The sequence below is a fragment of the Brevundimonas sp. NPDC007368 genome (assembly GCF_042869015.1).
Lineage (GTDB): Bacteria > Pseudomonadota > Alphaproteobacteria > Caulobacterales > Caulobacteraceae > Brevundimonas.
On the sequence record NZ_JBIAFA010000006.1, the window covers coordinates 57,047 to 112,472 of the forward strand.

Genomic DNA, 55,426 nt, shown 5'->3' on the forward strand with positions numbered 1-55,426 from the left:
CGGCCTGTTCGACGCCGGCGGCGTGACTGACTCGGTCCAGCGCCTGACCGCCCTGCGCGCCGTCGACAAGTACGACCGCCTGGGTCTGGAGGGCGTGCGCGCCCTGCTGGGCGAGGGCCGTCTGGATGAATCCGGCGACTACACCAAGGGCGCCCGCCTGCCTGCCGCCGTCATCGGCGCGGTCGAGGCCTTCCTCGTCTCGGCCGAGACCCCCGGCCTTAGCCGCGCGGGCGTGCTGGACGCCGTGGCCAACGCCGGCGCCGGCCTGGGCGCCGCGGGCGAAGCGGCCCTGGCCGAGCTGTCGGCCATCGACCGCGCCCTGACCGCCATGCGCGTCGGCGAGGCCGAGGTGAAGTTCGACCCGACCATCGTGCGCGGTCTGGAATACTATACCGGCGCTGTGTTCGAGGCCGAGCTTCTGCTCGACACTAAGGACGACAAGGGCCGCACCGTGCGCTTCGGCTCCATCGGCGGCGGGGGCCGCTATGACGACCTCGTGGCCCGCTTCACCGGCCAATCGACCCCGGCCACCGGCTTCTCATTCGGCGTGTCGCGTCTGGCCTCGGCCCTGCGCGCCGCCGGTCGCGGCGCCGACGATGCGACGCGCGGCCCCGTCGTGGTCATCGTCTTCGCGGAAGACGACATGCAGCACTATCTCGACGCCGTGTCCGAGCTGCGCGCCGCCGGCATCGCCGCCGAGCTCTATCTGGGCCGCGCCGGCATGAAGGCGCAGATGAAATACGCCGACCGTCGCGGCGCGCCGGCCGTGGTCATCCTCGGCGGCGACGAGCTGGCCGCCGGCGAAGTCACCATCAAGGATCTGGACGCCGGGCGCGCCCGCGCCGGCGCCATCGCCGATAACGAAGCCTGGAAGGCCGAGCGTCCCGGTCAGCAGAAGGTGGCGCGCGGCGACCTCATCGCCACGATCCGGTCCATTATCGAATAGTCTTCGATTAACTTTTGGCGCTGAGCGTGTATTATCGACGTTCAGTCACGAAAGACCTGCCTTTTGGCATGGACATGATTGACTTGCCCCCGGCCTTCGCGTCATTTGGTCTCACTCAGGAGGCGCAGCGATCAAACGCAGCGACATCTTGGAGGCGTTTCGGGGAGGAAACGTCCGCTCCTTAGAGAGCGTGAAAGCCCGCTGCGATGTATCCCCCGCAGCGGGCTTTTTCATGCCTGACATCCAGCAGCTCCGCCTTCGGACGACGACGCGACAGCCGATTGTCGAACAAGTTTCGATAGCCAGCGGTTAGCCATGAAAAAGGGCCGGAGCGGCGACGCCCCGGCCCTCTTCATTCGTCAGACGTCACGCTTACCAGATGCGGACGCGGTCTTCCGGCGCGAGGTAGTACTTGTCGCCCGGCTTGACGCCGAAGGCTTCGTACCAGGCGTCGATGTTGCGGACCGGGCCGATCACGCGGAACTCGGCCGGGCTGTGCGGATCGGTGGCGATCTGGTTCTTCAGCGCGTCCTCGCGGTACTTGGACTGCCAGACCTGGGCCCAGCCGTAGAAGAAGCGCTGGTCGCCGGTCACGCCGTCGATCACCGGCGCGGGCTTGCCGTTCAGCGACAGATGATAGGCCTCCAGACCCACCGCCGTGCCGGCGGCGTCGCCGATGTTCTCGCCCATGGTCAGACCGCCCTGGACGTGGAAGCCCGGCAGGGGCTCGAACTGGTCGTACTGGGCCCCCAGACGGGTGGTCAGGGCCTGGAAGTTGGCCTTGTCCTCATCGGTCCACCAGTTGCGCAGCACGCCGTCGCCGTCGGACTTGGAGCCCTGGTCGTCGAAGCCATGGCCGATCTCGTGGCCGATGACGCCGCCGATGCCGCCGTAGTTGACCGCCGGATCCGCGCTCGGATCGAAGAAGGGCGGCTGCAGGATGGCGGCCGGGAAGACGATCTCGTTATTGGCCGAGTTGTAGTAGGCGTTGACCGTCTGGGGCGTCATGCCCCACTCGGCCTTGTCGACCGGCTGATTCAGACGGTTCAGCTGATAGTTCCACTGGAACTGGCCCAGACGCTGGGTGTTGCCGAACAGGTCGTCGGCGCGGACTTCCAGGGCCGAATAGTCGCGCCACTTGTCCGGATAACCGATCTTGACGGTGAACTTGCGCAGCTTCTCCTGGGCCGCCGCCTTGGTCTCCGTCCCCATCCAGGTCAGGTTGTCGATGCGGTGCGACAGGGCGGTGCGCAGGTTGGCGACCAGCTCTTCCATCTTGGCCTTGGATTCAGCCGGGAAGTATTCGGCGACATACAGGCGACCCGCCGCCTCGCCCAGCGAACCTTCCGCGAAGCTGATGGCGCGCTTTTCACGCGAACGCTGCTCGGGCTGGCCGGACAGGTCGCGCGAACGGAACTCCCACTGGGCGTCCGAGAAACGCTTGGACAGGCTGCCGGCGGCGTCGTCCGTGGTGTGGAAGGCCTGCCAGGCCTGCAGGGTGTCGATCGGCGTCGCGGCGAAGATGGCGGCGATCTTGGGCATGGCCGTGTTCTGGCGCACGATCAGACGATTGACCGAGCCCAGGCCGGCGGCGTTGAAATAGCCGGTCCAGTCAAAGCCGGGCGCCTCGGCGGCCAGGGTCTGGATGGTGTATTCGTTATAGGTCTTGTCGCGGTTGCGGTTCTCGATCGGGGTCCAGTGGGCCTCGGCGATCTTGGTCTCCAGCGCGACGATGGCGGCGGCGTGACCGGCCGGGTCCGCCCAGCCGATGTTGGTCAGCATCCGCTCAATATAGGCCTGATACTTCTCTTTCTTGTCCGCGAAGCGGGCGTCCAGATAGTAGTCGCGGTTCGGCAGACCGATGCCCGACTGGCCCGTCGTCACCGCGTAGCGGGTGGGGTTCTTCTGGTCGATGGTGATGCCGGTGCCGAAGAAGGACGAGCCGACGCGGCCCTGGGTCTGACCCATGTAGGCGGCGATCTTCTCATGGGTGTCCGCGGCGCGGATGGCGGCCAGGTAGGGCTGCAGCGGCTGGGCGTCCAGCTGCTCGATGCGCGCCTCGTCGATGTAGCTGCGATAGGCGTCGGCGATCTTGGCCTCGTCCGAGCCCGGCGTCAGGTCGGTGCGCGCGACCAGACCCTGGATCAGGGCCTTCATGCGGTTGTCCGACAGTTCCCGCAACAGCGGGAAGGAGCCGTAGGAGGTGCGATCGGACGGGATCTGCAGCTTGTCGAAGGCCGTGCCGTTGGCGTAGCGGAAGAAGCTGTCACCCGGCGAGACCGAGGTGTCGCGGCCCGACAGGTCAAAGCCCCAGGTTCCGTACTTGGGGGCGTCCGTGCCGACCCAGCCGGCCGGCGCAGCGCCGCCCTCGGGCGCCGAGGCGCCGTGGAACAGTTCCACGACCGTGCAGCTCTCGTCCACGCAGGCGTGGTCGTGGCCGTCTTGCGCCGCCGCCATGCCGGCGGGCAGGAACAGGGCGCCGACAGCGGCCCCGATCAGCAGTTTCTTCATAAGCAAATCCCTCGACTAACCCATGCTCAGGTTCGGCGCGGACCCTAATCCCGCCTTGAGCGCCCCGGCGTCTTAAAAAAAGTTCATGAAAGACGCGAGCGGTATCGCCAGAACGTGATCGCCTGCATCACAGTGCGACCTTACGGAGGATCCATGGGCCAGGCGCACGGCGGCGAGTATCGGGACCTTGTGGTCTTTCTGGCGGCCGCGGGCGTGGTCGTGCCACTGTTCAACCGCCTCAAGATCAGTCCGGTTCTGGGCTTTCTGGCCGCGGGCGTCCTGCTGGGCCCCGACGGCCTGGGCCGGTTCGCCCAGACGCACGGCTGGCTCGGCTGGCTGACCATCGGCGATCAGGCCCAGATCCGCCAGCTGTCGGAGCTGGGCGTCGCCTTCCTCCTGTTCATGATCGGACTGGAGCTGTCGTGGGAACGGCTCAAGGCCATGCGTCGCCTGGTTTTCGGACTCGGCATGCTGCAGATCGCCGTCTGCGCCGTCGCCATCGCCGTCGTCTTCATGGTTCTGGGCCAGCCCTTGGCGGGGGCAGCGGTTCTGGGCATGGGACTGGCCCTTTCCTCGACCGCCGTGGTCATGCCGGTTCTGGCGGCGCAGGGCCGCATCAACAGCGAGACCGGCCGCGCTTCCTTCGCCGTGCTTCTGGCCCAGGACGTGGCGGTGGCGCCCATCCTGATCACCGTCACCGTTCTGGCCACCTTGGCCCAAAGCGCCGCATCCGGCGGCGCCGTAGAGCCCGCCGCCCTGGGACGCGCCCTCTTTACCCTGCTGCCGGCCGCTGGCGGCCTGTTCCTGATGGTCTTGCTAGGCCGGCTGGTGCTGCGCCCCATGTTCCGCTCGGTGGCCCGGGCCCAGCATCGCGGCGAGGGCCGTGAACTGTTCGTCGCCGCCTGCCTTCTGGTCGTTGTCGTCGCCGGGTTGGGGGCCCAGGCGGTCGGCCTGTCGATGAGCCTGGGCGCCCTCGTGGCCGGGGTGCTCCTGGCCGAGACCGAGTTCCGCCGCGAGGTCGAGGTGGCCATAGATCCCTTCAAGGGCTTGCTGCTCGGCGTCTTCTTCATCGGCGTCGGCATCGGCCTGGATCTGGACGCCGTGGCCGCCGACCCCTGGACGGTGCTGGGTCTGGCCGGCGGCCTGATCCTGTTGAAGGCCTTGATCATCTTCATTCTGGCGCGCGCCTGGGGCCTGGCGGCGCGTTCGGCTATCGAGACCGCCCTGGTTCTCGGCCCGGCGGGCGAATTCGCCTTCGTCGTCCTGTCGACCGGCCTGGTCGAGGGCCTGGCGGACCCCGACCTGACCCGCAAGGCCATGCTGGCGGCCACCCTCAGCATGTTCGCCGTCCCGCCCCTGGCCGTCCTGGCGCGGGTGTTGACCCAAGGCGCCGCCCTTCCGCTTGAGACCGACGCTGAGGGCCTGTCGCCGGACGGCGCCGTCCTGGCGCCCGACGGCGCCGTCCTGGTGGTCGGCTTCGGTCGGGTGGGCCGACTGGTGGGCGAACTTCTGGCCGAGCACGACCAGAGGTTCATCGCCCTCGACGCCGACCCCGCCTCGGTTCGCTCCGGCCGCGCCGAAGGCTTCGAAGTCTATTTCGGCGACGCCGCCCGGCCCGAGATGCTCAACGCCTGCGGCCTGGAATCCGCCCGCGCCCTGATCGTCACCATGGATAGCCCGACCAAGGTCGATGAGGTGGTCAAGGCCGCCCGCGCCCTGCGCCCCGACCTGATCCTCATCGCGCGCGCACGCGACGACCGACACGCCGCCCGTCTTTACGCCCTGGGCGTCACCGACGCCGTGCCGGAAACCACCGAGGCCAGCCTGCAACTGGCCGAAAACACCCTGGTCGACCTCGGCGTGCCCATGGGGCTTGTGCTGGCGTCGATCCATGAACGCCGCGACGGCTTCCGCAGAACCTTCCAGGCGGCCGCGCCCGATGATCGCGGCGCCCGCCCCGCCCGGGCTTTCAGAAGCGTGCGATCCGCGCTCTCGCCACCGACCGGGAATACGTGACTACGTAAAAACCCTTATGTAGATTGACCTTAAGGCCAAGCTTCAGCAAGATTTGAGCGCGGTTCGTGACCCATTTTGGTCAATGTTCGGTGATGAAAGTTCGCCTCCCCCCACGGGACGCCTGTCGTCGTCTTGCCGTGGTCCACGCCGAGGCGGCGTCGGATCTGGTTCGATGCTGCTAACGTCCTTCACGACCGGCGGGCTCTAAGCCCCTCCCGAGCCAGAGTATTTTACTGATGCGTGAGACCACCCTGTCCGCCCCCGAGGCTGCCGAAACCGAAGCCCCGGTCCGGATGAACCGCCGCCAGGCCGCCAAGATCCGCACCCGTCAGAAGGTGCTGGACGCCGCGCGCGCCCTCTTCGCCGAGCGCGGCTACGACGCCGCCACCATTCGCGACATCGCCAAGGGCGCCGGAATGTCGACCGGCGCCGTCTTCGCCAACTTCCAGGACAAGGCCGAACTGTTCGAGTGCGTCTTCGCCGAGGAAATGGCCGGCCTGCTGCAGGACATCCAGACCGCCGCCGGTCATGAAGGCCGCGTCGCGGAGCGTCTGGCCGAGGGCCTGACCGCCGGTTACCATCGCTCGCTGGAGCACCTGCCGCTGATGCAGGCCATGATCGCCCGCTCGTGGTTCCAGCCCGAGGCCGCCGACGCCCGTTCGCGCACCTTCGTCAAGCCCATCATCGAGGCCGTCATCGCCGTGCTGCAAGGCGGCATCCGCGAAGGCGAACTGCGTCAGGACCTGGATCAGCTGGTCATGGCCCGCATGATCTGGGACGTCTTCATCGCCAACTTCCGCTACGCCGCCTACGACAACTGGGGCATCGAGGAACTGACGCCGCACATCCGCAAGCAACTGGACCTCATCCTGTCCAGCCAGTTGTCGCGCCAGTAATCGGCGGGGCGACGCGCCCCTGACCGCCGAACAGATAGGCCTCTCCCCATCGCGGGGAGAGGCCTTTTTCTTGGCTTCAGACCCGGCGCCGACTGACTGTGGCCAGCCCTCCGCTCAGCTCTTCCAGCGCAGGACAATTTCCTTGATCGGATTGACGAAGGCGCGGCCCTCGGCGCGGCTCTTGGTCCACTCGCGCTTCAGTTGTTGATACCACTTCGCCTGCTTGTCGGCGTCGTCGATCCAGATCAGGGCGGGATCGTATTTCAGCCCCTCGTTCTGCAGGTTCACCATGCCGCCGTCCTGCTTCAGGAAGGCGACCACGCCCATCCGCAGGAAGGGCTTGGCGATGGCGAACACCCAGTGGTCGGACCAGAAGATCTGGGTGATGCGGGTCTTGTTTTCCGTCACCGGCGTCAGGCAGGTCAGGGCCAGCACCTGCTTGGCGCCGACCTGGATATGCTCCCAGCGATAGCCCGGGAGGCGGAAGGTGATCTCGGTCGCCGGCGCCCCGCCCAGAATCTTGTACAGGCGGCTGTTCGACGACGGGGCGTGACGCACCATGGCCCAGCCATAGTCGCGCGGCGCGAAGGTCTTGGCCTTCTCGTGCATCGAGTGTTCGGAGCGCCACCACCACTGCTGATGCACGAAGGGGCCGTGCGCGGGGTCCATCAGGCCGATGACCGCGTGGTCGATATGGCTGTCGAAGTCCATGGCCTCGACCAGCTTGGCCTCGCCCTCGGCGCCGGGGAAGAGTGGCGGCTCGTGATCCGGCTCGGACGGGTTGCGCGCGTCCGAAGCCATCCAGACGAAGACCAGGCCCTGGCTCTCGCGCACCGGATAGGACCGCACCCGGATGCGGTTCGCCTCGAAGTCCTGAGCCTCGACCAGGGACGGGATCGCGGCGCAGACGCCGTCGGGACGGAAGCGCCAGCCGTGATAGGGGCATTCGATCGTCTCGCCCTCGCCGGGCTTGTCGACCAGCCGCCCGGCCGACAGGGGCGCGGCGCGGTGGGGGCAGATGTCGCGCATGGCGTAGACCTCGCCCGCGCGGGTCCGGCCGACCAGCACCGGTTCGTCCATCACCTCATAGCGCTTCAGGCTGGCGACCGGCACGTCGCGCGCCAGGGCCACGAAATACCAGGCGTCGCGCACGAAGCCCTTGCCGAAGGCGGTCGGCGGAGCCTTGGCCTCGGGGGCGGTCGCGGAGGAGTTAGCAGCGTCAGCGGTCATGGCCGCTTTCTAGCAGCAGGGACCGCCGCCCGTCCAAAGCCCATTCCCTTCTCCAACCGATGAATTAATCTGGGTCAAAATCTCCGGGGAGAGACGCCATGATCCGCACCGCCTCCATTCTTGCTTCCGGGGCCGCCGCCCTGCTGCTGGTCGCCGCCCAGCCCGCCCTGGCCCAGGACGGCCACACAAACCATGCCGAGGGCCACGCCGCTCACGGCCACGCCCACGCCGCCTTCGCCTCGGACCGCCTGCACGTCCGCGTCGACGGCCCCGAAGGCGCCCCTGACCTGATCCTCATCCCCGGCCTCTCGTCCTCGCCCGAGATCTGGCAGGGCGTGGTCGATCATCTGGGGGGCCGCTACCGCGTCCACCGCATCCATGTTCAGGGCTTCGCCGGCGCCCCGGCCAAGGGCAATGCAAGCGGGCCTGTCGCCGCCCCCGTGGCCGAGGAAATCGCCCGCTACATTCGCGAACAGGGTCTGCAAAAGCCCGCCGTCGTCGGCCACTCCATGGGCGGGACCATGGGCATGATGCTGGCGGCGCGGCACCCCGACCTCGTCGGCAAGCTGATGGTCGTCGACATGATCCCCTTCATGGGGGCCATGTTCGGCCCGCCCGGAACCACGGCCCAGAGCGTCGTCCCCGTCGCCGATCAGGTCTTCACCGCGCAGTCGACCGCGCCGCGCGACCAGTACCTGACCCAGGCCAAGGCCGCCGTCACCGGCATGATCAAGACCGAGGCCGCCCGCTCCGGCCCGCTGCAGGACACCGAAAACAGCGATCAGCAGGTCTCGGCCGCCGCCTTCCGCGAACTGATCGTCACCGATCTGCGCCCGGAACTGGGCAAGATCACCGCCCCGACCGAGGTCCTCTACGTCAAGTTCAACGACCCGCGCATGACCGACGCCATCACCGACGCCATCTATCAGATGTCGTTCGCCAACCTGCCGGGCGCCAGGCTGAAGCGCGTCGACGACAGCGCCCACTTCATCATGCTGGACCAGCCGGCAGCCTTCTACGGCGACCTCGACGCCTTTCTTTCGGCGAAATAGGTCCTCACGCTCCTGTGATTAGAAAAGACGGCGTTTTCTGCGACGGCGCGACCCGGCATCTTGCTTGCGCGAATATCTGAGTTTGGACGCTGTCGCGTCCCTGCCGATTTCGCTCTAGGGTCACGCCGCTGCAAGAGGGACTTTCATGGCGCGTAAAGACGGCGGACCGGACCGCAACGAGCAGGCTGGCGGCAAGAAGCCGCGTCGGTCCTTCCTCGGCAACCTCTTCTACTGGGGCGCGGTGCTGGCCGTCTGGGGCCTGATCTTCGCGGTCGTCTTCTTCGCCATCTTCGCGCGCGACCTGCCCGACACCTCGACGCTTTATGACGTCGAGCGCCAGCCCTCGATCACCTATCTGGACCGCTCCGGCGCCCTGATCGCGGTGCGCGGCACCCAGATGGCCCCGCCGGTCGATCTGGACGCCCTGCCCGACTATGTCCCCGCCGCCTTCGTGGCCATCGAGGACCGCCGCTTCTACCACCACCCCGGCTTCGACCCCATCGGCATGAGCCGCGCCATGGCGCTGAACCTCAAGGCCGGACGCGTGGTCCAGGGCGGCTCGACCATCACCCAGCAGCTGGCCAAGAACCTGTTCCTGACGCCCGATCAGAACATGAAGCGCAAGGTCCAGGAGCTGATGCTGGCCGTCTGGCTGGAGATGAAGTTCACCAAGAAAGAGATCCTCGCCCTCTATCTGAACCGCGTCTATTTCGGCGCCGGCGCCTATGGCATCGAGGCCGCCTCGCAGCGCTATTTCGACAAGAGCGCGGACAAGCTGACGGTCGGCGAATCCGCCCTGCTGGCCGGCCTGCTGAAGGCCCCGTCGCGCTATTCGCCCGTCTCCGAGAGCGAGCGAGCCGCCACCCGCGCCAACGTCGTGCTGAACGAAATGGTCGACGTCGGCGCCATCACCCCGGCCCAGCGCGAAGCCGCCGTGGCCGAGCCGGTCCGCGTCTCGCGCACCCTGGCCAGCCAGCACGCCCAGTATTTCATCGACTGGCTGGACAAGCAGATCCGCGGCTTGGTCGGCGAACCCACCGAGGACATGGTGGTCGAGACCACCCTCGACCTGACCCTGCAGACCGACGCCGAGCGCGCCGTGCGCCGCATCCTCGACCGCGACAAGGGCCGGGGCGTCGAACAGGCGGCCCTGGTCGCCCTGGACGGCGAAGGCCGGGTCCGCGCCATGATCGGCGGCGGCTCCTACGCCGACAGCCAGTTCAACCGCGCGACCGACGCCCGCCGCCAGGCCGGCTCGGCGTGGAAGCCCTTCGTCTATCTGGCGGCGACCGAGGCCGGCTACACGCCCTCGACGCCGGTCGTGGACCAGCCCGTGACCATCGGCGGTTGGTCGCCCAAGAACTATTCCGGCAACTTCTCGGGCCAGATGACCCTGGCCCAGGCCGTGGCCCAGTCGACCAACACCGTGGCCGCCTATGTGGCCGATCAGGTCGGCCGCGATGCCGTGGCTCGCGCGGCCCGCCGCCTGGGCATCACCAGCGAAATCGGCCTGCAGCCGTCCATGGCGCTCGGCGCCGTCGAGGTCAGCCCGCTGGAGATGGCTCAGGCCTATGACGCCTTCGCCAACGGCGGCAAGCGGGTCGAGGCCTATGGCATCAGCCGCATCCGCACCCCCTCGGGCCGCGTCATCTACAGCCACGGCACGGGCGAAAACGGTCAAACCATCAACAACCCGCCGCTCTACTACATGAACCAGATGCTGCGCGGCGTGATCACCTCGGGCAGCGGCCGTTCGGCGGCCATCGGCGGGCGTGACATCGCGGGCAAGACCGGCACCACCTCGGACTACAAGGACGCCTGGTTCGTCGGCTACACCGGCGGCTTCGTCGCCGCCGTCTGGGTCGGCAAGGACGACAACAAGGCCATGCGCGGCGTGACCGGCGGCTCCTCGCCCGCCGCCATCTGGCGCGGCTTCATGGAGGCCGCCCTGCCCAAGCTGGCGGTCCAGCCCATCCCCAACGGCCCGCCCCTGCCCGAAGGCTGGGTCGCGCCCGATCCGGTCGGCGACATGATGGGCCAGGTCGAGGATCCCTACGCCCAGTCGGTCGAGGGCGAACCCGGCCCCGCCATCGTCGACGGCCAGCCCGTCCCGGCGCCCGCGCCCCTGCCCAACAACCAGCCGGTCGTTCGCCCCACCTCGCCGCAGCCGTCCCCCAAGGACGCCCCGCGCAGCGAGAAGAAGCCCGAGGCGGTGTTCTTCTAGGGGAGGAAGAACGCATACTTTCTCGCTCGTCCCGGCGAAGGCCGGGACCCAGATTGTAAGGCGCGCCGTCTGCGGAAGTAGTGCGATCCCGCGTGCAGGACCTGCCGTCTCGTCATTTGATCTGGATCCCGGCCTTCGCCGGGATGAGCGGGAGTCTAGGCCTCTACCGCCCCACGGCGTGCAGGGCCGCGCCGTGGTCGCGCAGCCATTGGCGGAACGGCCGATGATCGCCGACCAGACGATGCACCACCGCCCAATAGGCCGGACTGTGGTCAGCGTGGACCAGGTGGGCGACCTCGTGGGCGGCCAGGTAGTCGGCCACTTCGGCAGGGGCCATGATCACTCGCCAGGAATAGCGGATCGAGCGGTTGTGCGGGCTGCACGAGCCCCAGCGCGAGCGGGTGTCGACGATCGACACCTTGACCGGCTTCTGGCCCAGCGCCGTCAGATGAACCTCGGTGCGGGCGACCAGAAACGCGCGCGCCGCCCGCTTGAACCAGTTCTCGACCCGACGCGAGAAGGCCTCGCCCTCGCCGCCCGAGCGGATCACCGGCCCGTCCGGCGTCTCGACCAGACGCGCCGCGCCGGCCCCGCCGACGGCTTCCAGCCGCACACGACGACCCAACCAGGACACTTCGCCGCCCGGCTCCAGCGGCGTCCCCGCGACCCGCGCCGCCAGCCGGTCGGCGATCCATTCGGCCCTGGTGCGGGCGAAGGCCACGACCTCGGGCAGACGCCGCTCGGTCGGGGCCACGGCCACGGCTTCGCCAGCGCGGGCGTCGATGCGGATCGACAGCCTTCGAGCGCGCGGGTTCACCGACAGGCGAAGGGCGCCCCCGCCCTCAAGCGGCAGCCGCTGGCCGTTCCGGTACTGCACTTAAGGACTCGTTCTGGGCGATGAAGTCGCGCACCCGCGGATAGATCTCGTCGCGGAAGCGGCGGCCGTTGAAGACGCCGTAATGGCCCACGCCCGGCTGGACGTAAAGCAGACGGCGGTCGTCGGGGATGTTGGGCGTCAGGCCGTGCGCAGCCTGGGTCTGACCCACGCCGGAGATGTCGTCCTTCTCGCCCTCGACCGTGGCCAGGCCGATGTCGCTGATCGCCGTCAGATCGACCGTCTGTCCGCGATGCTCCAACAGCCCCCGCGCCAACAGGTGCTGCTGGAAGACGATGTCGATGGTCTGGAGATAGAATTCCTCGGTCAGGTCCAGCACCGACAGGTATTCGTCGTAGAACTGCTCGTGCTTCTCGACCCCGTCGCCGTCGCCGTCGACCAGGCTCTCGAAGTAGCGATGATGGGCGTCGACGTGCTTGTCCTCGTTCATCGACATGAAGCTGTAGAGCTGGACAAAGCCGGGATAGACGCGCCGTCCGAACCCCGGATAGGGCCAGGGCACGGTGTGGATCATGTTCGACCGGAACCAGGTGAAGGGCTTTTCCTCGGCCAGTTGGTTGGTCACCGTCGGCGACAGGCGGGCGTCGATGGGCGAGCCCATGAAGGTCATGGAGGCGGGCCGGTTCGGGTCGTTCTCGGCCGCCATGACGGCGCAGGCCGCCAGGACCGGCGGTCCCGGCTGGCAGACGCCGACGACATGGGCGCGCGGGCCGATGGCCGTCAGCATGGCCCGGACGTGGTCGATGTAGTCGTAAAAGTCGAAGCGGCCTTCCAGCACCGGCACCTGTCGGGCATTGCTCCAGTCGCTGACATAGACGTCGTGATCCTGAAGGAAGCCCTCGACCGTGCCGCGCAGCAGGGTGGCGTAGTGGCCCGACAGGGGGGCGACGATCAGGACGGCGGGCGCGTCGGACGGCTTGCCCGCCTTCTTCAGATCGCCCGCGTCGCGCTTGAAGCGCACCAGCCTGCACCAGGGCGAGGACCAGACCACCTGCTCGGTCGTCCGCACGGCGTGGCCGTCGATGTCGAGGATCTCCAGCCCCCAGGCAGGCTTGCCGTAGCGCCGCGTCAGGCTCTCGAACACCTCGGCCGAGGCGTAGGCGGTGCGGCCGATGGCCGTGTCCGAGGCCGGATTGAAGGGCGACGTCCAGAACTGGCGGGCCATCTGGGCCCCGATCCGGAACGGCGTCGCTGAATGATAGGCGAGCTCGTGAAATGCGTAGAGCATGAAACCCCGACTGCGGCCCCCGCCGATGCGGCAGTGCAGCATATATTAGGTTTCAGCGCAAAACAGACCAAGCTCGCCCCAATCAGGGAAAGGTGATCAGCCGCGCTCCATGGCGTTCTCGATCAGTCTGGCGGTGCGGTCCGGCCCCAGGTCGTGGGCCACGGCGCTGCGGAACTGGCCGTCCGGCCCCATCAGATAGACGGTCAGGCTGTGGTTCATCGTATAGCCCTCGCCCTCGCCGACCTTCTGGTAGAAGGCGCGGTATGCCTTGGCCGCCTGGGCCGTCTGTTCCGGCGTGCCGGTCAGGCCGATGACGCCCTTGGGGAAGCCGTCCGACGACAGATAGTCCTTCAGCAACTGCGGCGTGTCGCGCTCGGGGTCGATGCTGATGAAGACGATCTGCAGATCCTTGGCCTTGTCGCCCATCCGCTCCTGAACGGCGTTGAGCACGCCCAGCGTCGTCGGGCAGTAGTCGGGGCAGTAGGTGAAGCCGAAGAAGACCAGGGTCCACTTGTCCTTCAGGATCGACTGATCGACGACCTGTCCGTCCTGGTTGGTCAGGGTGAAGGGCCCGCCCACCATCGGTTGCCCCGTGCCGGTCTCGGCGACCTGAGCCGACTGCTCGCGTCCCTTGACCACGACCATGGTGATCAGGCCGAGCGCCAGGGCGATGACCGCACAGGCGGACGCGAACAGGATGACAGGACGACGCGGCATCGACTTCTCCTCAAGCGGCGGATGCGGCCGCCGACGTCGCGGTCTATAGAAGAGGCGTGAGCAGCACAGAAGCCCCCTCCCTGTCGCAGGCCGCCCAACGCGTGGGAGCGGGGGTGGCCGCCGTTCCGTCCGGCTCGATGGAGGCCCTGCGCGAGCGGCCCCGACGCGGGCGCGGCCTGTCGCTGCGCACCCTGATCGTGTTGCGCTGGCTGGCGGTCTTCGGCCAGACCTGCGCCATCCTGACCGCCTATTTCGCCCTGCACTTCCCCCTGCCTTTGTGGGAATGTCTGGCGACCATCGGCGCGGGGGTGGTCATGAACCTGGCCACCATGGCGCGGGCGCGGCGCATCGACGGCAGCCTGCCCAACGGCCTTCAGACTGCGACGCAGCTGGGCTTCGACATCCTGCAGCTGGCCACGCTCTTGGCCCTGACCGGCGGGCTGGACAACCCCTTCTGCCTCCTGCTGGTCGCGCCGGTGACCATCGCGGCGGCTTCCTTGCCCTCGCGTCAGGCCCTGGTGCTGGGCGTCATGGCCCTGATCGCTCTGGCCGTTCTCTTCTCCTGGTCCCTGCCCCTGCCCTGGCGCCTGCACGAGCATCTGGTCCTGCCGCCCCTCTATCGGTTCGGCATGGGCCTGGCCCTGGCCACCGGGGTCCTGTTCACCTCGGGCTACGCCTGGAAGGTGGCCGCCGACGCCGAGAAGCTGGAACTGGCCCTGGCCACCACCCAGGACGTGCTCCAGCGCGAACAGAGGCTGGCGGCGCTCGGCGGTCTGGCCGCCGCCGCCGCCCATGAACTGGGCACGCCCCTGGCGACGATCCAGGTCGTGGCCAAGGAGCTGTTGCGCGCCTCCCCGCCCGACAGCCCGACCGCCGAGGACGCCGCCCTGATGCTGCAACAGGCCGAACGCTGCCGCGACATCCTGAAACAGCTGTCGGCCCAGCCCGAGGACGGCGACCCCCTCTACGCCGACGTCGACCTGAAGGCCCTGCTGGAGGAGGTGGTCGAGCCGCACCGCGGCTTTGATCTGGATTTCCAGACGGCGGTGAAGGCCCCGCCGGGCCAGCCCCTGCCGCGGGTCCATCGCCTGCCCGAGGTCGTTCATGGCCTGTCGACCCTGATCGAGAACGCCGCCGACTTCGCCCACAGTCGCGTGCGCGTGACGGCCATAGTCGACGCCGGCTGGATCGAGATCGACATCGTCGACGACGGGCCCGGCTTCGCTTCGGAAATCCTGCCGCGACTGGGCGAGCCCTATGTCACCAGCCGGCCCCAGGCCAAGGCGCGCCGCGCCCTCGCGGCCCAGATCGCCGCCGCCTCGGCCCGCCCGCGCAAGGCGGGCCGCCCCACCGCAGCCCCCCCGCCCATCACCGCCCCCATTGCGCCCAGCCAGGGCGGCATGGGGCTGGGCTTCTTCATCGCCCGCACTCTGCTGGAGCGCAGCGGGGGCAAGGTTTCAGTCGGATCCGGCGGCGGCGAAAAAGGCCAGCCCAAGGGCGCGCGCGTCACCGTCCGCTGGCCGCGCCAGGCGCTCGAAGTCACAGATCCCGCCCTTGAACCAAGCAACGCCTAGGTGGAACCTGATGTCGCAGTCGGGAGCTAAAACCTTGACCATGCCGCGCGGACGCACGACCTGAGCGTCAGGAGAACTAAATGTCCGAACTCGAAGCGCGTATCGCCACCCTCGCCGACAAGACCCTGCTGCTGCTGGACGACGACGCAGCCCTGCGCACGCGCATGGGCCGGGCGCTGGAAGCGCGCGGCTTCACCGTGACCCTGGCCGGCTCCGTGGCTGAGGCCGGCGACGCCCTGCGCGTCTCCGTCCCCGCCTTCGCCGTGCTGGACATGCGGCTGGAGGACGGCAACGGCCTGAAGGTGGTCGAATCCATCCGCGAGCGGCGCGAGGACGCCCGCATCGTCATGCTGACCGGTTACGGCGCCATCGCCACGGCGGTCGCGGCGGTCAAGGCCGGCGCCGTCGACTATATGCAGAAGCCCGCCGACGCCGACGACGTGGTCAAGGCCCTGCTGTCGGTCGGCGAAGCCCCCGAGCCGCCGGAAAACCCCATGAGCGCCGACCGGGTGCGCTGGGAGCATATCCAGCGCGTCTACGAGCTGTGCGACCACAATGTCTCGGAAACCGCCCGCCGCCTGGGCATGCACCGCCGCACCCTGCAACGCATCCTGGCGAAAAGAGCGCCGCGCTAACTCCCTTCTCCCCTTGTGGGAGAAGGTGGCAGGCGAAGCCTGACGGATTAGGGGTGTAAGCGCCTCGGCCTGAAAGCTCCCTCGTCGGCGCCTCAATCTTTAATGTCGCGCCGACACCCCTCATCCGGCCCTGGCGGGCCACCTTGTCCCACAAGGGGAGAAGGACATCACGCCCGCATCGTCCTCAACGCCCCCAGTCGCGCAAAGGCGAGGGTCAGCGCCTTGCGCCGCGCCGGGGCCAGGGGCGTGGCCGGCGCCTCGCGCACCACGGCCCCGCCGAAACCGTCGGCGACGATCAGGCCCGGCTCGTCCGGCAGAACCCCCTGCGGAAACTCCGGCGCCACGGCGAAGTAGAAGGCGTCGCAGAAGGGCCCGTACTCCCGCCACTTGCGGTCGACGCGATAGTCGTCGATCCCCGACTTCACCTCGCAGATGACCACGTCGCCCTTGGGGCCCAGGGCCATGACGTCGGCGCGCCGGCCATTGGGCAGACAGACCTCCAGCAGGGGCGCATAGCCCAGGTCGCGCATCAGCCGCGCCGCCCCGCGCGTGACCGACAGGGTGGTCTCGGGACGGCTGAAGACCAATTCGAGATGCAGGGCGGAGGCGGCCATGCGGCCTTTATGTTCCGCCTATGTTCCCACCGCAAGCGGCGCCGTCAGCGGCCGGTGTGAACCGGCTCCCCGCGAAAGCCCAGTTCCCGCGCCCGCGCGATCAACCGGGTCCGGGTCGCCTCCGACGGGCTCTGACTGCGGTGCCAGATCCACCAGTTCGACTTGTTCGGCAAACCCATGATGGCCCAGCTGTAGTCCGGGGCGTGGTCCCAGACCCAGTAGTTCTGCCCCGCCAAACCGCCGAAGCTGAGCAGGCCGGTCAGGGTGAAACGGAACTTGGCCCTGGTGGAAGCGTCGGTGACGCGGGCGTTGGCGTGCAAAGTCTCGATCTGTCCGCCCGGGCGCCGGGTGCAGGTCACGACGATGCCGTAGCGCCCGGCCCGACCCTGAGACGTGAAATCGATCTGGGCGCGGCTGCAATCCTTTTGAACATCATTGGGATTGCGCACGATCTCGAACCAGCGCCCGTCGAAACGGTCCAGGTCCACCGCCTCGGCCTGGGCCAGGGCGGGCCCGGCGAGAAGGCTGAGGCCGACGACCAGCGTCGCCAAGGGGCGCAAGGTGCGGTGTCTCATGCGGCGTCCTCCGAAAGTCCCGACGGGGTCCTTACGCTCGACGCCGGGCTTCGGATGACGCGGCGGCTACAGACGCGCGCGGTTGACCCGCCATTCCTCGCGCGTCTGGCCCCACAGGTTGACGGGGTGATGCTGGAACGGCGGCGGCATGACGCCCGGGCCGCGATTGGTCGAGCCGAGACGCAGGGCCACCTTCTCCGACGCCAAGTTGTCCGGATCGATGCAGTGGATGACATCGGGCCAGTCCAGGACGTCGAAGGCGTAGTCCATGGCGGCGGCGGCGGCCTCGACCGCATAGCCCTTGCCCGTGGCGTCGCGGTGCAGGCTCCAGCCCACCTCGCGGCCCGGCCAGTCATAGGGATGCAGCGGTCCAATGCGGCCCATCCAGTTCCCGGTCGCCTTCTCGATCAGCGAGAACATGCCCTCGCCGTGCAAGGCCCACATGCCGGCGACCGAGGCCATGGCGCGCCAGACCTCGTGCTTCGACTGCACCCCGCCGATAAAGCGGGTCGTCTCAGGGTCGCTCATGAAGTCGGCCCAGCGGGGGAAGTCCTCCAGCGTCGGCGGACGCAGGAACAGGCGCTCGGTCTCCAGCGTCGGGCCAAGCGGGGACGTCGGACGTTCGATCACAGCAGATACTCCCGCTCCAGGCTGTAGACGCTGCCGTCGCCGGTCAGGACGCTGGAATAGAGGCCGAACCGGTCCACCCGGATCGGCGGCGAATGCAGCAGGTTGTGTCCAGCGATCCAGGCCCCGATGCGGTCCGGGTTCGCCTGGGGCTTCAGATAGGCCAGGGTGACGTGGGGCCGGTACTCGCGCTTCTCGGGCGGCGCCCCCGCCCGCTCGCCCGCCGAACGGCAGCGTCCGGCCAGGACGTTCAGCGGCTCAGACTGTTCCAGCCCGGCCCACAGGGTGTGGGTGCGGTGGGCGTCGCCGAAGGCCCCGACGCCGTTCAGGGTGATCTCGAAGGCCCCGCCGCCCTCGGCCCGGCTCAGTTCCGAGGCCAGGTCGTCAGCCGTCCGCTCGGACGCCTCGCCATAGAAGGCCAGGGTGACATGCAGGGCGTCCAGCGGCCGCCAGCGCGCGCCCGGCAGGCCGGATTGGCGGCGCTGAAGCGTCTCGGCGACGTCTTCGGGAATGGCGATGGCGGTGAACAGACGCAGCATGCGACCCTTGGTAGCGGGCGGAACGACCGTTCGGAAGTCGGGTTTTCCTTGCAAGGCGGGCCGTCCGTCCCGATATTTCCGGTCAAGGTCGGCGTTTGCCGTCCATTTAGGAGACTTCTTTCGCGATGAGCGACTTCAACAACGGCTATGCGCGCCCGCTTCCGCAGTCGGCGGACATGTCCGTCGACGCCGGTCTGCGCGCCTTCATGCTGGGCGTCTACAACAAGCTGGCCCTCGGCCTCGTGGTCGCCGGCGCCCTCGCCTATGTCACCGGCAACGTGCCCGCCGTGCAGCAGCTTCTGTTCGCCCGCACCGACGACGGCCGCATCGGCCTGACCCTGCTGGGCATGATCATCCAGTTCTCGCCGCTGGTCATGCTGTTCGGCTCGATGTTCTTCATGAAGAACCCGACGGCCAAGGGCGTGAACATGCTCTACTGGGCCGTGGTTTCGACCATCGGCGCCGGTCTGGGCATCCTGTTCCTGCGCTACACCGGCGGTTCGCTGGCCTCGACCTTCTTCGTCACGGCGGCGGCCTTCGCCGGTCTGAGCCTGGTCGGCTACACGACCAAGAAGGACCTGACGGCCATGGGCAGCTTCCTGATCATGGGCGTGATCGGCCTGGTCATCGCCTCGATCGTCAACATCTTCATGCAGTCGGGTACGATGTACCTGATCATCTCGGGCCTCGGCGTGCTGATCTTCTCGGGTCTGATCGCCTATGACACCCAGCGCCTGAAGATGACCTACTACGCGCTCGGCGGTAATCAGGAAGCCATGGGCGTGGCCACGGGCTTCGGCGCCCTGAGCCTGTTCATCAACTTCATCAACCTGTTCCAGTTCCTGCTGGCCTTCATGGGCGGCAGCCGGGAATAAAAGCCTCAAGTCGCGCGCAAGCGCGATAGGCCCAAAAGAATGAAAGGCCCCGGCGGAAACGTCGGGGCCTTTTTCATTGCACGGACAGCAACTCTATCCGCTCATCCCCGCGGAGGCGGGGACCCAGTAAGAGCGCCGGGCGGAGCGTTCATCCGTTGATCGAAGTGTCTTGAAGCCAAAGCACTGGGTCCCCGCCTCCGCGGGGATGAGCGGTGGGTGGCTATTCCACCACGCTGAACTTGCGGCTGTCGAACACGCGCAGCACCTGGGCCAGGTCTCGCCCGCGCTTGAGCACATGGCCGCCCTCGCCGATCACGGCCCACTGGCCCTGTTTCAGGCGCAGGGCCGGGCGTTTCTCGATCCGATAAAGCGGCGCGTCGCCCGAGCGGCGGAAGACAGCGAACTCGGCCACCTCCTTGTGGCCGATCATGGCGTAGTCGCGCCATTCCCCGGCGGCGACCATCCGGCCATAGACCCGCAGCACCAGCCCCAGTTCCTGTCGATCAAAGAAGACCGGACCGGGCTGAAAGGCGTCTGAACTGTGCGGATCAAGGCTCATCGCTTCTCAACTTAAGAGGCCTTGCGCCGAACGCCAGCGGCGCCGCGACTTGTCACCCGCGCCGCACCCGTCCAAAAGGCGGTTCAAGTTCAGATACGGAGACGACCCATGGCGACGAGCGAAGGCTGGGATATGCCCACCGGCGACCTGATGAAGGGCAAGAAGGGCCTGATCATGGGGGTGGCCAACTCCAGTTCCATCGCCTGGGGCATCGCCTCGCAGCTGGCCGCCCAGGGCGCCGAGCTGGCCTTCACCTACCTCGGCGAGGGTCTTGAGCGCCGCGTGCGCCCCCTGGCCGAAAGCGTCGGCGCCAAGCTGCTGATCCAGGCCGACGTCACCGACGACGCCTCGATGGACAAGGCCTTCGAGGAGCTGGAAAAGGAATTCGGCACGATCGACTTCGTCGTCCACTCGGTGGCCTTCGCCAACAAGGACGAGCTGAAGGGCTCCTTCGTCGACAACACCACGCGCGACAGCTTCCTGCTGGCCATGAACATCTCGGCCTTCAGCTTCGTCGACGTGGCCAAGCGTTCGGCCAAGCTGATGCCCAACGGCGGCTCGATGATCACCCTGACCTATCTGGGGTCGGAACGCGTCATCCCCAACTACAACACCATGGGCGTGGCCAAGGCCGCCCTGGAAGCCGCGACCCGCTACATCGCGCGCGACCTGGGTCCGAAGAACATCCGCGTCAACGCCATCTCGGCGGGCGCGATGCGCACCCTTAGCCTGGCCGGCATCTCGGGCGGGCGCGGCCTGCACTCCAAGTCGGCGCAGTTCTCGCTGATCAAGGAAGAGACCTCGATGGAAGGCGTCGCCGGCGCCGCCCTGTGGCTGTGCTCGGACCTGGGCCGCTCGACCACGGGCGAAGTCGTCCACGTCGACGCCGGCTTCCACGCCGTCGGTCTGCCGGACGACATGGAGGGCTGATCCCCTCCGGGTTCAGAATAGAAGGGGCCGCCGGATCCACCGGCGGCCCTTTTTGCTTCCCGGGCGCCGCCGCCCGGCCTAGCTTCGACGCATGAGTTCGTCGCGCCTGCCCCCGCCCGCCAGCTTCTCCGCCGCCGCCGTGGCGATGGTCGTCGGTTTCGGCGGCACGGTGGCTCTGATCGTTCAGGCGGGTCAGACGCTGGGCGCCTCGCCCGCCCAGATCATCTCCATGGTCACGGCGCTCTGCCTCGGCATCAGCCTGCCCGGCGCGGTGCTGAGCTGGCGGCTGAAGATGCCGGTGGTTCTGGCCTGGTCGACCCCGGGGGCGGCCCTGCTGGCGGCCTCGACGTTGGGGCTGGGTTGGTCGACCGCCGTCGGCGCCTTCGTCATCGCTGGCCTGCTGATGGTGCTGACCGGCCTGGCCCCGGCTCTGGGACGGCTGGCCGAGCGCATTCCCGCCGCCATAGCCTCGGCCATGCTGGCGGGGGTGCTGCTGCCCTTCTGTCTGAAGCTGTGTCTGGTCTTCCCGAGCGACATAGGGCTGGCGGCGGGTCTGCTGGCGGTCTTCCTGATCATGCGCCGCGTCGCCGCCGCCTGGGCCCTGCCCGCCGTTCTGGTCGCGGCCTTCGCGGTGCTGGCCCTGCGCGGTCAGGTCGGCCTGCCCGCCGGGACCGGCCTGTTCGGCCAGCTGTCGCCGGTCATGCCCGCCTTTGACTGGAAGGCGGCGATCAGCCTGGCCCTGCCCCTCTATCTGGTGACTTTGGCTTCGCAGAACCTGCCCGGTCTGGTGGTGCTGAGGGCCGCCGGATACGCCCCGCCCGCCGGAAAGCTGATCTTCTGGGGCGGGCTGACCAGCACGGTCCTGGCCCCCTTCGGCGCCCACGGCGTCAACCTGGCCGCGATCACCGCCGCCATCTGCACCGGACCCGAGGCCCATCCCGACGCCGGCCGGCGCTGGACCGTGGGCGTCCTCTACGGCCTGATCTATCTGGTCGTCGCCCTGTTCGCCGCGCCGCTGGCGGGCCTGTTCATCGCCATGCCGACCGGGGCGCTGGCGGTCATCACCGGTCTGGCCCTGATCGCCCCGCTGACGGGGTCGCTGGGCGGCATGATGAGCGGGGTCGAGGACCGCGAGGCGGCGGTGCTGACCTTCGCCGCCACGGCGTCGGGGGTGGCCCTGTTCGGGGTCGGTTCGGCCTTCTGGGGTCTTGCTGTCGGCTTCGTCGCCTTGGCCGCTCGGCGCTGGATCCGGCCGCGCGCCTGATCCGGCCTGACCCGGTTTTACATTTCCCGCCCTTCCGTCCCCAGCGTGACTGTGACAGCCTGACGTCCGGCCGACTGGCGGCCGTCAGAGCGAGGCGATCATGGCGCACAAGTTCGAAGTCTATCAGGACAAGGCGGGCGAGTTCCGCGTCCGGTTCAAGTACAATTCCGAGATCATCTTCTCGACCGAAGGCTACTCGGACAAGTCGGGCGCCAAGCGCGCCATCGAGTCGATCAAGAAGCACGTCGGCGACGCCCCGACCGAAGAAGTCTGAGTTTCGCGGGGGCGCGGCGTCCGCGCCCCCGCTATCTCTCCTACGGCCGCGCCGGGATGTTCAGACCCCGCTGCACCGCCGGGCGCGCCAGACCCCGCTCCAGCCAGGCGGCCACGCGCGGGAAGTCAGAAAAGCCGACCAGATCGCCCGCCTCATAGAAGCCGATCAGGTTGCGCACCCAGCCCAGGATGGCGATGTCGGCGATGGTGTAGTCGTCGCCCATGATCCAGTCCCGGCCCTCTAAACGCCCTTCTAGAACGCCCAGAAGACGCCGCGACTCGGCGACGTAGCGGTCGCGCGGACGCTTGTCCTCGAACTCGCGCCCGGCGAACTTGTGGAAGAAGCCGACCTGACCGAACATCGGGCCGATGGCCGCCATCTGGAAGAAGACCCACTGCAGGGTCTCGTAGCGCGCCGCCGGATCGACGGGCAGGAAGCGCCCCGTCTTTTCGGCCAGATAGACCAGGATGGCCCCGGACTCGAACAGGGCCAGCGGTTTTCCGCCCGGACCGTCCGGATCAATGATGGCCGGGATCTTGCCGTTGGGGTTCAGCGACAGATAGTCGGGCGTCCAGGTCTCGTTCTTGCCGATATCGACCAGGTGCGGCTCATAGGCCAGACCCAGCTCCTCCAGCAGGATGGAGACCTTCACGCCATTGGGCGTCGACAGGGAATAGAGCTGCAGCCGGTCGGGATGAGCCGGCGGGTACTGGCGGGTGATCGGAAAGGCGGACAGGTCGGCCATGGGGCGCTCCGGGCGGGTTGAACCTCCCATGTTGGAAGCCGAACCGCCCGCCGCAATAGCCACCGCGTCGGTGGCGGTCGATCAGGCCTCGTCGCGCTCGTCCACCTCGGTCGGGCGCACGATGCGCAGCCAGCCCTCGGAAATGCGCAGGTCCGGCGCCGCCTCGCGGGTGAAGGGCAGGTACCAGGTCGGCCCGCCCTCCTTGGGGCTGATCTCCAGCATGTCCGAGGCGCCGAAATTCTGCACCGACTTGACCGTGCCAACCACGGCGTCGTCCAGGTCGCGGGCCTGCAGCCCCACCAGGTCGGTCAGGTAGAACTCGTCCTCCTCGGGCTCGGGCAGGCGGTCGCGCGGCACGAACAGCTTCTGGCCGCGCATGGCGTCGGCCTGTTCCTTGGTGGCGATCTCCTTGACCCTGGCCACCACGCCGGCCTTGTCCGGCCGCGCGGACAGCAGGGTCAGGGCGGGCGTTCCGTCCGCCTTCAGCAGGGGCTGATAGGTCAGCAGGGCCTTGGGATCGGCGGTGAAGGCGGTGATCCGCACCTCGCCCTTCACGCCGAAGGCGCCGCCGATCTGGGCGACGAGGATCAGTTTCGGGTCAGACATGGGAGCTCCTCATAAACGTCACCCCGGAATCGCGAAGCGATATCCGGGGCCACGGCAGGCGAGACAATGTGGAACTGCAGCGCCCTTGGCGGTCCCGGATACCGCCTGCCGACGGTTCCGGGATGACGCACGAAAGGCTTAAGCCTGTTCTTCGGTCGCTTCAGCGGCCGGAGCTTCTTCAGCAGCGGCTTCGACCGGGGCTTCTTCAGCAGCCGGAGCGTTCTTGGCGGCTTCGGCGGCAGCGGCGGCTTCTTCCTTGGCGCGGGCGGCGGCTTCGGCAGCCTCGACCTTGGCGGCGGCTTCAGCTTCCAGACGGTCGGCTTCGCGCTGGGCGCGCTCGGCGGCGCGTTCCTGGGCCTTCTTGCCCGGCGTGCCCTTGTTCGGGTTGTTCGACTTGGTCCAGGCGACCTTGCCGACCAGGGCTTCGTCTTGCGACTGGCTGATGAAGCGCGCGACGCGGTCGGTCGGCTGAGCGCCCTTGGCCAGCCATTCCGAGATGCGGTCGGCCTTCAGGACGACGCGCGGGGTGGCGCTGTCCTTGGGCAGCATCGGGTTGTAGCTGCCGACGCGCTCGATGAACTTGCCGTCGCGCGGAGCGTGCGAGTCAGCCACGACGATGTAGTAGTAGGGGCGCTTCTTGGCGCCGCCGCGGGCCAGACGAATCTTCAGCATTTTCAGTCTCTTTCTAGAAAATCGAAATCAGTTCTTTTTCGGGAAGCCCGGCAGGCCCGGAAGGCCTCCCGGAAGTTGTCCGCCGCCCAGTCCGGCAAGCCGGTCCTGAATGGCTTTCATGTCGTCGGCGCTGGGTTCGGCCATCTTGCCGCCGCCCAGGGCCTTGAGGCGGGCCATGTCGGGACCGCCCATTCCGGGAAGGCCGGGCATGCCGCCGCCTCCGCCGAGACCGCCCATCATGGCGGCCATCTTCTGCAGGTTCTTGCCGCCGCCCTTGGACAGGGACTTGACCATGTCGGCCATCTGCCGGTGCTGTTTCAGCAGGCGATTGATGTCCTGGACCTCGACGCCCGAACCGGCGGCGACGCGCTTCTTGCGGCTGGCGTTCAGCAGGTCGGGCTTCTTGCGCTCGGCCTTGGTCATTGAAGAGATGATGGCCAGCTGGCGGTCGATCATCTTGTCGTTGACGTTGCTGTCGGCCATCTGGGCCTTCAGCTTGGCCACGCCGGGCAGCATGCCCATGATGCCCTGCAGCCCGCCCATCTTCTTCATCTGGCCCAGCTGGCCGGCCAGATCGTCCAGATCAAACTGGCCCTTGGCCAGCTTGCGGGCCATCTTCTCGGCCTTGGCCTGATCCAGCTCGGTCGCGGCCTTTTCGACCAGGGCGACGATGTCGCCCTGACCCAGGATGCGACCGGCGACGCGGCGAGCGTCGAAGACGTCGAGGGCGTCGACCTTTTCACCGGCGCCCAGATACTTGATCGGCAGGCCGGTGACGGCGCGCATCGACAGCATGGCGCCGCCGCGGCCGTCGCCGTCGGCGCGGGTCAGCACCAGGCCGGTCAGCGGCAGACGCTCGTGGAAGGCGGCGGCGGTGCGGACCGCGTCCTGACCCGTCAGGCTGTCGGCGACCAGCAGGGTCTCGACCGGATTGGCGACACGGGCCACCTCGGCCACCTCGGCCATCAGGGCCTCGTCCAGCGTGATGCGGCCGGCGGTGTCGAGGATCAGGACGTCGAAGCCCTGCAGCTTGGCGGATTGCAGCGCGCGCTTGGCGATCTCGACCGCCGACTGGCCCGCCACGATGGGCAGGGTCGCGACCTCGATCTGCTGACCCAGGGTCGCCAGCTGCTCCATGGCCGCCGGACGACGCGTGTCCAACGAGGCCATCATGACCTTCTTGCGGTCGAACTTGGTCAGGCGCAGCGCCAGCTTGGCCGAGGTCGTGGTCTTGCCCGAGCCCTGCAGGCCGGCCATCAGGATCACGGCGGGCGGCGTGGCGTTGGTGTTCAGCGGAACCGGCTCTTCGCCGCCCAGCATCTCGACCAGACCGTCATAGACGATCTTGACCACCTGATCGGCCGGCTTGACCGAACGGATGACCTCTTCGCCGGTCGCCTGTTCCTTGGCGCGGCTGATGAAGTCCTTGACCACCGGCAGGGCGACGTCGGCCTCGAGCAGAGCGACGCGGACTTCGCGCAGCGCTTCCTCGACATCCTTTTCGGACAGGGCGCCGCGGCCGGTGATCCGGTCGAAGACGCCTGTCAGCCGCTCGTTCAGAGCCTCGAACATTCAAAACCTTTCATGCGCGAACCCTGACCTCCATAGAGAAACGACCTCTGGCGACGATCACGTCGGCAGAGGGTCCTCGCCGGGCTCGTTCTTTTTGGGGCTATCGGCCGGTCGGCCTACTCGAGCCCGAATGGGCTGTGCTCAAGCAGCGCTCAGCGCGGTAGCACGACCAAAAAGCTGTCGTACCGGAGGAGGCGCAGGTTCAATTGCGCCGGAAGCGGCGGCTTATGGAGCATTCACAAGCAAATGTCGACTCCCGGTTGAGGCCCCCTACAACCACACAAAGGGTTTCAGCGTTGCCCATGGGACTAGCCCCCTCGGATTCCATTGATACGGTTCCGCTCCCAGCCTCCCCGCTGAAGGACAGCATAATGATCCAGGCCGCCGACGACCGACTGCGCGACGAGGTTCGCCTGCTGGGCGCCCTGCTCGGCGAGGTGATCCGCGATGAAGGCGGACAGGAACTCTACGACCGGATCGAGGCGGTGCGTCAGGCCTCGGTGGCCTACCACCGCGATCCGGCCTCGCACGACGCCGCCGAACTGGAAGGCCTGCTGAAGGACCTGTCGCTGGATCAGGCCATCGGCCTGACCCACGGTTTCGCCGCCTTCTCCCTGCTGGCCAATGTCGCCGAGGACCGGGCGGGCAAGCGCCGCGCCCGCGAACAGGCCGAGGCCGGCGAACGCGCCGATACGCCCGAGGGCGCGCTGAAGCGGCTGGATGCGGCGGGCGTGGACCGGGCTGCGGTGCGTGATCTGCTGGCCACCGCCCTGATCTCTCCCGTCCTGACCGCCCACCCGTCCGAGGTGCGCCGCAAGAGCGTCATCGACCGTATCGGCGCCGTCGGCGCCCTGCTGGACGGCTGCGACCGCGACGGGATCGCCTGTTCGCCCACGGCGCTGAAGGCGGCACTGCGCCGTCAGATCGTCATCCTGTGGGCCACGCGCCTGACCCGCGCCTCGGGCCTGGTGGTGCAGGACGAGATCAACACCGTCACCGACTGGCTGCAGCGCATCTTCCTGCACGTCGCCCCGGCCCAGTTGGCCGAGTGGCGCACTCTGCTGGACGCGCCCGACCTGCCGCCCTTCCTGCGCATCGGCACCTGGGTCGGCGGCGACCGCGACGGCAATCCCAATGTCGACGGCGCGGTTCTGGCCGCCGCCTTCCGCACCCAGTCGCGCGCCGTGCTGCGCTTCTATCTGGAGGAGACGAATGCGCTCGGCGAGGAGCTCAGCCTCTCGGCCGACCTGACCGCCGTGACGCCCGAACTGGCGACACTGGCCCAGACGTCCGGCGACGCCTCCATCCAGCGGGCGGACGAGCCCTATCGCCGGGCACTGAGCCAGATCTACGCCCGCCTGTCGGCCACCCATGCGGCCCTGGCCGGCGGCCCCGCCCCCCTGCCCGCCCAGTTCGACGCCCCGGCCTATGAGGGGCCCGACGCCTTCCGCGCCGACCTAGCCGTGCTGCACGACAGCCTGATCCGCACCCACGGCGCCGTCTTCGCCGACGACCGGCTGGCGCGCCTGATCACAGCGGCCGACGTCTTCGGCTTCCACATGGCGACCCTGGACCTGCGTCAGAACTCGGACGTGCACGAACGGATCGTCGCCGATCTGCTGAAGGTCGCGGGCGTCTGCCCCGACTACATCGCCCTGGACGAAGAGGCGCGACTGGCCCTGCTGGCCCGCGAACTGGCCAATCCGCGCCCGCTGTTCTCGCCCTATGCCGACTATGCCCCCGAGACCCTGAAGGAGCGAGCCATCCTGCAGGCGGCGGCGCAGGCGCTCGCCGCCTTCGGCCCCCAGGCTATCCGCACCCATATCGTGTCCAAGACGGACGCGGCCTCGGACATGCTGGAGGTCTATCTGCTGCTCAAGGAGGTCGGCCTCTACGACCCCGCCGACCCCGCCGCCTGCCCCATCCAGGCCGCGCCCCTGTTCGAGACCATCGAGGACCTGCGCGCCTCGCAGCCGACGCTGGAGCGTGTCCTGGCCGAGCCGTCCGCTCGCGCCGTGGCGACCGCGCGCGGGGTGCAGGAGGTCATGATCGGCTACTCCGACAGCAACAAGGATGGCTCCTACCTGACCTCGGGCTGGGAACTGCACGAGGCCTCGCGCGCCCTGCTGGACGTGACCCGCGCGGCGGGGGTCCGTCTGCAGCTGTTCCACGGTCGCGGCGGCGCGGTCGGGCGCGGCGGCGGCTCCAGCTTCTCCGCCGTGCTGGGCCAACCGGCGGGCACGGTGGCTGGCCGCATCCGCGTCACCGAGCAGGGCGAGGTCATCGCCAACAAGTACGGCGAGCCGGAGGTGGCGCAGCGCAACCTCGACGCCCTGACCTGCGGGACCCTGCTGGCCTCGCTGGGCCCGCAGACCGACGGCGGCTACAGCCTTGAGCACGGCGCCACGGCGGCCCGCCTGTCGGCGGCGTCGATGAAGGCCTATCGCGCCCTGGTCTATGAGACGCCCGGCTTCATCGACTATTTCCGCGCCGCCACGCCCATCGCCGAGATCGCCGACCTGAAGATCGGCTCGCGCCCGGCCAGCCGCTCGACCTCGCCCGCCATCGAGGACCTGCGCGCCATTCCCTGGGTGTTCAGCTGGTCGCAGTCGCGGGTCATGCTGCCCGGCTGGTTCGGCTTCGGTTCAGCGGTTCAGGGCGAGGACCCGGATGAACTGCGCGACATGGCCGCCGCCTGGCCCTTCTTCCGCACCGTGGTCCAGAACATGGAGATGGTGATGGCCAAGGCCGACATGGCCATCGCCCGCCGCTACGCCGGACTGGTCCCCGATCCGGCCCTGGCCGAGCGCATCTACGGCGAGATTCTCAACGAATGGGAGCTTACCCGGGCCGCCGTCCTGTCGATCACCGGCCACGACGACCTGCTGGGCGGCCAGCCCGAGCTGGACCGGCTGATCCGCCAGCGCATGCCCTACGTCGAGCCGCTGAACCATGTGCAGATCGAACTGATCCGCCGCCGCCGCGCCGGCGACAACGATCCCCGCGTCAGCAACGGCATCCTCCTGGCCATCAACGGCGTGGCGGCGGGCCTGCGAAACAGCGGCTGATCACAACCACCTGGTCCGCTTGAAGGTGACGTAGAGGCCCAGGCAGATGGCCACGATCAGCCCCATGACCATGGGGTAGCCATAGACCCAGCGCAGCTCCGGCATGTGCTCGAAGTTCATGCCGTAGATGCCGGCCACCGCTGTCGGGGTGGCCAGGATGGCGGCCCAGGCGGCCAGCTTGCGGGTGATGACGCCCTGGCGCTGCTGCTCCAGCAGGTTGGAGACCTCGAACACCGACGACAGGATGTCGCGCAAGCTCGCCGCCCGGCTGGAGACGCGCCGCACATGGTCGGCCACGTCGCGGAAATAGGGGCGGACCTCGCGGTCGATGCAGGGCAGGTCCAGCGACTGCAGCTTGACCGCCACCTCCTCCATCGGCCCCAGGACGCGGCTGAACTTCAACAGTTCACGGCGCAGCTGGAACAGGCGCTTGATGTCGGCGCGCGACAGGAAGCTGTCCAGGGCCCGCTGCTCCATCTCCAGCACGCTGTCCTCGATGTCGTCGATGATGGGGACATAGGCGTCGACGATGAAGTCCAGCACCCCGTGCAGGATGAAGTCGGCGCCGTGCTTCAGCTGCAAGGGCGAAGCCTCCAGCTGGGCGCGCAGCTGGGTGTGGGCGCGGGCGGAGCCATGGCGGATGGTGATGACGTAGCGCGGCCCGACAAAGACGTGGGTCTCGCCGTACAGAATGGCGTCGTCCACGGCCTGGGCCGTGCGAGCGACGATGAAGAGCTCGGAGCCATAGACCTCGATCTTGGGCATCTGGTGCGCCGACAGCGCATCCTCGACCGCCAGGGGGTGCAGACGAAAGCGCCGCACCAGTCCCTCGAACTCCTCGTCGGTCGGCTCATAGAGACCGATCCACAGGTACTCGCCCGGCTTGAGCCGCAGCCCCGCGTCGGTCAGCGGCGCCTCGCGCACGCGCTTGCCGTCCTTGTAGACGTAGGAGGCGACGACGCTCATGGGCGCTCCTTCATTCCAACGGCCAAGGCTTACGCCACCTCAGCCGGAAACAGAATGGACTTGCCGACAAGCCTCTTCCTCGCCGTCATTCCGGGGCGCGCAGCGAACCCGGAACCCAGACGCCGACTCCTGTCGCGCCCTGGCCGATCAAGCGCCTGGGCCCCGGATCGCCCCTCCGGTCGTCCGGGGTGACGGCGCGATTTGCGCAATGATGACGGCCAAAGAAAAGGGCCCAGCGGATTACTCCACCGGGCCCTCTCCAACTTTATCGCTCAACGGGCCTCAAGTAGCCCGAAGGGCGGTAGGCCCCCTTAGGAAGTGGGGAAGCCGCGCACCTTCAGCAGGGCCGCCACGTCGGGGTTGCGGCCGCGGAACTGGCGATAGGCCTCGCCGCGGTCCGTGGTGTTGCCCGGCGCCAGGATGATCGACTTGAAGCGTCCGCCGATGTCCGGATTGAAGACGTCGCCCGACTCCTCGAAGTAGGCCCAGGTGTCGGCGTCCATCACTTCCGACCACAGGTAGGAATAGTAGCCGGCCGAGTAGGCGTCCGAGGTGAAGAGGTGGTTGAACTGCGGCAGGCGGTGCCGCATCACGATCTCCTTGGGCATGCCGAGACGATCCAGCGAGGCCTTCTCGAAGGCGCCGATATCGGTCGGCGGCGTGGCTTGCGTATGCAGGTCCATGTCGACCAGGGCCGAGGACAGGTAGCTGACCGTGGCGTAGCCCTGGTTGAAGGTCGAGGAGGCCTCGATCTTGTCCACCAGCGCCTGCGGCATCGGCTGCTTGGTCTCGACGTGCTTCATGTAGCCGTCGAGAATCGGGCGGCTCAGCACCCAGTGCTCGTGCACCTGCGACGGATATTCCACGAAGTCGCGCGGCGTGTTGCCGAACGACGGATAGGTCACCACCGACGAGAAGTAGTGCAGGGCGTGGCCGAACTCGTGGAACAGGGTCTCGGCGTCGTCCAGCGAGATCAGCAGGGGCTGACCGGCCTCGGCCTTGACGAAGTTGTTGTTGTTCGAGGCCAGGATGGGCTTCGAACCCGTCAGTTGCGAGAAGGACCGGTAGGTGGTCATCCAGGCGCCCGAACGCTTGCCCGGACGGGCGAAGTCGTCGGCGTAGTAGAGGCCGATCAGCTTGCCGGTGGCCTTGTCGGTGACCTCATAGGTGGTCACGTCCGGCTCGAAGGTCGAGACAGTCCCTTTGGCCAACGGCTTGAAGACGAAGCCGTACAGGCGCTCGGCCATGTAGAAGGAGGCCGCGCGCACGGCGTGCAGTTCGAAGTAGGGCTTCAGCTCGTTCTGATCGAGGTCGTACTTGGCCTTGCGGACCTTCTCGGCGAAGTAGAGGTAGTCCCAGGGCTCGATGTCGAAACCGGCGATCGCCTTCATGTCGGCGACCTCCTCGGCGACGCGGGCCTTGGCCGGGGCCCAGACGCGCTGCATCAGCTCCATCGCCGCGGCCGGGGTCTTGGCCATGGTGTCCTGCATGCGCCATTCGGCGTGGTTGCCGAAGCCGAGCAACCTGGCGCGCTGCTGACGCAGGGCCACGATCTGGGCGATGGTCGACTTGGTGTCGTTGGCGTCGCCGTTGTCGCCGCGCTTGACGAACTTCTTCCACACCTGCTCGCGCAGGGCGCGGTCGTCGGCGAAGGTCAGGAAGGGATCGACGCTGGAGCGGGTGTTGACGATGGCCCAGCCCTGGACGTTGCGGGCGCGGGCGGCGGCGGCGGCGGCGGCCTTGTTCGAGTCCGGCAGGCCCTTCAGGCCGGCCTCGCTGGTGATGACGGTCCAGGTGTTCTCATCGGCCACCACCTTCTGACCGAAGCCGGTGAAGGCGTTCGACAGAGCGGTGTTGATGCGGCCCAGCTCGGCCTTGCCGGCGGCGTCCAGGGCGGCGCCGTTGCGCACGAAGGCGTCGCGGCTGCGCTCGGCCAGACGTTTCTGCTGGGCGTTCAGGCCGGCGGCGTCGGCGCCGTCGGCCACGGCCTTGATGCGCTGGAACAGCTTCTCGTTGAAGGTGATCTCGTCCGAGGCGGCCGACAGGATCGGCGACAGCTCGGTCTCCAGCGCGTCCCAGGCGTCGCCGCCGATGTTCGACGTCATGACGCTGAAGACGTTCATGGCGCGGTCCAGCGGCTCGCCGGCCAGCTCCATCGCCACCAGGGTGTTGGCGAAGGTCGGGGCGTCGGGGTTGTTGGCGACGGCGGCGACGTCGGCGCGTTGCAGCTCGATGCCTTCCAGAATGGCTTCGCGCATCTTGGGCACCGTCACCTTGTCCCAGGGAGGCACGCCCTCATAGGGGCCGGTCCAGGGCTGCAGCAGCTCGGCGCGCGGGGCGGTCGTCGGCAGGACGGCGCGAGCGATGCGGGCTTCATCAGCGGTCGAAAGGGCCGCGGCCGATCCGGTCATTCCGTTCTCCAGAGCGCCGGCGGAGGCGCAGCCCGAAAGGGCGAAGAGGCTCGCGCCCCCGATGAGAAGATGGCGTCTGTGCATCCAGGTCTCCCAACCATAGCTGTTTTCGACCCGCCCCGACGTGCTCGTCCGGGCGGGCTTATGCCTCGATGTAATCCTAACCATTGGACGACGGAACCCCACGGGTCTAAAGGCCGCTGCATGGCGATAGGCGTTTTTGACTCCGGCGTGGGGGGCCTGACGGTCCACCGCGAACTCACGACCCGCTTTCCGACGCGGGACTTCATCTATCTGGGCGACCAGGCCCACGCCCCCTATGGCGGGCGCGGCGGCGAGGACATCGTCGAACTGACGCGCGCCGGGTGCGAGCGTCTGTTCGAGGCCGGCGCCTCGGTCGTGGTCCTGGCCTGCAACACGGCCTCGGCCATCGCGCTGCGTCGCCTGCAGCAGACCTGGATTCCCGGCATGCATGAGAAGCTGGGCCGTCCGGTCAACGTCCTGGGCATCATCGTCCCGACGATCGAGGCGGCGACTGGCCTGCCCTGGTCCTATGAGGCCGAGCGCAACGGCCGACTGGAAGGCGAGAAGAAACAGGCGATCGACGTCACCGGCGTCTTCTGCACGGCCGCCACGGCCATGAGCCGCGTCTATGAGATCGAGATCGACAAGCGCCGCGAGGACCTGGCCGTCTTCACCGAGCCCTGCCCCGGCCTGGCCGGCCTGATCGAACTGGGCGCGCCGACCGAGGAGCTGAGGGTGGTGGTCAACGACCACGTCGACGCCCTGCGCCGTCGCATCGGCCGTCACCCCGACAAGGCCATCCTCGGCTGCACCCACTACGAAATCGTCGCCGACCTGTTCGCCGACGCCCTGCCGGCAGGCGTGCAGGTGATCAGCCAGCCGAGCGCAGTGGCCGACTCCCTGGAGCGCTATTTCGCGCGCCACCCCGAATACGACCTGGGCTCATCCGGTCGCCGCGACTTCCTGACCACCGGCACGCCGGGCCCGCAGTCGGAGCTGATCGCCCGCTTCTGGGGCGCGCCCCTGACCTTCGACGCCGCCTGACTATTCGGCGGAGCGTGTCCCTGAGCGGCGCTGTCCGAAGGTCGGCGCCCGCTCCTTCTGCTGCGCCCAGTAGGCCGGGCCGTCGTCCGGTTTGAACATGGTGCGGGGCACGCCGTTGCGGTCCACCACGGCGAAGGTGTTGGTCGAGGCCTGGTAATAGAGGGTGTCGCCGTTCGGCCGCTTGACCGTCTCGGTCCCGCGCGGCGTCGCCTCGGTGAAGGCCCGCACCTTGGTCAGATAGTCGTCCGCCGACTTCGCCCCAAAGGCCGCGCCGTTGCGCTCATAGAGGCGCTGGACCTTGGCGTCGACGGTTTCGCGCCGGTTGGCCGTGACCGGGGGCTTGGCCTCGGGCGTCGCCTCGACGGCTTCGCTTTCAGGTGCCGCCGCCGAGATCAGGGCGACCGGTTCGGCCGCCGCCCGGTCGCGCGTCTCGACCGCCGAGCCGCCGCTGTCGCAGGCCGCCAGAACCAGCAGCGCCAGAACGCCCGCCGTCACTTGAATTCGCATGGGTCACCCTCCCTGAAAAACCCGCCGAACACAGTTAGGCATAAACTATTTGTTCTGGCAATGTTCCATGACTGACCACCCGATGCGACGCGGCTTTGTCTCGACGGCGTCATGCGGCCCCGCTAGAGATTCCTCATGACCGCATCCTCGCTTTCCGGCCGCAAGGTCCTGCTGATCGTCGGCGGCGGCATCGCCGCCTACAAGGCGCTGGAGCTGACGCGCCTGCTGAAGAAGGCCGGGGCCGAGGTGATGAGCTTGCTGACCAAGGCCGGCGCCGAGTTCGTCACCCCCATGTCGCTGGCGGCCCTGACCGGCCATCCGGTGCGGCAAGACCTGTTCATGCCCGAGGACGAGACGGCCATGGGCCATATCGAGCTGTCGCGCTGGGCCGATCTGGTGGTGGTGGCGCCCGCCACGGCGGGGCTGATCGCCAAGGCCGCGAACGGCATGGCGGACGACCTGGCCTCGACCACGCTTCTGGCCACCGACAAGAAGGTTCTACTGGCCCCGGCCATGAACGTGCGCATGTGGCTGCACCCGGCGGTTCAGGCCAATGTCGAGCGGCTGAAAAGCTTCGACGGCTTCCACGGCGCGGCCGTGGTCGGCCCTGACGACGGCGAGATGGCCTGCGGCGAGTTCGGCCCCGGCCGCATGGCCGAGCCCGCCGTCATCCTCGACGCGATCGCCCGCCTGCTGGCTGGCCCTGACGGCCGCCCGCTGACCGGCAAGACCGCCGTGGTCACCGCCGGACCGACCTTCGAGCCCATCGACCCGGTGCGCGGCCTGACCAATCGCTCCAGCGGCAAGCAGGGATACGCCGTCGCCGCCGCCCTGGCTGAACTGGGCGCCGAGGTGACCCTGATCTCCGGCCCCGTGGCCCTGGACGCGCCGGTCGGCGTCACCCGCCTCTGGGTCGAGGCCGCGACCGAGATGAAGGCCGCCGTCGAGGCGCATCTTCCCGCCGACATCGCCGTGATGAGCGCCGCCGTCGCCGACTGGCGCGTGGACGGCGTCGCCTCCGGCAAAATCAAGAAGAAGCCGGGCGGTCCGCCCTCCCTGGCCCTGATCGAGAACCCCGACATCCTGGCCGGCGTCTCGGCGCCCGGCCCGAAGCGCCCCAAACTGGTGGTCGGCTTCGCCGCCGAGACCAGCGACCTCGAGGGCAATGCTCGCGCCAAGCTGTCCAGAAAGGGTTGCGACTGGATCGTCGGCAACGACGTCTCGGGCGAGGTCTTCGGCTCGGACGGCAACGCCGTGACCCTGTTCACCCGGGACGGCGCCGAACCCTGGCCGCGCCAGTCCAAGACCGAGGTGGCGAGAAAGCTCGCCCGCCGCATCGCCGATCACTTCAAGGCCTGAAAGATCCCTTCATGACCACCGTCCGCGTCCAACGTCTGCCCCACGCCGAGGGCCTGGCCCTGCCCGCCTATGAGACGACGGGCTCGGCGGGCATGGACCTGCGCGCCGCCCTGCCGGAATTCGAGCCGGTCATCCTCGCCCCCGGCGAGCGCAAGCTGATCCCGACGGGCCTGAAGATCGCGCTGGAGCCCGGCTATGAGGCCCAGGTGCGGCCCCGTTCGGGTTTGGCGCTGAAGCATGGCGTCACCTGCCTGAATTCGCCCGGCACCATCGACAGCGACTATCGCGGCGAGGTCGGGGTCATCCTGATCAACCACGGCCAGCTCGCCTTCGAGATCCAGCGCGGCGAACGCATCGCCCAGATGGTCATCGCCCCCTACGCCCAGGCGGTCATGGCCGAGGTCGAGGCCCTGGACGAGACCGCGCGCGGCGCCGGCGGCTTCGGCTCGACCGGGAAATAGGCCAGGCGTCAGACCGTCGAACTGGGCGACGGCGGCGTGATCTCGCGGTGCAGAACCCGCTCGCGCCAGGCGGTGTAGAGACCGCTGCCGGTGATCAGGGCGGCCCCGATCAGGGTCGCCCCCGTCGGCGCGTCGCTCAGCAGCAGCCAGCCCAGAACCACGGCCCCGACCATCTGCAGATAGTCCAGCGGGGCCAGGACCGAGACCGGGGCGTGCTGCAGCGAACTGGTCATCAGCAACTGCGCCAGCCCGCCCGCCAATCCGCCCGCCGCCAGCACGGCCAGCACCGGCCAGCTGTGGCTGTGCCCGTCCATCAGGGCTAGACTCCCGCCCACCAGGGCGCAGGCGACGAAGAACCAGAAGACGATGGCGGTCGCCGATTCCGTCTTGCCCAGCTGGCGCAGGGTGACGGTGACCGAAGCCGCGACGAAGGCTCCGCCAAGGGCGAACAGCAGACCGCCCAGCGGCGGCGCCCCCTCGGCGCCGGGCCGCACCAGGACCAGAACTCCCACGAAGCCCAGGATGACCGCCGTCCAGCGATGACGCCCCACCTTCTCCTTCAGAAAGACGATGGACAGCAGGGTGGCGAAGATGGGGGCGGTGAAGCCGATGGTCGTGGCGTCGGCCAGGGGCAGCAACCGCAAGCCCTGGAAGATCAGCAGGATGCCGGTCACCCCCAGGGCGCAGCGCCAGACGTGAACCATGGGCCGCCGGGTCGAGATCGCGGCCAGTCCCCCGCCGCTGTTCAGCACCCAGAACAGCACCACCGGCAGGCCGAAGATCGAACGGTAGAAGACCATCTCGCCCGCCGAGACGGGCTCCATCGTCGCCGCCCACTTCATCAGGGCGTACATCAGCGAAAAGCTGAGGGCCGCCGCCGCCCGCAGCATGATGCCGTAGCTGCTCCCCTGTCTGACGCCCGGCCGGCTCATACGCCGATCAGGCCTGACGGAATCCGAGCACGTCCTGCATGTCGTAGAGGCCGGGGCGGCGGTTGCGCACCCAGGCGGCGGCGGCCACGGCCCCCTTGGCGAATAGGGAGCGGTCGATGGCCGAATGCGACAAGGTCAGCAGTTCGTCGTCCGAGCCGAACAGGACCGTGTGCTCGCCGATCACGCCGCCGGCGCGCAGGGAGGCGAAGCCGATCTTGCCGGGCTCGCGCGGACCGGTGATGCCGTCATAGGGGGCGGTCTTGAGGTCTTCCAGATCGCGGCCACGGCCGTTGGCCGCGGCCTCGCCCAGCATCAGGGCGGTGCCCGAGGGCGCGTCCACCTTGCGCCGGTGATGGGTCTCCAGCACCTCGATGTCCCAGTCGCGGCCGTCCAGACGCTGGGCCGCGTGCTCGACCAGACCGATCAGGATGTTGAGGCCCAGCGAGAAGTTGCCGCTGCGGACGATGGCGATCTTCTCCGCCGCCGCCTCTAGTTCCGCGTCCTGTTCGGGCGACAGGCCGGTGGAGCCGATGACCAGGGCCGGACCTCCGCGCGCGGCGCAGGCCCTGGCCAACTCGACAGAGGCCTCGGGCGTCGAGAAGTCGATGATGACGTCGCACAGGTTCAGGTCGGGCGTCTCGCCCCGGTCGAAACGGGCGGCGACCACCACGTCCTCGCGGGCGTCCAGGACTTGCGAAACGGCGCGGCCCATGCGGCCCCGGGCGCCGGAGATGCCGGCGTGGAAGATGTCGCTCACGCGGTCTCTTTCGGATTGTCGGCGTCGCCGCCCAGGATGTCGGCCCAGAAGCGCTTGGCCTTGCCGGCGAAGCTGGTGTTGCGCGGGGTCTGGGTCTCGCCCAGCGACGCCGCCAGCTCGGTCAGCAGCTCCTTCTGACGCGGGGTCAGATCGGTCGGGGTCTCGACGAACAGCTCGACCACCAGATCGCCGCGCTGGCGGCCGTTCAGGTGGGGCATGCCCTTGCCCTTGATGCGGACGGTCTTGCCGGTCTGGGCGCCGGCGGGCACCTCGACCGTGGCCCTGCACTTGCCGTCGCAGGCCTCCGACACCAGACAGGGGGCGTCGACGACGCCGCCGAGCGCCGCCACCGTCATCGGCACCGGCACCGTGACCAGCAGGTCCAAGTTGTCGCGCTCGAACAGTTCGTGGTCGTGCACCGACAGGAAGACATAGAGGTCGCCGCGCGGCCCGCCGCGCTGGCCGGCCTCGCCCTCGCCCGACAGGCGGATGCGCGAGCCGTCGTCGACGCCGGCCGGGATCTTGAGGCTGAGCTGACGGTTCTTGCGGACCTGACCGTGGCCGTGACAGGCGTTGCAGGGGTCGGCGATCATCTCGCCCGAGCCGCCGCAGCGGGGGCAGGTGCGCTCGACCTGGAAGAAGCCGTTGGCCTGACGCACGCGCCCGGCGCCGCCGCAGGTGGAGCAGATGGTCGGCTTGGTGCCGGCCTTGGCGCCCGAACCGTCGCAGACCTCGCAGGTCATGGTGGTGGGGACCGAAATCTCGACCTCGGCGCCCTTGTAGGCCTGCTCCAGGGTGATCTCGAGGTCATAGCGCAGGTCCGAGCCGCGACGCGGACCGCCCTGCTGCTGACGTCCGCTCCGGCCGCCGAACGCATCGCCGAAGGCGTCGCCGAAGACCTGGGAGAAGATGTCGTTGATGTCGTGGAAGCCCTGACCGCCGCCGCGTCCGAACGGGTCGCCGCCGCCGGCGCCGCCGTTCACGCCCGCATGACCGAACCGGTCATAGGCCGCGCGCTTCTGATCGTCCGACAGCACCGTATAGGCCTCGGAGATCTCCTTGAACTTGGCGAGGGATTCCTCCGAGCCGCCGTTGCGGTCGGGGTGGTGGGTCATGGCCAGCTTGCGATAGGCCGACTTCAGGCCTGCGGCGTCGATGGTCCGCTCGACCCCCAGAATTTCGTAATAGTCACGCTGCGCCATCAGGCGTTCGTCCTCTTACTTTCCCGTCGCGCCCGCCGTCCCCGTTAAGCCGAGGATCGTACGTTCGCGGATGACCCAACGGCCATGTCTGCTGACATGGGCGCCCGGTCGAATGATGCAAGTTTTATGAAACGGCCCCGCCTGCCGTCTGGCAAGCGGGGCCGGTCGTCATAAGCCGCGTTTCGTTACGCGTTCTTCTTGTCGTCGTCGGCGTCCGAGACTTCCTCGAACTCGGCGTCGACCACGCCGTCGTCAGCCGGAGCTTCCGAGGCGCCGTCTTCACCGGCGCCCTGCTGGGCGGCGTACATGGCCTCGCCCAGCTTCATCGAAGCCTGGGCCAGGGTGTTGGTCTTCTCGCGGATAGCCTCGGGGTCCGTGCCGTCCTTGGCCGACTTCAGGTCGTCCAGGGCCGACTGGATGGTCGCCTTGGTCGCGTCGTCGATCTTGTCGCCGTGTTCCGACAGGGCCTTCTCGGTCGAGTGGATCAGGCTGTCGGCGCCGTTGGCGGCCTCGACCAGATCCTTGCGGGCCTTGTCGGCCGCGGCGTTGGCCTCGGCTTCCTTGACCATCTTGTCGATGTCCGCGTCCGACAGGCCGCCGTTGGCCTGGATGCGGATCGACTGCTCCTTGTTGGTCGCCTTGTCCTTGGCGGTGACGTGGACGATGCCGTTGGCGTCGATGTCGAAGGCGACCTCGATCTGCGGCATGCCGCGCGGCGCCGGCGGAATGCCCATCAGGTCGAACTGACCCAGGACCTTGTTGTCGGCGGCCATCGGGCGCTCGCCCTGGAAGACGCGGATCGTCACGGCCGACTGGTTGTCGTCGGCGGTCGAGAAGACCTGGCTCTTCTTGGTCGGGATGGTGGTGTTGCGCTCGATCAGCGGGGTGAAGACGCCGCCCAGGGTTTCGATGCCCAGGGTCAGCGGGGTCACGTCCAGCAGCAGCACGTCCTTGACGTCGCCTTGCAGAACGCCGGCCTGAACGGCGGCGCCCAGGGCCACGACTTCGTCAGGGTTCACGCCCTTGTGCGGCTCCTTGCCGAAGAAGGCCTTCACGGCTTCCACGACCTTGGGCATGCGGGTCATGCCGCCGACCAGGACGACCTCGTCGATGTCGCCGGCCTTCAGACCGGCGTCGGCCAGGGCCTTCTTGCAGGGCTCGATCGTGCGCTGGATCAGGTCATCGACCAGGGCTTCCAGCTTGGCGCGCGACAGCTTGATGTTCAGGTGCAGCGGGCCCGAGGCGTTCATGGTGATGAAGGGCAGGTTGACCTCGTACTGCGACGTCGAGGACAGTTCCTTCTTGGCCTTCTCGGCCTCTTCCTTCAGGCGCTGCAGGGCCAGCTTGTCGGTCCGCAGATCGACGCCCTGCTCCTTCTTGAACTCGTCGGCCAGGTAGTCGACCAGACGCAGGTCGAAGTCCTCGCCGCCCAGGAAGGTGTCGCCGTTGGTCGACTTCACCTCGAAGACGCCGTCGCCGATCTCCAGGATCGAGACGTCGAAGGTGCCGCCGCCCAGGTCATAGACGGCGATCTTCTGACCGTCGTTCTTCTCCAGGCCATAGGCCAGGGCGGCCGCGGTCGGCTCGTTGATGATGCGCAGGACTTCCAGGCCGGCGATCTTGCCGGCGTCCTTGGTGGCCTGACGCTGGGCGTCGTTGAAGTAGGCCGGAACGGTGATGACGGCCTGGGTCACGGTCTCGCCGAGGTAGGCCTCCGCGGCCTCCTTCATCTTGCCGAGGGTGAAGGCCGAGACCTGTTGCGGCGAATAGTCCTTGCCGTGGGCGCGCACCCAGGCGTCGCCGTTCGGGCCCTTGACGATTTCATAGGGCACCATGCCCTTGTCCTTGGCCACCACCGGGTCATCGAAATTGCGGCCGATCAGGCGCTTGATGGCGAAGAAGGTGTTGGTCGGGTTGGTGACCGCCTGACGACGCGCAGGCTGGCCGACGAGCACTTCGCCGCTGTCCTGGATCGCCACGACCGACGGGGTCGTGCGGTTGCCTTCGGCGTTCTCGATGACCTTGGGGTTCTTGCCGTCCATGACGGCGACGCACGAGTTGGTCGTGCCGAGGTCGATGCCGATGATCTTGGCCATGAGCTTGTCTTTTCACTCCTTGCGGCGGGCGATGCGGCGGCCTTCGAAAAGCGCCGCGCGTGACCGCCCCCAGTTGGGCTGAAAGCCGTTCCGGTCGTCCGGTCAGGCGGGTTGGATGGTTGCGGTCGAAAGCCCCAGCAACTTCGGGGTTTCTTCCAGACTGGCCCGGATATGGGAAAGACCGCAGGGGCCGCAAGGGTTTCGTGCGGTTCAGGACGGATTCGGCGCCGTTTACCGCAATAGACCCTCTCCCGGCGGCTGAGAGCTCGAGCCTCCAAGCGAAGCCTGCACCTCGCCGTCACCCCGGACGGCCCGAAGGGACGATCCGGGGCCCAGTCGCTGGATCCGAGGACGACTCGGCGGAATGTTGGGTCCTGGGTGCCGGGTTCGCTTCGCGCCCCGGAATGACGGCAAGGATGGACGAGACGCTTCTCCCACTGAGGGATGGGTCTTAAACGGGGAATATGTCTCCACCTCGCGAAACCCCGACCGGCTTGCCCGGCTTTCGCCTGTGGCCGGGCGCGCTCGACGGGACGGCGCAAAAGGCCCTGCTGGATCAGGTGCTGGCGGCGGCTGAAACGGCTCCCTTTTATCGCCCCGTCACGCCCGGCGGGCGTCCTTTTTCGGTCGAGATGACGGGCATGGGGCCTCTGGCCTGGGTTTCGGACCGGGCGGGCTATCGCTATCAGCCGGCCCACCCGGTCACCGGCCAGGCCTGGCCGCCGATGCCGCAGGCCCTGCTCGACCTGTGGGACGCCCTGACCGGCTGGCCCGCCCCGCCGGACGCCTGCCTGGTCAACCTCTATCGCGGGGAGGCGAAGATGGGCCTGCATCAGGATCGCGACGAAGCCGATCTGTCGGCGCCCGTCCTGTCGGTGTCGCTGGGCGATACGGCGGTCTTCCGCATCGGCGCGGCCGAAGGCGGCAAGACCCACAGCCTGAAACTGGCGTCCGGCGACGTCTGCGCCCTGACCGGCCCGGCCCGCCTGGCCCGGCACGGCATCGACCGCCTGCTGGCGGACTCGTCGCAGTTGGTCCCCGGCGGCGGACGGATCAATCTGACGCTGAGACGGGCGCGCTGATCGGGACTCGACGGGGACGTCAAAGCCGGGCCACAGTCCCGGCCTCATTTGTGACGCAGCACCGGAGACCCGCGATGACCCTGATCACCCGGCCCGAGGGCCTGAGCGCCGACCAGATCGCCCCCAGCCGCCGCAGCCTGGGGGTCGCGGCCCTCGGCGGCGTGGCCTTCGCCGCCTACGCCCCCGCCGCCCTCAGCCAGACGGCCAGCCCGATCACCACCGACAGCGCCGGCCTGATCGCCCACACCGTCTCCTTCCCGGCTCCCGACGGCTTCGAACTGCCCGCCTATCTGGCGCGGCCCGAGGGCGACGGCCCCTTCCCTGTGGTCATCGTGGTGTCCGAGATCTTTGGCGTGCACGAATACATCCGCGACATCTGCCGCCGCCTGGCCAAGGCCGGTTACGCCGCCGTCGCACCGGCCTTCTTCGTGCGCAAGGCCGACCCGGCCCCGCTCAGCGACATGGCCGCCATCATGACCATCGTCGGGGCCGCCGGATACGAACAGGTCATGGGCGACGTGGGCGCGACCCTGGAATGGATCGGCCTGCAGTCCTGGGCCAAGGCCGACAAGGTCGGGATCACCGGCTACTGCTGGGGCGGCAAGGTGGTGTGGCAGGCCTGCGCCCGCTTCGCCGCGCTCGACGCCGGGGTCGCCTGGTACGGCCGCCTGGCCCCCGCCGCCAACGCCACCGACGAACAGAAGGCGGCGGGCCGTCCCTGGCCCGTCGATCTGGCGGCTGATCTGAAGGCCCCGGTGCTGGGCCTCTACGGCGGGCAGGACGGCGGCATCCCCGTCGCCAGCGTCGAGGCCATGCGTGCGGCCCTGACCGCCGCCGACAAGAGCGACAGTCAGATCATCCTCTACGACGACGCCCCGCACGGCTTCCACGCCGACTACCGCGCCAGCTACCGCGAGGCGGATGCGCAGGATGGGTGGCGACGGCTGCTGGCGTTTTTCGAGCATCGGCTGAAGCACTAAGGCTACCTAACCCGCTCATCCCCGCGGAGGCGGGGACCCAGTGAGAGCGCCAGTCGGAGACCTCACTCGTCAATCGAAGTGCTTGGAAGCCAAAACACTGGGTCCCCGCCTCCGCGGGGATGAGCGGAAATTGGAAGCGAACCGCCCCAAGCAAAAAAGGCCCGGAGCATCCGCCCCGGGCCTTTTTCATTCTCACTCGGCCGAGGCTCACGCCTTAGCGTCGAAATTCCCGCCGGTCGTATTGGCTTCCGAATAGGCGCCGCCCGCCGGGCCAGAGCCCTTGGCGGCGACCGCCACCATGGCGGCGCGCACGGTGCGGCCGAACAGGGCGTAGCCGGGCTGCAGGGTCTGGATCACCGTGCCGCCGGGAACCGTGTCCGAGGGCTGCTCCATCACGGCCTGGTGCAGATGAGGGTCGAAGGCCTCGCCCGGCTCGGGCGCCACGCGGGTCAGACCGTTGGATTCAAAGGCCGACAGCAGGGATTTCTGCGTCAGCTCCAGGCCCGTGACCATGGCGGCGGCGGCGCTGTCGGTCTCGGCGCCTTCCAGCACCTTGGGCGCCGACAGCAGGCCGCGTTCCAGGGTGTCGGCCACGCTCAGCAGGTCCTTGGCGAAACGCTGGATGGCGTAGGCGCGGGCGTCGTTGGCCTGGGTCTCGGCGCGGCGCTTGATGTTCTCGGCGTCGGCCACAGCGCGCAGGGCGCGGTCCTTCCACTGGTCGCGCTCGGCGATCAGGGCGTCGACCACGGCCATGTCGCCGTCTTCGGCGGCTTCCTGCGCGGCGTCGATGGCGGCCTCTCCCATGTCCTGCTCGAGTTGGTCCCGGGTCTCGTCGTTGATGTCGTTCACGTCTCTTGTCCGTCCAGAATCCGGCCCAGCACCCGGGCGGTATAGTCCACCAACGGGATGACACGGGCATAGTTCAGTCTTGCAGGGCCGATGACGCCGATGGCGCCCAGCATCCGCTGCCGACCCGTCATATAGGGCGCCGCGATCACGGCGGAACCCGAAAGCGAAAACAAGCGTGTTTCGGCGCCGATGAAGATGCGCACGCCCTGGGCGGCGCCGACCCCGTCCAGCAGGCCGATCAGCTGTTCCTTCTGCTCCAGATCGTCGAACAGGACCCGCACCCGCTCCAGATCCTCGACGGCTTGCGCGTCCTGCAGCAGGTTGGCCCGGCCGCGCACGATCAGCGCCCGGTCGCGTTCGCCCCCGCCGGACCAGGCGGCCAGACCGTCCTCAACCAGACGGGCGGCGGCGGCGTCCAGCTCGCGCCGGGCGGCGTCCAGTTCGGCGCTCATCTCGGTGCGCGCCTCGGCCAGAGGGCGGCCCTTCAGCCGGGCGTTAAGGAAGTTGGAGGCCTCGGACAGCGTCGAGGGCGTCACCCCCGCCGACAGGGGCATCAGCCGATTCTCGACCGTGCCGTCGTCCCCGACCAGAACCGCCAGAGCCTGATCATGGCCCAGGGCCACGAACTCGACGTGCTTGACGCCCGCATCGCGCACCGGACTGGCGACGATGCCCGCCCCGCCGGCCAGACCGGACAGAAGGTTGCTGGCGGCGTCCAGCGCCTCTTCGAAGTTGCGCCCCTTCCCCGCCAGCCGCGCGTCGATCTCGCGGCGTTCTTCCTGACCGATGTCGCCGACCTCCAGCAGGCCGTCGACGAACAGGCGCAGACCCGCGTGGGTGGGCACCCTTCCCGCCGAGGTGTGGGGCGAGGCCAGCAGACCCGCCAGCGTCAGATCCTGCATGGTGTTGCGGATCGAGGCGGGCGACAGAGCCAGCCCGCCGCGCGAGATGGTGCGCGATCCGACCGGCTCGCCCGTCTCCAGATAGGTCTCGACGATGCGGCGGAAGATGTCGCGCGCGCGCGCGTCCAGCGTCCCCAGGCCAGCGGGGGCGCTTCCGAACGGCGACGGATGGGGGGCATACAGGCTCACGCTTTCAGGATAAGCACGCCCCACTCAGGTTCCAAGGAAATCCCATGCGCCCGTCTGAACGCACCCCCGAACAACTCCGCGCCGTCACGCTGGAGACCGGCGTCAACCGCTACGCCGAGGGCTCGTGCCTGGTCACCTTCGGCCACACCAAGGTCCTTTGCACCGCCTCGGTCGAGGAAAAGGTGCCGGGCTGGATGCGCAACACCGGCCAGGGCTGGGTCACCGCCGAATACGGCATGCTGCCCCGCGCCACCCATACGCGCGGCCGTCGTGAAGCCGCCGCCGGCAAGCAGTCGGGCCGCACCCAGGAAATCCAGCGCCTGATCGGCCGCTCCTTGCGCGCCGTGGTCGACCTGAAAGCGCTCGGCGAGCGTCAGGTCCTGATCGACTGCGACGTCATCCAGGCCGACGGCGGCACCCGCACCGCCTCGATCACCGGCGCCTGGGTGGCCATGGCCACCGCTCTCAACTACCTCAAGGACGAGGGCGTGCTGAAGGCCGACCCGATCATCGATCAGGTCGCGGCCGTGTCCTGCGGCATCTTCAACGACCTGCCGGTTCTGGACCTCGACTATGAGGAAGACTCCACCGCCGAGGCCGACAGCAACTTCGTCCTGACCGGCGCCGGCGGCATCGTCGAGATCCAGGCCACAGGCGAGAAGCGCGGCTTCTCGCGCCCAGAGTTCGACCGCCTGTTCGAACTGGCCGGCATCGGCTGCGGCGAACTGTTCGCCCTGCAGCGGGCCGCCCTCGGCAAGTAAACTGGGCCGCTAAAACCACAGACTAGGCCGCGAGGGCCGATCGGGGCATGGTGGGGTCTTCCGCGAACGGAGACTGCCTCATGCGCCCCGCCCTCGCCGCCTCTCTTCTGGCCCTGTCGGCCGCCCTTCTGGCCGGTTGCGGCCAGCCGCAGCCCGCGCCGGCCGAGACGCCGTCGGCGGGCGTCGACACCAGGCTGTCGCAGGAACCGATCGACGCCGTGCCGCTCAAGGATACGCCCGTCGCTCCGCCCAAGCCCAAGGCCGAACCCAAGCCTGAGCCCGTCACGCCAGAAGCCGAGACGCCAGCGGCCACGCCCGCCGTCACGCCCGTCGGCGAGCCCGGCTCCTGCCTGGCCGAGATCGGCGAGGCCCGCTCCAAACGTCTGGTCGAGCGCTGCATCGCCGTCAGCCCCGCCACCCGTCCGCCCTGCAACAGCGCCAACCCCTGCGACATGATCCAGGGCGAGATCGACCGGTCCTGCGCCATGTACGGCCCGGATGAGACCAAGCCGAAGGAATGCGGGGGCTGATTCCAAATGCCGCCGCCTCTCCCTCCCCTTCATGGGGAGGGTGGTCGCGCAGCGACCGGGTGGGGAGGGCCAGGCTGATTATCCGCAGCGTCTGACCTGCCGAAGCGCCCCCACCCGTCTGGCGCTTCGCGCCAGCCTCCCTCCCCACAAGGGGGAGGGAGAACCAGCGCTCAAACAGCCCGCGACCGCGTCGCGGGCGATAGCACCCCAAAAAGAAAAAAGGCCCCGCCGTTTCCAGCGGGGCCCTCTTCATCTCAAACCGTGAGGCTTAGTCGCGACGGCGACGGCCGCGGTCGCCGCCGTTGCGGTCGCCCTTGGGACGGCCGCCGGTGTCTTCCGACAGCGGGGCTTCACCGCGTTCAGCGCGCTCGGCGTTGATCTTGTCGGTGATGTCTTCGCCGGTGGTCTGGTCGACGACCTTCATCGACAGCTTGGTCTTGCCGCGATCGTCGAAGCCCAGGAACTTGACCTTGACCTCCTGGCCTTCCGACAGGACGTCGGCCGGGTTGGCGACGCGTTCCAGAGCGATCTGGGACACGTGGACCAGACCGTCCTTGGCGCCGAAGAAGTTCACGAAGGCGCCGAAGTCGACGACCTTAACCACCTTGCCGGTGTAGATCGCGCCCATTTCCGGCTCAGCGGCGATGGAGTTGATCCAGTTCTTGGCGGCGTCGATCTTCTCCTGGTCGTTGGCGGCGACCTTGATGGTGCCGTCATCGCCGATGTCGATCTTGGCGCCGGTCTTCTCGACGATCTCGCGGATCACCTTGCCGCCCGAACCGATCACTTCACGGATCTTGTCGACCGGGATCTTGATGGTTTCGATCTTCGGAGCGTGCTCGCCCAGCTCGGCGCGCGGGGCGTCCATGGCCTTCGACATTTCGTCGAGGATGTGCAGACGACCGGCCGAAGCCTGCGTCAGGGCCTGCTCCATGATCTCCTTGGTGATGCCGGCGACCTTGATGTCCATCTGAAGGCTAGTGATGCCTTCCGACGTGCCCGCGACCTTGAAGTCCATGTCGCCCAGGTGGTCTTCGTCACCCAGGATGTCCGACAGGATGGCGAACTCGCCCGACGGCTCCAGGATCAGACCCATGGCGATGCCCGAGACCGGACGGACCAGCGGCACGCCGGCGTCCATCAGGGCCAGCGACGAACCGCAGACCGTGGCCATCGAGGACGAGCCGTTGGACTCGGTGATCTCCGACACCAGACGGATGGTGTAGGGGAAGTCTTCCTTCGACGGCAGCATCGGACGGATCGCGCGCCAGGCCAGCTTGCCGTGACCGATTTCGCGACGGCCGGGCGAACCCATGCGGCCGGCTTCACCCACCGAATAGGGGGGGAAGTTGTAGTGCAGCAGGAAGGACTCCTTGTAGGTGCCCTGCAGGCTGTCGATGTACTGCTCGTCCTCGCCGGTGCCGAGCGTGGCGACGACCAGGGCCTGGGTTTCGCCGCGCGTGAACAGCGACGAACCGTGGGTGCGCGGCAGGACGCCGACTTCCGAAACGATGGCGCGGACCTTGTCCAGGGCGCGGCCGTCGACGCGGTGAGCGTTCTCGATGATGTCGCGACGCAGGACGTCGGCTTCGCATTCCTTGAAGGCGGCCGAGAACTTGGAGCTGTCGACGCCCTCGGGGTTCTCGTCGGTCTTCACCAGGGCGGCGGCGGCGGTCTTCTTGGCCGCGTCGACGCCCGAACGGCGATCATACTTGCCCGGGTGGGCGTAGGCGGCCTTGATGTCGTCGCCGACCAGCTTCTTGATCGAGGCGACGACGTCCGAGTGGTCCTCGGCCTGGAAGTCGAACGGCTCCTTGGCGGCGTGCTCGGCCAGGTCGATGATGGCGTCGATGACCGGCTGCATGCCCGCGTGCGCGAACATCAGGGCCTCGAGCATCTTCTCTTCCGACAGCTCCTTGGCTTCGGATTCGACCATCATCAGGGCGTCTTGCGTGCCGGCGACGACCAGGTCCAGGGCGCTTTCGCCCATCTGGTCGATGGCCGGGTTCAGCACCAGCTCGCCGTCGATCAGGCCGACGCGGGCGGCGCCGATGGGGCCCATGAAGGGCACGCCCGAGATGGTCAGGGCGGCCGAGGCGGCGACCATGCCCAGGACGTCCGGGTCGTTTTCCATGTCGTGCTGCAGCACGGTGATGACGACCTGGGTCTCGTTCTTGAAGCCCTTGACGAACAGGGGACGGATCGGACGGTCGATCAGGCGCGAGACCAGGGTCTCTTTCTCGCTCGGACGGCCTTCACGCTTGAAGTAGCCGCCCGGGATCTTGCCGGCGGCGAAGGTCTTTTCCTGGTAGTTGACGGTCAGCGGGAAGAAATCCAGGCCCGGCTTGGGCTGGCGGCCATAGACGACGGTGGCCAGGACCACGGTCTCGCCGTAGGTCGCCAGCACGGCGCCGTCAGCCTGACGGGCGATGCGGCCGGTTTCCAGCGTCAGCGGGCGGCCGGCCCACTCGATCGTCTTGCGTTTGATATCGAACATTTTTCTTCTTTCGTCTCCCGCGGGCGTATTCCCGACGGGGGTGTGTGGAGCCTTGGGCTGTTCAGTCCCTCGGTCCCCGAAAACCCGGTCGCGCCATCGCGTCCGGAGGGATGGAGCAAGGACCGTCCTGGCCCTCGCGTCTGCGCCGTTGAAAGACCTGCGGCGCGCAGGAAGCTCACTGGTCGAGCGCTTCTCGAGGCGAACCGCGTCCGCTTCGACAAAGGGCTCTTAGGTGCGGAACGAGGCGCGGACGTGTCCGCCCGCGCCTCGAGAAATCTATCCGCTGCCGGTCGGCCGCCTTAGCGACGCAGGCCCAGCTTGGTGATCAGAGCGGTGTAACGCTCGCGATCAACCTTGATCAGGTGGTCAAGAAGACGACGACGCTGCGAGACCATCTTCAGAAGGCCGCGACGCGAGTGGTTGTCTTTCTTGTGGGTCTTGAAGTGCTCGGTCAGGTTGGCGATGCGTTCCGAGAGGATCGCGACCTGGACCTCGGCCGAGCCGGTGTCTGCAGCCGAACGAGCGTTGTCAGCGATGACTTCGCCCTTGCGTTGAGCCGTAATCGACATCGAGAGTCTCCATGTTGGAGCCCTGTCGCGCCGCCCGAAGACGAGCGCTAGGGGAGATTGAAAACACGGTCGGGTTCTAGCCGTCCGGCCCGCATGGTGCAGAGCGCGACCAGGGTCTCTCCCACGAAGGCCGACACCGTGCGCGAACCGGCGGAAAGCTGGCTCTTCAAGGTTTCAACCTGACGGGGGAGCAGAACGATCGGCCGTCCCTGCCTCAGCGAGAAGGCGTCCTGTTCCGTGACGGCCAGATCCGGGATGTCGTCCAGAGCGGTCGAAACGGGCAGCAGGCCTTCCAAGGCGGCGCCCTTATGCGCCAGATCGACGAGAAAATCCAGAGTGACGGCGTTCTCGGTCGAGAACGGCCCCACCCGCTCGCGCCGCAGGGCCGAAACATGCCCCTCGGCGCCCAGCATGGCGGCCAGGTCGCGCGCCAGCGAGCGGACATAGACGCCCTTGCCCGTCCGCATCGTGATCTCGACGTGGTCGGCGTCCGGGGCGTCGGTCACCGCCGCCTCATGGATCATGACCTTGCGGGCTTCCAGTTCGAACTCGGCGCCGTCGCGCGCCAGGTCATAGGCGCGCTCGCCGTTGACACGGATAGCCGAGAACTGGGGCGGGACCTGATCGATCTCGCCGACGAAGGCCGGCAGGGCCGCCTTCACCGCCTCGACCGAGGGCCGCACGTCCGAGCGGGCGATGATCTCGCCCTCGCGGTCGAGGCTGTCGGTCGAGATGCCCCAGTGGATGGTGAAGCGATAGACCTTCTCGGCGTCCATCATGAAGGGCACGGTCTTGGTCGCCTCACCCAGGGCGATGGGCAGAATGCCCGAGGCCAGGGGATCCAGCGTCCCGGCATGGCCAGCCTTCTGGGCGTCGAACAGGCGACGGATCTTGGTCACCGCCTCGGTCGAGCCCATCTCATAGGGCTTGTCCAGGCAGACCCAGCCGTTGACGATCTCGCCCTTCTTGCGACGCGCCATGGGTCAGTCTTCGTCCTGGTCTTCGGCGCGCGCCACGTCGGCGCGCACGCGCGGGTCGTCGAACAGACGGTCGATGTGGCTGGCCGCATCGAAGCTTTCATCATGACGGAAGCGCAGATCCGGGGTGAACTTCATGTCGATGTGGCGGCCCAGCTGGCCGCGCAGGAATTTGGCGTGGGCGTTCAGCGCCTTGATGATCTCGCTCTCGTGGCCCGCGGTCACGGCGGCCTCGACGCCCGCGCCCAGGGGTTCGACGAAACAGGTGGCGTGCTTCAGGTCCGGCGACAGCCGCACCTCGGTCACGGTGATCGACACGCCCAGCAGGGCCTCGTCGTGAATTTCCTGTTCGCGCAGCACGTCGACAAGGGCGTGACGGATCAGTTCGCCGGCGCGCAGCTGGCGCTGCGACGGACCCTGAGGTCCGGTGGCGTTGCGGGTATGTTGCTTGCGGCTCATGGCGCGCCTCCTGGGTCGCTCGCCGGGGATCGGACGCCGGCTGAAAAAGCGAAGGGCGCGGTCTAGTCGCGGACGGGCTCCAAGTCCAGCTTGGCGGCGCCCTGCTCCGCGCGAGCGGCGGTCCGCATCACCTCGCCCGAGCTCACGGCGCGGAAAGGCCGAACCGGCAGGCCCCCGGCCGACAGCAGCTCCGCCGTCCAGTGGTTGCACAGGTGGCCGATCCAGAAGGTCTCGCGGCTGACGAAAAAGCGGGCGTCGTCGCCGGGCCGCGCCGCCGCCAGGATCGGACGCCCGGCCGCGTCGGTCGCCAGCGACGCCTGGACCCGCGCCCGCAGCGCCGCCATGCCCGCCCGGGACAGCCGCAGCGCCTGTCGATCCTCGGCCCGGAACCGCCGCGTCGGATCGCGCGCCTCGGGGTCCAGCATGACGACCGAGGCGTTGCCCGGCCGGAAGAAGGCCCGCGCCCCGTCGGCCAGTCGCCCCGGGATCGGGCTCTGATCGACATAGAAGGTCGCATCGCCCCAGCCGATCAGCACCCAGTCGCCGGGGGCCAGCCCCGCCGTCGCCTCGGCCAGCGCCCCTCCCCCTTCCAGCAGGGCCGCGCGCGGCACGGCCAGGTCGGTGTGAAAGCCGTTGTCGAGCAGATAGACGGTCACCCCCGGCTCGCCCGGCGCCGCAGGGAAAAGAGCCGGATCGCCGGATCGGGTCAGGGTCCACAGGGCGGCGAGCAGGCCGATCAGGGCCGCGATCAGAAACCGCCCGAGCGCCCCCATCCGGGCCTCAGCCCGGACCGTAGGCCACGGGGGCGTCCCGCGCCGGGCTGGCGCCCTGCTGCGTCGCCCATTCGCCGCGATAGTCGTAGTTCAGCTGAACGCAGTGGCGGTACTGGCCGTCGCTCCAGCGGCCGACGGCGTGCATGGTCATGGGACGCCCCGCCTTGACCCGGCCCACCACGACCCAGCTCTCGTCGGAGCCGGGGCAGAGGGCGCGCGACAGACCCCGCCCGTCGCCCTCCTGAACGATGGCGTAGACTCCGCTCTCGCTCGCCCCCGCCGGCAGGGCGCGGCGCACGGCGTCGGGCCCGCCCGGCGTGAAACGGGCCGAACCGCGCGAGGTGCTGGAGAAGAGGTTGCGCACCGCCACGGCGCCGAACAGGCCGCGCTCGACCTCCAGGGTCACGCCGCGCGTCAGGGCTTGGGTCGTGCGGTCGCGTGCGTCGAAGGCCAGGAAGCGGGTGTCGGCCATGGCCGGTCCCGCCGCCGCGGAGGCGGTCACAAGAAGCGAAATCAGGATGTGGCGACGCATGGCGACCCCGTCGATGGACACGCCCCCCGGCGACCGGCGGACCGTAACGGCATCGGCCGCCGCCGTGAACCCTCGCCCCGAAAAGACAAGGGGCGCGGTCCCTTTCGAAACCGCGCCCCTGAGGCCTTCGTCAGTCCGGCGACCCCTAGTCCAGGGTGCGCTTGACCTCTTCGACGGTGAAGCACTCGATGTAGTCGCCTTCCTTGATGTCCTGGAAGCCCTGGAACTGCATGCCGCACTCCTGGCCCGAGGGCACCTCGTTGACCTCGTCCTTGAAGCGCTTGAGCGTGTTGAGCACGCCCAGTTCCAGCACCACCACGTCGTCGCGGATGATGCGGACGCGCGCGCCCTTGCGGACCACGCCTTCCGACACCCGGCAGCCGGCGATCTTGCCGACCTTGGTGATGTCGAAGACCTGCAGCACCTTGGCGTTGCCGAGGAAGGTTTCGCGCTGGAGCGGCGCCAGCATGCCCGAGAGCACGCCCTTCATGTCGTCCAGCAGGTCGTAGATGATCGAGTAGTAGCGGATCTCGACGCCTTCGCGGTCGGCCAGTTCGCGCGCCTGCTTGGACGCACGGACGTTGAAGCCGAGGATCGGCGCCCCGGCCGACTTGGCCAGGTTGACGTCGCTCTCGGTGATGCCGCCGGCGCCCGAATAGACGACGCGTGCACGCACCTCGTCGTTGCCCATCTTCTCCAGCGAGGCCGAGATGGCTTCGCCCGAGCCCTGGACGTCGGACTTGATGACGACCGGCAGCTCATTGATCTTCTTCGATCCGAGCTTGGCCATCATGTCGGCCAGCGACAGGCTGCCGCCCGAGACCTGGCTCTTCTCACGCTTCACGCGCTCACGGTATTCCGTCAGCTCGCGGGCGCGGGCCTCGCTCTCCACCACGGCGAAGACGTCGCCCGGCGAGGGCGCTTCCGACAGGCCGAGGATCTCGACCGGGACGGAAGGACCGGCTTCGGTCAGCTGAGCATTGCGTTCGTCCAGCAGGGCGCGGGCCTTGCCCCAGGCGGAGCCGGCCACGACGATGTCGCCGCGCTTCAGCGTGCCGCGCTTGACCAGGACGGTGGCGACCGGGCCGCGGCCCTTGTCCAGCTTGGCCTCGATGACCACCCCTTCGGCCGAACGGTCCGGGTTGGCGCGCAGGTCCATGACCTCGGCCTGCAGCAGGATGGCGTTGATCAGGCCGTCGAGGTTGATGCGGTTCTTGGCCGACACCTCGATGATCTGGGTGTCGCCGCCCAGGCTTTCGGCGATGACTTCGTGCTGCAGCAGCTCGTTGACCACCTTCTGCGAGTTGGCGTCCGGCTTGTCGATCTTGTTGACCGCGACGATCAGGGGCGCGTTGGCGGCCTTGGCGTGACGGATGGCCTCGATCGTCTGCGGCATGACGCCGTCGTCGGCGGCCACGACCAGGACCACGATGTCGGTGACGTTGGCGCCGCGCGCCCGCATCGCCGAGAAAGCGGCGTGGCCCGGGGTGTCCAGGAAGGTGACCCGCTGGCCGTCTTCCAGGCGCACCTGATAGGCGCCGATGTGCTGGGTGATGCCGCCGGCTTCGCCGCCGGCCACGTCGGTCGTGCGCAGAGCGTCCAGCAGCGAGGTCTTGCCGTGGTCGACGTGGCCCATGATGGCCACGACCGGGGCGCGCAGGGTGGTGGCGCCTTCGTCGTCAGCCTCGGCGATGAAGCCTTCCTCGACGTCGGATTCCGACACGCGCTTGACGGCCATGCCGAACTCTTCGGCCACCAGTTCGGCGGTGTCGGAGTCGATCACGTCGTTGATCTTCATCATCATGCCCTGACGCATCAGGAACTTGATGATGTCCACGCCGCGGACGGCCATCCGGTTGGACAGCTCCTGCACGGTGATGACGTCGGGAATGACGACTTCACGCGGCCGGTTCGGCGCATCGGTCGATCCGCCCTTGCGCTTTTCCTTCTCGCGTTCGCGGGCCCGGCGGACCGAGGCCAGCGAGCGCATGCGCTCGGCGGTGTCGCCGTCGCCGGCGACCGACTGGATGGTCAGGCGGCCTTCGCGGCGCTTGGGTTCGCCGCGCGTGCGGCTGACGGCCTTGCCGGCGTCCGAGAAGCGCTTGTCGCGGTCGTCCTCGGGACGGACCGGACGGCCGAAGCCGGCGCCGGGCGCGCGGCTGGGACGGGCCACATCGGGCGTCGCCGGCGGCTGGTTCGGGGTCGGGCGGCCGCCGGGGCCGGTGCGGGCCGCGCCGGGTCGGGCGGCGCCGGGCGCCGGTTTCGGGTTAAGGGCTGAATAGCGGACGGTCTGGCTGGCGGCCGGACGGGCGCCCTGCGGACGATCGCCTTGCGGGCGGCCGCCTTGCGGACGGTCCGAGGCCTGCGGACGATCGGACTGCGGGCGATCGCCGTCGCCCATGGCCTGCTCGCGGGCCGAGCGGCCGCCGAAGGCGGGACGCTCGATCGGCGCGCGGCCGGTCGGGATCTTGGGCGCGCGCTGGCCGAAGTTGACCACCGGACGCGCGGGCGCGGCCGGACGAGCCGGAGCGGCGGGCGCGGCCGGAGCCGGAGCCGGAGCCGGAGCCGGAGCCGGCACGATCGGCTTGGGCAGTTCGATCTTGGGCTTGGCCGGGGTGGCCGGCGGCGCGGCGGCCGTCAGCTTGGCGGCTTCGGCGCGGGCGGCGTCGGCCGCGGCCTTGGCGGCGGCGGCTTCGGCGCGAGCGGCTTCAGCGGCCTTCTCGGCGGCGGCGGCCTGATCGCGCTGGGCGGCTTCGCGGGCGGCCTTTTCAGCCACGGCGGCGCGTTCACGCTCGGCCTGGGCCTGGGTGGCCAGGGCGATGGCGCGGCGACGCGCTTCCTGCTCCTCGACCGACAGGCCTCCGCCGGCCGGACGCGGCGCATTGGCGCGCGGCGATTGCGGCGCACCCTGCTCGGCGCGCGGACGCGACACGTCGAAGCCCTGCGGACGCTGATGTCCGGGCGCGGCGCCGGCGCGGCGCTTCGTCTCGACGACCACGGTCTTGGACCGTCCATGGCTGAAGCTCTGCTTCACGGTGCCGGTCGAGACCGATCCGGCCGTCCGCGGCTTCAGGCTCAGCGGAGCGCGCGGCCCCGTTTGAGAAGGCGCGTTGGCAGGGGTCTTACCGTCTTCGGTCTTGTCGTTTTCGTCGCTCATCCGGTCGCTTTACTCGGGGCGGAGAATTCCGCCATCGTCTCGTCAAACACCCATAGCCGGGCGTGGTCCCGCTTCCTGATCAGGAAACAGGTCCTCGCCCGCCAAAAGCCTCAGGCTCTCGTTCCAGGGTCTCGCCCCGGTCGTCCTCGGCGCCGTCGCCGGGACCGTCCCGGCGCCAGCTCTCTGGACGCAGAGGCCGAAATCCCGCCAGCCGCTCGACCTCGAGGGTCCAGCGATCAGCTCGCCCGCCTTGCAGCAGGACGGCGTGTATCGCATTTTCCAGCCCAAGGGCCAAACTCAAATCGTCCGCGCTGAATGCGCCGCAGATTTTGGGCGCCGGGGACGGATGTTTCGCCAGGGCCAGAAGCTTGCCTCGACCGTCAGCGGAACCGTCCGCCGCCTCGATGACCCAAGCCGCTCGCCCGCCGCGAATGGCGGCGGCGCTCTTTTCGAAGCCAGAGATAAGCACGCCTTCGCGCCGGGCAAGACCCAGTTGGTCCAGACAGCGCCGGACCAGCAGCTTTTCGACCAGATCGGCCAGGTCCGGCGCGGGTTTCAGCGGCGCC

50 protein-coding genes (2 of these 50 cut by a window edge) are annotated in these 55,426 nt (G+C 68.5%); 19 read left to right on the forward strand and 31 right to left on the reverse strand.

Features of this window, described 5'->3' with window-relative positions; genetic code table 11:
• Positions 1-946 carry the 3' portion of a histidine--tRNA ligase gene (gene hisS / locus ACFYLW_RS13735; RefSeq protein WP_313471833.1) on the forward strand. Its footprint begins 548 nt before the window's first position, so only the last 946 of its 1,494 coding nucleotides appear in the window; its start codon lies beyond the left edge, outside the window; it ends in the stop codon at positions 944-946.
• A gap of 372 nt (positions 947-1,318) precedes the next feature.
• Here hisS and ACFYLW_RS13740 read toward each other — a convergent pair whose 3' ends face one another.
• On the reverse strand, positions 1,319-3,457 hold the full coding sequence (locus tag ACFYLW_RS13740) for a M13-type metalloendopeptidase (protein WP_312065465.1): 2,139 nt from the start codon (positions 3,455-3,457) through the stop codon (positions 1,319-1,321).
• Between the two features lie 153 nt (positions 3,458-3,610).
• Here ACFYLW_RS13740 and ACFYLW_RS13745 point away from each other — a divergent pair, with 153 nt between their 5' ends.
• Both ACFYLW_RS13745 and ACFYLW_RS13750 read left to right on the forward strand, forming a co-directional pair.
• Positions 3,611-5,473, forward strand: a complete 1,863-nt coding sequence (locus ACFYLW_RS13745) for a cation:proton antiporter (RefSeq protein ID WP_312065466.1) — start codon at positions 3,611-3,613, stop codon at positions 5,471-5,473.
• Positions 5,474-5,709: 236 nt separating this feature from the next.
• A complete protein-coding gene (locus tag ACFYLW_RS13750; protein WP_292084670.1) occupies positions 5,710-6,369 on the forward strand; it encodes a TetR/AcrR family transcriptional regulator in 660 nt (219 codons plus the stop codon).
• A 114-nt stretch (positions 6,370-6,483) separates the two neighbouring features.
• Here the strand turns inward: ACFYLW_RS13750 and ACFYLW_RS13755 are convergent, their stop codons facing one another.
• Positions 6,484-7,599, reverse strand: coding sequence for an aromatic ring-hydroxylating dioxygenase subunit alpha (locus tag ACFYLW_RS13755; RefSeq protein WP_312065467.1), 1,116 nt, complete (start codon positions 7,597-7,599; stop codon positions 6,484-6,486).
• 98 nt (positions 7,600-7,697) lie between these two features.
• Here ACFYLW_RS13755 and ACFYLW_RS13760 point away from each other — a divergent pair, with 98 nt between their 5' ends.
• Positions 7,698-8,651: an alpha/beta hydrolase gene (locus ACFYLW_RS13760; protein ID WP_312065468.1), complete on the forward strand. Its 954-nt coding sequence runs from the start codon at positions 7,698-7,700 to the stop codon at positions 8,649-8,651.
• A 145-nt stretch (positions 8,652-8,796) separates the two neighbouring features.
• Entirely contained in the window at positions 8,797-10,875 is a 2,079-nt protein-coding gene (locus ACFYLW_RS13765) for a PBP1A family penicillin-binding protein (RefSeq protein WP_312065469.1), read from the forward strand.
• Positions 10,876-11,038: 163 nt separating this feature from the next.
• On the opposite strand, the gene ACFYLW_RS13770 is transcribed toward ACFYLW_RS13765, so the two are convergent.
• The 3 genes from ACFYLW_RS13770 to ACFYLW_RS13780 all read right to left on the reverse strand — a co-directional run bounded on the left by ACFYLW_RS13770 (position 11,039) and on the right by ACFYLW_RS13780 (position 13,715).
• Positions 11,039-11,752, reverse strand: a complete 714-nt coding sequence (locus ACFYLW_RS13770) for a SprT family zinc-dependent metalloprotease (RefSeq protein WP_312065470.1) — start codon at positions 11,750-11,752, stop codon at positions 11,039-11,041.
• Positions 11,718-12,998: a polyhydroxyalkanoate depolymerase gene (locus tag ACFYLW_RS13775; RefSeq protein WP_312065471.1), complete on the reverse strand. Its 1,281-nt coding sequence runs from the start codon at positions 12,996-12,998 to the stop codon at positions 11,718-11,720. Before ACFYLW_RS13775 ends, ACFYLW_RS13770 begins: the two co-directional genes overlap by 35 nt.
• Before the next feature lie 96 nt (positions 12,999-13,094).
• The gene (locus ACFYLW_RS13780; RefSeq protein WP_292084663.1) at positions 13,095-13,715 is read right to left on the reverse strand and encodes an SCO family protein; all 621 of its coding nucleotides are present in this window, start codon (positions 13,713-13,715) and stop codon (positions 13,095-13,097) included.
• Positions 13,716-13,771: 56 nt separating this feature from the next.
• On the opposite strand from ACFYLW_RS13780, the gene ACFYLW_RS13785 reads away from it, so the two are divergent.
• Positions 13,772-15,289, forward strand: coding sequence for an ActS/PrrB/RegB family redox-sensitive histidine kinase (locus ACFYLW_RS13785; RefSeq protein ID WP_292084661.1), 1,518 nt, complete (start codon positions 13,772-13,774; stop codon positions 15,287-15,289).
• Between the two features lie 80 nt (positions 15,290-15,369).
• Positions 15,370-15,924: an ActR/PrrA/RegA family redox response regulator transcription factor gene (locus ACFYLW_RS13790; protein ID WP_312064779.1), complete on the forward strand. Its 555-nt coding sequence runs from the start codon at positions 15,370-15,372 to the stop codon at positions 15,922-15,924.
• A 167-nt stretch (positions 15,925-16,091) separates the two neighbouring features.
• On the opposite strand, the gene mmcB is transcribed toward ACFYLW_RS13790, so the two are convergent.
• From mmcB to thpR, 4 genes are all read right to left on the reverse strand, one after another.
• Positions 16,092-16,538 carry a DNA repair putative endonuclease MmcB gene (mmcB, locus tag ACFYLW_RS13795; protein ID WP_312064777.1) on the reverse strand — a complete coding sequence of 149 codons (447 nt, stop codon included), beginning with the start codon at positions 16,536-16,538 and terminating at the stop codon, positions 16,092-16,094.
• 44 nt (positions 16,539-16,582) lie between these two features.
• On the reverse strand, positions 16,583-17,113 hold the full coding sequence (locus ACFYLW_RS13800; RefSeq protein WP_312064775.1) for a lipocalin family protein: 531 nt from the start codon (positions 17,111-17,113) through the stop codon (positions 16,583-16,585).
• A 66-nt stretch (positions 17,114-17,179) separates the two neighbouring features.
• Positions 17,180-17,743 (reverse strand): GNAT family N-acetyltransferase, encoded by a 564-nt coding sequence (locus ACFYLW_RS13805; protein WP_312064773.1) that lies wholly within the window; start codon positions 17,741-17,743, stop codon positions 17,180-17,182.
• Positions 17,740-18,279 (reverse strand): RNA 2',3'-cyclic phosphodiesterase, encoded by a 540-nt coding sequence (thpR, locus tag ACFYLW_RS13810; protein ID WP_312064771.1) that lies wholly within the window; start codon positions 18,277-18,279, stop codon positions 17,740-17,742. The genes ACFYLW_RS13805 and thpR overlap by 4 nt, the downstream gene beginning before the upstream one ends.
• A gap of 125 nt (positions 18,280-18,404) precedes the next feature.
• Between thpR and ACFYLW_RS13815 the strand changes: the two genes are divergently transcribed.
• Complete coding sequence (locus ACFYLW_RS13815) at positions 18,405-19,154, forward strand: Bax inhibitor-1/YccA family protein (RefSeq protein ID WP_312064769.1); 750 nt, start codon at positions 18,405-18,407, stop codon at positions 19,152-19,154.
• 220 nt (positions 19,155-19,374) lie between these two features.
• Here ACFYLW_RS13815 and ACFYLW_RS13820 read toward each other — a convergent pair whose 3' ends face one another.
• A complete protein-coding gene (locus ACFYLW_RS13820; protein WP_312064768.1) occupies positions 19,375-19,713 on the reverse strand; it encodes a DUF2794 domain-containing protein in 339 nt (112 codons plus the stop codon).
• A 132-nt stretch (positions 19,714-19,845) separates the two neighbouring features.
• Between ACFYLW_RS13820 and ACFYLW_RS13825 the strand changes: the two genes are divergently transcribed.
• The 3 genes from ACFYLW_RS13825 (at position 19,846) to ACFYLW_RS13835 (ending at position 22,181) form a co-directional block, all read left to right on the forward strand.
• The gene (locus ACFYLW_RS13825) at positions 19,846-20,643 is read left to right on the forward strand and encodes an enoyl-ACP reductase (RefSeq protein ID WP_162790687.1); all 798 of its coding nucleotides are present in this window, start codon (positions 19,846-19,848) and stop codon (positions 20,641-20,643) included.
• Between the two features lie 91 nt (positions 20,644-20,734).
• Positions 20,735-21,907, forward strand: coding sequence for a benzoate/H(+) symporter BenE family transporter (locus ACFYLW_RS13830; protein WP_312064766.1), 1,173 nt, complete (start codon positions 20,735-20,737; stop codon positions 21,905-21,907).
• Between the two features lie 100 nt (positions 21,908-22,007).
• The gene (locus ACFYLW_RS13835) at positions 22,008-22,181 is read left to right on the forward strand and encodes a DUF1508 domain-containing protein (protein WP_114817138.1); all 174 of its coding nucleotides are present in this window, start codon (positions 22,008-22,010) and stop codon (positions 22,179-22,181) included.
• A 40-nt stretch (positions 22,182-22,221) separates the two neighbouring features.
• Here the strand turns inward: ACFYLW_RS13835 and ACFYLW_RS13840 are convergent, their stop codons facing one another.
• The 4 genes from ACFYLW_RS13840 to ffh form a co-directional block, all read right to left on the reverse strand.
• Entirely contained in the window at positions 22,222-22,926 is a 705-nt protein-coding gene (locus ACFYLW_RS13840; protein ID WP_312064764.1) for a glutathione binding-like protein, read from the reverse strand.
• 81 nt (positions 22,927-23,007) lie between these two features.
• A complete protein-coding gene (gene rimM / locus ACFYLW_RS13845) occupies positions 23,008-23,532 on the reverse strand; it encodes a ribosome maturation factor RimM (protein ID WP_312064762.1) in 525 nt (174 codons plus the stop codon).
• 138 nt (positions 23,533-23,670) lie between these two features.
• Positions 23,671-24,204 carry a 30S ribosomal protein S16 gene (rpsP, locus tag ACFYLW_RS13850; protein WP_312064760.1) on the reverse strand — a complete coding sequence of 178 codons (534 nt, stop codon included), beginning with the start codon at positions 24,202-24,204 and terminating at the stop codon, positions 23,671-23,673.
• A gap of 27 nt (positions 24,205-24,231) precedes the next feature.
• Positions 24,232-25,776, reverse strand: coding sequence for a signal recognition particle protein (gene ffh / locus ACFYLW_RS13855; RefSeq protein WP_292084648.1), 1,545 nt, complete (start codon positions 25,774-25,776; stop codon positions 24,232-24,234).
• Between the two features lie 371 nt (positions 25,777-26,147).
• On the opposite strand from ffh, the gene ppc reads away from it, so the two are divergent.
• Positions 26,148-28,844: a phosphoenolpyruvate carboxylase gene (gene ppc / locus ACFYLW_RS13860; protein WP_313471834.1), complete on the forward strand. Its 2,697-nt coding sequence runs from the start codon at positions 26,148-26,150 to the stop codon at positions 28,842-28,844.
• Here ppc and corA read toward each other — a convergent pair whose 3' ends face one another.
• Together corA and ACFYLW_RS13870 are read right to left on the reverse strand one after the other, a co-directional pair.
• Complete coding sequence (gene corA / locus ACFYLW_RS13865) at positions 28,845-29,810, reverse strand: magnesium/cobalt transporter CorA (protein WP_312064758.1); 966 nt, start codon at positions 29,808-29,810, stop codon at positions 28,845-28,847. It lies immediately after the preceding gene.
• 311 nt (positions 29,811-30,121) lie between these two features.
• Positions 30,122-32,221: a M3 family metallopeptidase gene (locus tag ACFYLW_RS13870; protein ID WP_390183197.1), complete on the reverse strand. Its 2,100-nt coding sequence runs from the start codon at positions 32,219-32,221 to the stop codon at positions 30,122-30,124.
• Between the two features lie 204 nt (positions 32,222-32,425).
• On the opposite strand from ACFYLW_RS13870, the gene ACFYLW_RS13875 reads away from it, so the two are divergent.
• Entirely contained in the window at positions 32,426-33,289 is an 864-nt protein-coding gene (locus ACFYLW_RS13875) for an aspartate/glutamate racemase family protein (RefSeq protein ID WP_312064755.1), read from the forward strand.
• On the opposite strand, the gene ACFYLW_RS13880 is transcribed toward ACFYLW_RS13875, so the two are convergent.
• A complete protein-coding gene (locus tag ACFYLW_RS13880) occupies positions 33,290-33,796 on the reverse strand; it encodes an S-type pyocin family protein (RefSeq protein WP_312064754.1) in 507 nt (168 codons plus the stop codon).
• A gap of 135 nt (positions 33,797-33,931) precedes the next feature.
• Here ACFYLW_RS13880 and coaBC point away from each other — a divergent pair, with 135 nt between their 5' ends.
• Both coaBC and dut read left to right on the forward strand, forming a co-directional pair.
• Complete coding sequence (coaBC, locus tag ACFYLW_RS13885) at positions 33,932-35,155, forward strand: bifunctional phosphopantothenoylcysteine decarboxylase/phosphopantothenate--cysteine ligase CoaBC (protein ID WP_313471835.1); 1,224 nt, start codon at positions 33,932-33,934, stop codon at positions 35,153-35,155.
• A gap of 11 nt (positions 35,156-35,166) precedes the next feature.
• On the forward strand, positions 35,167-35,616 hold the full coding sequence (dut, locus tag ACFYLW_RS13890; protein ID WP_312064750.1) for a dUTP diphosphatase: 450 nt from the start codon (positions 35,167-35,169) through the stop codon (positions 35,614-35,616).
• 8 nt (positions 35,617-35,624) lie between these two features.
• On the opposite strand, the gene ACFYLW_RS13895 is transcribed toward dut, so the two are convergent.
• The 4 genes from ACFYLW_RS13895 to dnaK form a co-directional block, all read right to left on the reverse strand.
• Positions 35,625-36,548 carry a DMT family transporter gene (locus tag ACFYLW_RS13895; protein ID WP_312064748.1) on the reverse strand — a complete coding sequence of 308 codons (924 nt, stop codon included), beginning with the start codon at positions 36,546-36,548 and terminating at the stop codon, positions 35,625-35,627.
• Positions 36,549-36,555: 7 nt separating this feature from the next.
• The gene (dapB, locus tag ACFYLW_RS13900; RefSeq protein ID WP_312064746.1) at positions 36,556-37,305 is read right to left on the reverse strand and encodes a 4-hydroxy-tetrahydrodipicolinate reductase; all 750 of its coding nucleotides are present in this window, start codon (positions 37,303-37,305) and stop codon (positions 36,556-36,558) included.
• Positions 37,302-38,507: a molecular chaperone DnaJ gene (dnaJ, locus tag ACFYLW_RS13905; protein ID WP_312064745.1), complete on the reverse strand. Its 1,206-nt coding sequence runs from the start codon at positions 38,505-38,507 to the stop codon at positions 37,302-37,304. Before dnaJ ends, dapB begins: the two co-directional genes overlap by 4 nt.
• 185 nt (positions 38,508-38,692) lie before the next feature.
• On the reverse strand, positions 38,693-40,603 hold the full coding sequence (dnaK, locus tag ACFYLW_RS13910) for a molecular chaperone DnaK (protein WP_292084631.1): 1,911 nt from the start codon (positions 40,601-40,603) through the stop codon (positions 38,693-38,695).
• A 464-nt stretch (positions 40,604-41,067) separates the two neighbouring features.
• Here dnaK and ACFYLW_RS13915 point away from each other — a divergent pair, with 464 nt between their 5' ends.
• Both ACFYLW_RS13915 and ACFYLW_RS13920 read left to right on the forward strand, forming a co-directional pair.
• Complete coding sequence (locus ACFYLW_RS13915) at positions 41,068-41,685, forward strand: alpha-ketoglutarate-dependent dioxygenase AlkB (protein WP_312064743.1); 618 nt, start codon at positions 41,068-41,070, stop codon at positions 41,683-41,685.
• Positions 41,686-41,759: 74 nt separating this feature from the next.
• Entirely contained in the window at positions 41,760-42,665 is a 906-nt protein-coding gene (locus ACFYLW_RS13920; RefSeq protein ID WP_312064742.1) for a dienelactone hydrolase family protein, read from the forward strand.
• A 207-nt stretch (positions 42,666-42,872) separates the two neighbouring features.
• Here the strand turns inward: ACFYLW_RS13920 and grpE are convergent, their stop codons facing one another.
• Complete coding sequence (gene grpE / locus ACFYLW_RS13925) at positions 42,873-43,469, reverse strand: nucleotide exchange factor GrpE (RefSeq protein WP_390183205.1); 597 nt, start codon at positions 43,467-43,469, stop codon at positions 42,873-42,875.
• 41 nt (positions 43,470-43,510) lie between these two features.
• Positions 43,511-44,599 carry a heat-inducible transcriptional repressor HrcA gene (gene hrcA / locus ACFYLW_RS13930; protein ID WP_390183206.1) on the reverse strand — a complete coding sequence of 363 codons (1,089 nt, stop codon included), beginning with the start codon at positions 44,597-44,599 and terminating at the stop codon, positions 43,511-43,513.
• A gap of 50 nt (positions 44,600-44,649) precedes the next feature.
• On the opposite strand from hrcA, the gene rph reads away from it, so the two are divergent.
• Both rph and ACFYLW_RS13940 read left to right on the forward strand, forming a co-directional pair.
• Positions 44,650-45,366: a ribonuclease PH gene (gene rph, locus ACFYLW_RS13935; protein ID WP_312065990.1), complete on the forward strand. Its 717-nt coding sequence runs from the start codon at positions 44,650-44,652 to the stop codon at positions 45,364-45,366.
• 80 nt (positions 45,367-45,446) lie between these two features.
• The gene (locus ACFYLW_RS13940) at positions 45,447-45,896 is read left to right on the forward strand and encodes a hypothetical protein (protein ID WP_312065988.1); all 450 of its coding nucleotides are present in this window, start codon (positions 45,447-45,449) and stop codon (positions 45,894-45,896) included.
• A 268-nt stretch (positions 45,897-46,164) separates the two neighbouring features.
• Here ACFYLW_RS13940 and pnp read toward each other — a convergent pair whose 3' ends face one another.
• From pnp to ACFYLW_RS13980, 8 genes are all read right to left on the reverse strand, one after another.
• Positions 46,165-48,393 carry a polyribonucleotide nucleotidyltransferase gene (gene pnp / locus ACFYLW_RS13945; RefSeq protein ID WP_312065987.1) on the reverse strand — a complete coding sequence of 743 codons (2,229 nt, stop codon included), beginning with the start codon at positions 48,391-48,393 and terminating at the stop codon, positions 46,165-46,167.
• A gap of 299 nt (positions 48,394-48,692) precedes the next feature.
• Positions 48,693-48,962 (reverse strand): 30S ribosomal protein S15, encoded by a 270-nt coding sequence (rpsO, locus tag ACFYLW_RS13950; RefSeq protein WP_292084621.1) that lies wholly within the window; start codon positions 48,960-48,962, stop codon positions 48,693-48,695.
• A gap of 47 nt (positions 48,963-49,009) precedes the next feature.
• Positions 49,010-49,942 carry a tRNA pseudouridine(55) synthase TruB gene (gene truB / locus ACFYLW_RS13955; protein WP_312065985.1) on the reverse strand — a complete coding sequence of 311 codons (933 nt, stop codon included), beginning with the start codon at positions 49,940-49,942 and terminating at the stop codon, positions 49,010-49,012.
• 3 nt (positions 49,943-49,945) lie between these two features.
• Entirely contained in the window at positions 49,946-50,398 is a 453-nt protein-coding gene (gene rbfA / locus ACFYLW_RS13960; RefSeq protein WP_292084618.1) for a 30S ribosome-binding factor RbfA, read from the reverse strand.
• Positions 50,399-50,460: 62 nt separating this feature from the next.
• Complete coding sequence (locus ACFYLW_RS13965; RefSeq protein ID WP_390183198.1) at positions 50,461-51,171, reverse strand: DUF2459 domain-containing protein; 711 nt, start codon at positions 51,169-51,171, stop codon at positions 50,461-50,463.
• Positions 51,172-51,178: 7 nt separating this feature from the next.
• Entirely contained in the window at positions 51,179-51,703 is a 525-nt protein-coding gene (locus ACFYLW_RS13970; RefSeq protein ID WP_312066286.1) for a hypothetical protein, read from the reverse strand.
• A gap of 145 nt (positions 51,704-51,848) precedes the next feature.
• Complete coding sequence (gene infB / locus ACFYLW_RS13975) at positions 51,849-54,860, reverse strand: translation initiation factor IF-2 (protein ID WP_313471838.1); 3,012 nt, start codon at positions 54,858-54,860, stop codon at positions 51,849-51,851.
• Between the two features lie 79 nt (positions 54,861-54,939).
• Positions 54,940-55,426: the 3' portion of an RNA-binding protein gene (locus ACFYLW_RS13980; protein WP_312066185.1), read on the reverse strand. 218 nt of this gene lie beyond the right edge of the window; the window shows 487 of its 705 coding nt (coding positions 219-705); the start codon falls outside the window, past its right edge; its stop codon occupies positions 54,940-54,942.

What these genes read in the sequence shown, in the direction of transcription:
- ACFYLW_RS13740 (WP_312065465.1), bottom strand. Translation starts at nt 3,457, where the DNA reads ATGAAGAAACTGCTGATCGGGGCCGCTGTCGGCGCCCTGTTCCTGCCC.
- ACFYLW_RS13745 (WP_312065466.1), top strand. Translation starts at nt 3,611, where the DNA reads ATGGGCCAGGCGCACGGCGGCGAGTATCGGGACCTTGTGGTCTTTCTG.
- ACFYLW_RS13750 (WP_292084670.1), top strand. Translation starts at nt 5,710, where the DNA reads ATGCGTGAGACCACCCTGTCCGCCCCCGAGGCTGCCGAAACCGAAGCC.
- ACFYLW_RS13755 (WP_312065467.1), bottom strand. Translation starts at nt 7,599, where the DNA reads ATGACCGCTGACGCTGCTAACTCCTCCGCGACCGCCCCCGAGGCCAAG.
- ACFYLW_RS13760 (WP_312065468.1), top strand. Translation starts at nt 7,698, where the DNA reads ATGATCCGCACCGCCTCCATTCTTGCTTCCGGGGCCGCCGCCCTGCTG.
- ACFYLW_RS13765 (WP_312065469.1), top strand. Translation starts at nt 8,797, where the DNA reads ATGGCGCGTAAAGACGGCGGACCGGACCGCAACGAGCAGGCTGGCGGC.
- ACFYLW_RS13775 (WP_312065471.1), bottom strand. Translation starts at nt 12,998, where the DNA reads ATGCTCTACGCATTTCACGAGCTCGCCTATCATTCAGCGACGCCGTTC.
- ACFYLW_RS13780 (WP_292084663.1), bottom strand. Translation starts at nt 13,715, where the DNA reads ATGCCGCGTCGTCCTGTCATCCTGTTCGCGTCCGCCTGTGCGGTCATC.
- ACFYLW_RS13790 (WP_312064779.1), top strand. Translation starts at nt 15,370, where the DNA reads ATGTCCGAACTCGAAGCGCGTATCGCCACCCTCGCCGACAAGACCCTG.
- mmcB (WP_312064777.1), bottom strand. Translation starts at nt 16,538, where the DNA reads ATGGCCGCCTCCGCCCTGCATCTCGAATTGGTCTTCAGCCGTCCCGAG.
- ACFYLW_RS13800 (WP_312064775.1), bottom strand. Translation starts at nt 17,113, where the DNA reads ATGAGACACCGCACCTTGCGCCCCTTGGCGACGCTGGTCGTCGGCCTC.
- thpR (WP_312064771.1), bottom strand. Translation starts at nt 18,279, where the DNA reads ATGCTGCGTCTGTTCACCGCCATCGCCATTCCCGAAGACGTCGCCGAG.
- ACFYLW_RS13815 (WP_312064769.1), top strand. Translation starts at nt 18,405, where the DNA reads ATGAGCGACTTCAACAACGGCTATGCGCGCCCGCTTCCGCAGTCGGCG.
- ACFYLW_RS13820 (WP_312064768.1), bottom strand. Translation starts at nt 19,713, where the DNA reads ATGAGCCTTGATCCGCACAGTTCAGACGCCTTTCAGCCCGGTCCGGTC.
- ACFYLW_RS13825 (WP_162790687.1), top strand. Translation starts at nt 19,846, where the DNA reads ATGCCCACCGGCGACCTGATGAAGGGCAAGAAGGGCCTGATCATGGGG.
- ACFYLW_RS13830 (WP_312064766.1), top strand. Translation starts at nt 20,735, where the DNA reads ATGAGTTCGTCGCGCCTGCCCCCGCCCGCCAGCTTCTCCGCCGCCGCC.
- ACFYLW_RS13835 (WP_114817138.1), top strand. Translation starts at nt 22,008, where the DNA reads ATGGCGCACAAGTTCGAAGTCTATCAGGACAAGGCGGGCGAGTTCCGC.
- ACFYLW_RS13840 (WP_312064764.1), bottom strand. Translation starts at nt 22,926, where the DNA reads ATGGCCGACCTGTCCGCCTTTCCGATCACCCGCCAGTACCCGCCGGCT.
- rimM (WP_312064762.1), bottom strand. Translation starts at nt 23,532, where the DNA reads ATGTCTGACCCGAAACTGATCCTCGTCGCCCAGATCGGCGGCGCCTTC.
- rpsP (WP_312064760.1), bottom strand. Translation starts at nt 24,204, where the DNA reads ATGCTGAAGATTCGTCTGGCCCGCGGCGGCGCCAAGAAGCGCCCCTAC.
- ffh (WP_292084648.1), bottom strand. Translation starts at nt 25,776, where the DNA reads ATGTTCGAGGCTCTGAACGAGCGGCTGACAGGCGTCTTCGACCGGATC.
- ppc (WP_313471834.1), top strand. Translation starts at nt 26,148, where the DNA reads ATGATCCAGGCCGCCGACGACCGACTGCGCGACGAGGTTCGCCTGCTG.
- corA (WP_312064758.1), bottom strand. Translation starts at nt 29,810, where the DNA reads ATGAGCGTCGTCGCCTCCTACGTCTACAAGGACGGCAAGCGCGTGCGC.
- ACFYLW_RS13870 (WP_390183197.1), bottom strand. Translation starts at nt 32,221, where the DNA reads ATGACCGGATCGGCCGCGGCCCTTTCGACCGCTGATGAAGCCCGCATC.
- ACFYLW_RS13875 (WP_312064755.1), top strand. Translation starts at nt 32,426, where the DNA reads ATGGCGATAGGCGTTTTTGACTCCGGCGTGGGGGGCCTGACGGTCCAC.
- ACFYLW_RS13880 (WP_312064754.1), bottom strand. Translation starts at nt 33,796, where the DNA reads ATGCGAATTCAAGTGACGGCGGGCGTTCTGGCGCTGCTGGTTCTGGCG.
- coaBC (WP_313471835.1), top strand. Translation starts at nt 33,932, where the DNA reads ATGACCGCATCCTCGCTTTCCGGCCGCAAGGTCCTGCTGATCGTCGGC.
- dut (WP_312064750.1), top strand. Translation starts at nt 35,167, where the DNA reads ATGACCACCGTCCGCGTCCAACGTCTGCCCCACGCCGAGGGCCTGGCC.
- ACFYLW_RS13895 (WP_312064748.1), bottom strand. Translation starts at nt 36,548, where the DNA reads ATGAGCCGGCCGGGCGTCAGACAGGGGAGCAGCTACGGCATCATGCTG.
- dnaJ (WP_312064745.1), bottom strand. Translation starts at nt 38,507, where the DNA reads ATGGCGCAGCGTGACTATTACGAAATTCTGGGGGTCGAGCGGACCATC.
- dnaK (WP_292084631.1), bottom strand. Translation starts at nt 40,603, where the DNA reads ATGGCCAAGATCATCGGCATCGACCTCGGCACGACCAACTCGTGCGTC.
- ACFYLW_RS13915 (WP_312064743.1), top strand. Translation starts at nt 41,068, where the DNA reads ATGTCTCCACCTCGCGAAACCCCGACCGGCTTGCCCGGCTTTCGCCTG.
- ACFYLW_RS13920 (WP_312064742.1), top strand. Translation starts at nt 41,760, where the DNA reads ATGACCCTGATCACCCGGCCCGAGGGCCTGAGCGCCGACCAGATCGCC.
- grpE (WP_390183205.1), bottom strand. Translation starts at nt 43,469, where the DNA reads ATGGGAGAGGCCGCCATCGACGCCGCGCAGGAAGCCGCCGAAGACGGC.
- rph (WP_312065990.1), top strand. Translation starts at nt 44,650, where the DNA reads ATGCGCCCGTCTGAACGCACCCCCGAACAACTCCGCGCCGTCACGCTG.
- ACFYLW_RS13940 (WP_312065988.1), top strand. Translation starts at nt 45,447, where the DNA reads ATGCGCCCCGCCCTCGCCGCCTCTCTTCTGGCCCTGTCGGCCGCCCTT.
- pnp (WP_312065987.1), bottom strand. Translation starts at nt 48,393, where the DNA reads ATGTTCGATATCAAACGCAAGACGATCGAGTGGGCCGGCCGCCCGCTG.
- rpsO (WP_292084621.1), bottom strand. Translation starts at nt 48,962, where the DNA reads ATGTCGATTACGGCTCAACGCAAGGGCGAAGTCATCGCTGACAACGCT.
- truB (WP_312065985.1), bottom strand. Translation starts at nt 49,942, where the DNA reads ATGGCGCGTCGCAAGAAGGGCGAGATCGTCAACGGCTGGGTCTGCCTG.
- rbfA (WP_292084618.1), bottom strand. Translation starts at nt 50,398, where the DNA reads ATGAGCCGCAAGCAACATACCCGCAACGCCACCGGACCTCAGGGTCCG.
- ACFYLW_RS13965 (WP_390183198.1), bottom strand. Translation starts at nt 51,171, where the DNA reads ATGGGGGCGCTCGGGCGGTTTCTGATCGCGGCCCTGATCGGCCTGCTC.
- ACFYLW_RS13970 (WP_312066286.1), bottom strand. Translation starts at nt 51,703, where the DNA reads ATGCGTCGCCACATCCTGATTTCGCTTCTTGTGACCGCCTCCGCGGCG.
- infB (WP_313471838.1), bottom strand. Translation starts at nt 54,860, where the DNA reads ATGAGCGACGAAAACGACAAGACCGAAGACGGTAAGACCCCTGCCAAC.